The 55,910-nt window shown below is 65.5% G+C and carries 50 protein-coding genes and 10 pseudogenes (1 of these 60 running past the window's edge); 36 read left to right on the top strand and 24 right to left on the bottom strand.

What is annotated here, in order from left to right:
• A protein-coding gene (locus QQA02_RS04545; RefSeq protein ID WP_284863426.1) for a heavy metal-responsive transcriptional regulator crosses the window boundary here: on the bottom strand, positions 1-186 show its 5' end (the start). The gene continues 204 nt to the left of window position 1, outside the view; 186 of the gene's 390 nt are visible here — the first part of the coding sequence; the start codon lies at positions 184-186; its stop codon lies off the left edge, out of view.
• Positions 187-292: 106 nt separating this feature from the next.
• Between QQA02_RS04545 and merA (QQA02_RS04540) the strand changes: the two genes are divergently transcribed.
• Positions 293-1,717 (top strand): mercury(II) reductase, encoded by a 1,425-nt coding sequence (gene merA, locus QQA02_RS04540; RefSeq protein WP_284863424.1) that lies wholly within the window; start codon positions 293-295, stop codon positions 1,715-1,717.
• 10 nt (positions 1,718-1,727) lie between these two features.
• Entirely contained in the window at positions 1,728-2,069 is a 342-nt protein-coding gene (gene merT, locus QQA02_RS11705; RefSeq protein ID WP_131797935.1) for a mercuric ion transporter MerT, read from the top strand.
• Here merT and QQA02_RS04535 read toward each other — a convergent pair.
• Genes QQA02_RS04535 through QQA02_RS04520 form a run of 4 tightly spaced genes read right to left on the bottom strand, consistent with a single transcriptional unit; the run spans position 1,993 to position 4,023 of the window.
• Positions 1,993-2,799: an ABC-2 transporter permease gene (locus QQA02_RS04535; RefSeq protein ID WP_284863422.1), complete on the bottom strand. Its 807-nt coding sequence runs from the start codon at positions 2,797-2,799 to the stop codon at positions 1,993-1,995. The genes merT and QQA02_RS04535 overlap by 77 nt on opposite strands.
• Positions 2,748-2,975, bottom strand: coding sequence for a hypothetical protein (locus QQA02_RS04530; protein WP_284863420.1), 228 nt, complete (start codon positions 2,973-2,975; stop codon positions 2,748-2,750). The genes QQA02_RS04535 and QQA02_RS04530 overlap by 52 nt, the downstream gene beginning before the upstream one ends.
• A complete protein-coding gene (locus QQA02_RS04525; RefSeq protein ID WP_284863419.1) occupies positions 2,972-3,850 on the bottom strand; it encodes a relaxase/mobilization nuclease domain-containing protein in 879 nt (292 codons plus the stop codon). The genes QQA02_RS04530 and QQA02_RS04525 overlap by 4 nt, the downstream gene beginning before the upstream one ends.
• Positions 3,847-4,023 carry a hypothetical protein gene (locus QQA02_RS04520; RefSeq protein WP_284863418.1) on the bottom strand — a complete coding sequence of 59 codons (177 nt, stop codon included), beginning with the start codon at positions 4,021-4,023 and terminating at the stop codon, positions 3,847-3,849. The genes QQA02_RS04525 and QQA02_RS04520 overlap by 4 nt, the downstream gene beginning before the upstream one ends.
• A 174-nt stretch (positions 4,024-4,197) precedes the next feature.
• Between QQA02_RS04520 and QQA02_RS04515 the strand changes: the two are divergent.
• Together QQA02_RS04515 and QQA02_RS04510 are read left to right on the top strand one after the other, a co-directional pair.
• A pseudogene (locus QQA02_RS04515) lies at positions 4,198-4,428 on the top strand (DUF933 domain-containing protein); the annotation flags it as partial.
• 20 nt (positions 4,429-4,448) lie between these two features.
• Positions 4,449-5,960: a recombinase family protein gene (locus tag QQA02_RS04510; protein WP_284863416.1), complete on the top strand. Its 1,512-nt coding sequence runs from the start codon at positions 4,449-4,451 to the stop codon at positions 5,958-5,960.
• A 538-nt stretch (positions 5,961-6,498) separates the two neighbouring features.
• Here QQA02_RS04510 and QQA02_RS04505 read toward each other — a convergent pair.
• Positions 6,499-6,903, bottom strand: a complete 405-nt coding sequence (locus QQA02_RS04505) for a MerR family transcriptional regulator (RefSeq protein WP_005293770.1) — start codon at positions 6,901-6,903, stop codon at positions 6,499-6,501.
• A gap of 169 nt (positions 6,904-7,072) precedes the next feature.
• Between QQA02_RS04505 and QQA02_RS04500 the strand changes: the two genes are divergently transcribed.
• Entirely contained in the window at positions 7,073-8,632 is a 1,560-nt protein-coding gene (locus QQA02_RS04500; protein WP_034664651.1) for a SulP family inorganic anion transporter, read from the top strand.
• A 169-nt stretch (positions 8,633-8,801) separates the two neighbouring features.
• On the opposite strand, the gene QQA02_RS04495 is transcribed toward QQA02_RS04500, so the two are convergent.
• Positions 8,802-9,338: a hypothetical protein gene (locus QQA02_RS04495; RefSeq protein WP_224786635.1), complete on the bottom strand. Its 537-nt coding sequence runs from the start codon at positions 9,336-9,338 to the stop codon at positions 8,802-8,804.
• A gap of 35 nt (positions 9,339-9,373) precedes the next feature.
• Between QQA02_RS04495 and QQA02_RS04490 the strand changes: the two genes are divergently transcribed.
• The 4 genes from QQA02_RS04490 (at position 9,374) to QQA02_RS04475 (ending at position 11,870) form a co-directional block, all read left to right on the top strand.
• Entirely contained in the window at positions 9,374-9,847 is a 474-nt protein-coding gene (locus QQA02_RS04490) for a recombinase family protein (RefSeq protein WP_284863481.1), read from the top strand.
• 171 nt (positions 9,848-10,018) lie between these two features.
• Entirely contained in the window at positions 10,019-11,041 is a 1,023-nt protein-coding gene (locus tag QQA02_RS04485; RefSeq protein WP_284863415.1) for a DUF4192 domain-containing protein, read from the top strand.
• Positions 11,042-11,203: 162 nt separating this feature from the next.
• Complete coding sequence (locus QQA02_RS04480; RefSeq protein ID WP_005291046.1) at positions 11,204-11,347, top strand: hypothetical protein; 144 nt, start codon at positions 11,204-11,206, stop codon at positions 11,345-11,347.
• Positions 11,348-11,438: 91 nt separating this feature from the next.
• Positions 11,439-11,870 (top strand): single-stranded DNA-binding protein, encoded by a 432-nt coding sequence (locus QQA02_RS04475; protein WP_034997554.1) that lies wholly within the window; start codon positions 11,439-11,441, stop codon positions 11,868-11,870.
• Positions 11,871-11,970: 100 nt separating this feature from the next.
• Here QQA02_RS04475 and QQA02_RS04470 read toward each other — a convergent pair.
• Positions 11,971-12,294, bottom strand: a pseudogene (locus QQA02_RS04470) (recombinase family protein); the annotation flags it as partial.
• 196 nt (positions 12,295-12,490) lie between these two features.
• On the opposite strand from QQA02_RS04470, the gene QQA02_RS04465 reads away from it, so the two are divergent.
• The 4 genes from QQA02_RS04465 (at position 12,491) to QQA02_RS04450 (ending at position 14,132) form a co-directional block, all read left to right on the top strand.
• Positions 12,491-13,036, top strand: a complete 546-nt coding sequence (locus QQA02_RS04465; RefSeq protein WP_034997557.1) for a TetR/AcrR family transcriptional regulator — start codon at positions 12,491-12,493, stop codon at positions 13,034-13,036.
• Complete coding sequence (locus QQA02_RS04460) at positions 13,033-13,392, top strand: DMT family transporter (RefSeq protein ID WP_048733039.1); 360 nt, start codon at positions 13,033-13,035, stop codon at positions 13,390-13,392. Before QQA02_RS04465 ends, QQA02_RS04460 begins: the two co-directional genes overlap by 4 nt.
• A complete protein-coding gene (locus tag QQA02_RS04455; RefSeq protein WP_003849969.1) occupies positions 13,389-13,718 on the top strand; it encodes a DMT family transporter in 330 nt (109 codons plus the stop codon). The genes QQA02_RS04460 and QQA02_RS04455 overlap by 4 nt, the downstream gene beginning before the upstream one ends.
• 99 nt (positions 13,719-13,817) lie before the next feature.
• Positions 13,818-14,132, top strand: a complete 315-nt coding sequence (locus QQA02_RS04450; RefSeq protein ID WP_174232238.1) for an NIPSNAP family protein — start codon at positions 13,818-13,820, stop codon at positions 14,130-14,132.
• A gap of 263 nt (positions 14,133-14,395) precedes the next feature.
• Here QQA02_RS04450 and QQA02_RS11700 read toward each other — a convergent pair.
• The 4 genes and pseudogenes from QQA02_RS11700 to merA (QQA02_RS04435) form a co-directional block, all read right to left on the bottom strand.
• Positions 14,396-14,546 (bottom strand): annotated as a pseudogene (locus QQA02_RS11700) (IS481 family transposase); the annotation flags it as partial.
• Between the two features lie 377 nt (positions 14,547-14,923).
• Positions 14,924-15,880 (bottom strand): cytochrome c biogenesis CcdA family protein, encoded by a 957-nt coding sequence (locus QQA02_RS04445; protein ID WP_284863412.1) that lies wholly within the window; start codon positions 15,878-15,880, stop codon positions 14,924-14,926.
• A complete protein-coding gene (locus tag QQA02_RS04440; protein WP_078056919.1) occupies positions 15,877-16,359 on the bottom strand; it encodes a TlpA family protein disulfide reductase in 483 nt (160 codons plus the stop codon). The genes QQA02_RS04445 and QQA02_RS04440 overlap by 4 nt, the downstream gene beginning before the upstream one ends.
• Before the next feature lie 228 nt (positions 16,360-16,587).
• Positions 16,588-18,012: a mercury(II) reductase gene (gene merA / locus QQA02_RS04435; protein WP_284863411.1), complete on the bottom strand. Its 1,425-nt coding sequence runs from the start codon at positions 18,010-18,012 to the stop codon at positions 16,588-16,590.
• Positions 18,013-18,120: 108 nt separating this feature from the next.
• Here merA (QQA02_RS04435) and QQA02_RS04430 point away from each other — a divergent pair, with 108 nt between their 5' ends.
• The 4 genes and pseudogenes from QQA02_RS04430 to QQA02_RS04420 all read left to right on the top strand — a co-directional run bounded on the left by QQA02_RS04430 (position 18,121) and on the right by QQA02_RS04420 (position 20,941).
• Complete coding sequence (locus QQA02_RS04430; protein ID WP_004601215.1) at positions 18,121-18,510, top strand: heavy metal-responsive transcriptional regulator; 390 nt, start codon at positions 18,121-18,123, stop codon at positions 18,508-18,510.
• A gap of 289 nt (positions 18,511-18,799) precedes the next feature.
• A pseudogene (locus QQA02_RS04425) lies at positions 18,800-19,511 on the top strand (IS6 family transposase).
• A gap of 156 nt (positions 19,512-19,667) precedes the next feature.
• Positions 19,668-20,012 carry a pentapeptide repeat-containing protein gene (locus QQA02_RS11660; protein WP_049358518.1) on the top strand — a complete coding sequence of 115 codons (345 nt, stop codon included), beginning with the start codon at positions 19,668-19,670 and terminating at the stop codon, positions 20,010-20,012.
• A gap of 217 nt (positions 20,013-20,229) precedes the next feature.
• Positions 20,230-20,941 (top strand): annotated as a pseudogene (locus QQA02_RS04420) (IS6 family transposase).
• Positions 20,942-21,615: 674 nt separating this feature from the next.
• On the opposite strand, the gene QQA02_RS04415 reads toward QQA02_RS04420, so the two are convergent.
• The 4 genes from QQA02_RS04415 to QQA02_RS04400 all read right to left on the bottom strand — a co-directional run bounded on the left by QQA02_RS04415 (position 21,616) and on the right by QQA02_RS04400 (position 25,209).
• A complete protein-coding gene (locus QQA02_RS04415) occupies positions 21,616-22,479 on the bottom strand; it encodes a coiled-coil domain-containing protein (protein WP_284863409.1) in 864 nt (287 codons plus the stop codon).
• Entirely contained in the window at positions 22,455-22,913 is a 459-nt protein-coding gene (locus QQA02_RS04410) for a plasmid recombination protein (protein ID WP_284863408.1), read from the bottom strand. Before QQA02_RS04410 ends, QQA02_RS04415 begins: the two co-directional genes overlap by 25 nt.
• A 1,546-nt stretch (positions 22,914-24,459) precedes the next feature.
• On the bottom strand, positions 24,460-24,729 hold the full coding sequence (locus QQA02_RS04405) for a hypothetical protein (RefSeq protein WP_049181627.1): 270 nt from the start codon (positions 24,727-24,729) through the stop codon (positions 24,460-24,462).
• A gap of 171 nt (positions 24,730-24,900) precedes the next feature.
• A complete protein-coding gene (locus QQA02_RS04400) occupies positions 24,901-25,209 on the bottom strand; it encodes a helix-turn-helix domain-containing protein (protein WP_024058948.1) in 309 nt (102 codons plus the stop codon).
• 2,206 nt (positions 25,210-27,415) lie between these two features.
• Between QQA02_RS04400 and erm the strand changes: the two genes are divergently transcribed.
• Both erm and QQA02_RS04390 read left to right on the top strand, forming a co-directional pair.
• Complete coding sequence (erm, locus tag QQA02_RS04395) at positions 27,416-28,270, top strand: 23S ribosomal RNA methyltransferase Erm (protein WP_016456425.1); 855 nt, start codon at positions 27,416-27,418, stop codon at positions 28,268-28,270.
• Between the two features lie 47 nt (positions 28,271-28,317).
• Entirely contained in the window at positions 28,318-28,494 is a 177-nt protein-coding gene (locus tag QQA02_RS04390) for a hypothetical protein (protein ID WP_016456424.1), read from the top strand.
• A 62-nt stretch (positions 28,495-28,556) separates the two neighbouring features.
• Here the strand turns inward: QQA02_RS04390 and QQA02_RS11655 are convergent.
• The 3 genes and pseudogenes from QQA02_RS11655 to QQA02_RS04380 all read right to left on the bottom strand — a co-directional run.
• Positions 28,557-28,694 (bottom strand): annotated as a pseudogene (locus QQA02_RS11655) (type IIL restriction-modification enzyme MmeI); the annotation flags it as partial.
• Positions 28,695-29,411: 717 nt separating this feature from the next.
• Positions 29,412-31,748, bottom strand: a complete 2,337-nt coding sequence (locus QQA02_RS04385; protein WP_284863407.1) for an ABC transporter permease — start codon at positions 31,746-31,748, stop codon at positions 29,412-29,414.
• 34 nt (positions 31,749-31,782) lie between these two features.
• Positions 31,783-32,472: an ABC transporter ATP-binding protein gene (locus QQA02_RS04380; protein ID WP_284863406.1), complete on the bottom strand. Its 690-nt coding sequence runs from the start codon at positions 32,470-32,472 to the stop codon at positions 31,783-31,785.
• 412 nt (positions 32,473-32,884) lie between these two features.
• On the opposite strand from QQA02_RS04380, the gene QQA02_RS04375 reads away from it, so the two are divergent.
• The 4 genes from QQA02_RS04375 to QQA02_RS04360 all read left to right on the top strand — a co-directional run bounded on the left by QQA02_RS04375 (position 32,885) and on the right by QQA02_RS04360 (position 35,335).
• The gene (locus QQA02_RS04375) at positions 32,885-33,790 is read left to right on the top strand and encodes a sensor histidine kinase (protein WP_284863405.1); all 906 of its coding nucleotides are present in this window, start codon (positions 32,885-32,887) and stop codon (positions 33,788-33,790) included.
• Positions 33,783-34,460, top strand: coding sequence for a response regulator (locus QQA02_RS04370; RefSeq protein ID WP_284863403.1), 678 nt, complete (start codon positions 33,783-33,785; stop codon positions 34,458-34,460). The genes QQA02_RS04375 and QQA02_RS04370 overlap by 8 nt, the downstream gene beginning before the upstream one ends.
• Before the next feature lie 279 nt (positions 34,461-34,739).
• Complete coding sequence (locus QQA02_RS04365) at positions 34,740-35,081, top strand: type II toxin-antitoxin system RelE/ParE family toxin (RefSeq protein ID WP_502870970.1); 342 nt, start codon at positions 34,740-34,742, stop codon at positions 35,079-35,081.
• A complete protein-coding gene (locus QQA02_RS04360; RefSeq protein WP_284863402.1) occupies positions 35,018-35,335 on the top strand; it encodes a HigA family addiction module antitoxin in 318 nt (105 codons plus the stop codon). Before QQA02_RS04365 ends, QQA02_RS04360 begins: the two co-directional genes overlap by 64 nt.
• A 22-nt stretch (positions 35,336-35,357) precedes the next feature.
• Here the strand turns inward: QQA02_RS04360 and QQA02_RS04355 are convergent, their stop codons facing one another.
• Positions 35,358-36,209, bottom strand: coding sequence for a DUF1963 domain-containing protein (locus tag QQA02_RS04355; protein ID WP_284863401.1), 852 nt, complete (start codon positions 36,207-36,209; stop codon positions 35,358-35,360).
• A 4-nt stretch (positions 36,210-36,213) separates the two neighbouring features.
• A complete protein-coding gene (locus QQA02_RS04350; RefSeq protein WP_284863400.1) occupies positions 36,214-36,609 on the bottom strand; it encodes a VirB8 family type IV secretion system protein in 396 nt (131 codons plus the stop codon).
• A gap of 112 nt (positions 36,610-36,721) precedes the next feature.
• Here QQA02_RS04350 and QQA02_RS04345 point away from each other — a divergent pair, with 112 nt between their 5' ends.
• On the top strand, positions 36,722-37,657 hold the full coding sequence (locus tag QQA02_RS04345) for an SDR family oxidoreductase (protein WP_284863399.1): 936 nt from the start codon (positions 36,722-36,724) through the stop codon (positions 37,655-37,657).
• Here QQA02_RS04345 and QQA02_RS04340 read toward each other — a convergent pair.
• Positions 37,579-38,157 carry a carboxymuconolactone decarboxylase family protein gene (locus QQA02_RS04340; RefSeq protein WP_284863398.1) on the bottom strand — a complete coding sequence of 193 codons (579 nt, stop codon included), beginning with the start codon at positions 38,155-38,157 and terminating at the stop codon, positions 37,579-37,581. The two genes, QQA02_RS04345 and QQA02_RS04340, sit on opposite strands and share 79 nt — an antisense overlap.
• 144 nt (positions 38,158-38,301) lie before the next feature.
• On the opposite strand from QQA02_RS04340, the gene QQA02_RS04335 reads away from it, so the two are divergent.
• From QQA02_RS04335 to QQA02_RS04315, 6 genes and pseudogenes are all read left to right on the top strand, one after another.
• Positions 38,302-38,979 carry an LppP/LprE family lipoprotein gene (locus tag QQA02_RS04335; RefSeq protein ID WP_284863397.1) on the top strand — a complete coding sequence of 226 codons (678 nt, stop codon included), beginning with the start codon at positions 38,302-38,304 and terminating at the stop codon, positions 38,977-38,979.
• Complete coding sequence (locus QQA02_RS04330) at positions 38,976-39,662, top strand: LppP/LprE family lipoprotein (RefSeq protein ID WP_284863396.1); 687 nt, start codon at positions 38,976-38,978, stop codon at positions 39,660-39,662. The genes QQA02_RS04335 and QQA02_RS04330 overlap by 4 nt, the downstream gene beginning before the upstream one ends.
• A 125-nt stretch (positions 39,663-39,787) precedes the next feature.
• A complete protein-coding gene (locus QQA02_RS04325) occupies positions 39,788-40,444 on the top strand; it encodes a hypothetical protein (protein ID WP_284863394.1) in 657 nt (218 codons plus the stop codon).
• A gap of 148 nt (positions 40,445-40,592) precedes the next feature.
• Positions 40,593-40,799: pseudogene (locus QQA02_RS11650) on the top strand (NAD(P)-binding protein); the annotation flags it as partial.
• Positions 40,798-41,928 (top strand): annotated as a pseudogene (locus tag QQA02_RS11645) (flavin-containing monooxygenase); the annotation flags it as partial. The pseudogenes QQA02_RS11650 and QQA02_RS11645, both read left to right, overlap by 2 nt.
• Positions 41,929-42,127: 199 nt before the next feature.
• Positions 42,128-43,033 carry an SDR family NAD(P)-dependent oxidoreductase gene (locus QQA02_RS04315; protein ID WP_284863392.1) on the top strand — a complete coding sequence of 302 codons (906 nt, stop codon included), beginning with the start codon at positions 42,128-42,130 and terminating at the stop codon, positions 43,031-43,033.
• A 107-nt stretch (positions 43,034-43,140) separates the two neighbouring features.
• Here the strand turns inward: QQA02_RS04315 and QQA02_RS04310 are convergent, their stop codons facing one another.
• Both QQA02_RS04310 and betT read right to left on the bottom strand, forming a co-directional pair.
• Complete coding sequence (locus tag QQA02_RS04310; protein WP_284863390.1) at positions 43,141-44,640, bottom strand: aldehyde dehydrogenase family protein; 1,500 nt, start codon at positions 44,638-44,640, stop codon at positions 43,141-43,143.
• A gap of 238 nt (positions 44,641-44,878) precedes the next feature.
• Complete coding sequence (gene betT, locus QQA02_RS04305; RefSeq protein WP_284863389.1) at positions 44,879-47,032, bottom strand: choline BCCT transporter BetT; 2,154 nt, start codon at positions 47,030-47,032, stop codon at positions 44,879-44,881.
• 377 nt (positions 47,033-47,409) lie between these two features.
• Between betT and QQA02_RS04300 the strand changes: the two genes are divergently transcribed.
• The 6 genes and pseudogenes from QQA02_RS04300 to QQA02_RS04275 form a co-directional block, all read left to right on the top strand.
• Entirely contained in the window at positions 47,410-48,612 is a 1,203-nt protein-coding gene (locus tag QQA02_RS04300; RefSeq protein ID WP_284863387.1) for a calcium:cation antiporter family protein, read from the top strand.
• Positions 48,613-48,652: 40 nt separating this feature from the next.
• Complete coding sequence (locus tag QQA02_RS04295; protein ID WP_284863386.1) at positions 48,653-49,165, top strand: O-acetyl-ADP-ribose deacetylase; 513 nt, start codon at positions 48,653-48,655, stop codon at positions 49,163-49,165.
• 9 nt (positions 49,166-49,174) lie between these two features.
• Positions 49,175-49,921 (top strand): PIG-L deacetylase family protein, encoded by a 747-nt coding sequence (locus QQA02_RS04290; RefSeq protein ID WP_284863384.1) that lies wholly within the window; start codon positions 49,175-49,177, stop codon positions 49,919-49,921.
• A gap of 155 nt (positions 49,922-50,076) precedes the next feature.
• Complete coding sequence (locus QQA02_RS04285; protein ID WP_284772925.1) at positions 50,077-52,032, top strand: potassium transporter Kup; 1,956 nt, start codon at positions 50,077-50,079, stop codon at positions 52,030-52,032.
• Positions 52,033-52,121: 89 nt separating this feature from the next.
• Positions 52,122-55,316: pseudogene (fdh, locus tag QQA02_RS04280) on the top strand (formate dehydrogenase); the annotation flags it as partial.
• Between the two features lie 154 nt (positions 55,317-55,470).
• Positions 55,471-55,910 (top strand): annotated as a pseudogene (locus QQA02_RS04275) (hypothetical protein); the annotation flags it as partial.

Here is a 55,910-nt window from a genome sequence, read left to right as displayed (position 1 = left end):
CTGGGCGAGGGTGAGGCCTGCGGCCTGGCCACGGTGAACGAAGTCGATCCGGGCGACGGCGTCGGGCGCGTAGTCGCGGTACCCGGATGGCGTCCGGTCGGCCGGGGGCAGCAGTCCCTGCTCTTCGTAGAACCGGAGCGTCTTCGAGGTGGTGCCCGCGCGTTCGGCGAGTTCTCCGATGCGCATTGCGGCCTCCGATCATTCGGCAGGGGCCACGCTTGACCTTCCCCTGCACTGGAAGGTCCAGTATGGCTGAAACGGAACAGAAGTCCCAGCCTTGACGGGAGCAGCGATGCCTACGAAGTACGATCTCGCCATCATCGGATCGGGCGGCGGAGCGTTCGCCGCCGCGATTCGCGCGACCATGCTCGGGAAGTCGGTGGTGATGATCGAGCGTGGCACGCTCGGCGGCACCTGCGTGAACACGGGCTGCGTGCCGTCGAAGGCCCTCATCACCGCCGCCGATGCACGGCACGTCGCCGCCGACGCCGCCGGCCGGTTCCCGGGGATCGCGACGACGGCAGGCCCAGTGGACATGCCCGCGCTGATCGCCGGGAAGCAGGCGTTGGTCGAGACGATGCGGGGCGAGAAGTACGCCGACGTCGCCGATTCATACGGGTGGCACGTCCGGCGGGGAGACGCCGGGTTCGCGGGCACCCCGGACGCGCCGGTGTTGGAGGTCACCGCCGCAGACGGAGCGGTCGAGACGATCGAGGCCGAGCACTACCTGGTCGCCACCGGTGCGCGGCCGTGGGCTCCGCCGATCGACGGCCTGGACGAGGCCGGGTACCTGACCTCGACCACGGCGATGGACCTGACCGAGGTCCCCGAGTCGATGCTGGTGCTCGGCGGCGGCTACGTCGCCCTGGAGCAGGCGCAGCTGTTCGCCCGCCTCGGCTCCCAGGTCACCGTGCTGGTGCGGTCCCGGCTCGCGTCGAAGGAGGAGCCGGAGGTGTCCCGGACACTGCAGGAGGTGTTCGCCGACGAGGGCATCCGGGTGGTCCGCCGCGCGGTGCCGACCCGGGTGTCCCGGGACGCGGCGACCGGGCAGGTCGTGGTTACCGCGGACGTGTCCGGCGGCTCGCAGGAGTTCCGCGCCGACCAGGTGCTCGTCGCCCTCGGACGCCGTCCCGTCACCGACGGCTTGAACCTCGATGCGGTCGGGGTGAAGACCGGGGACTCCGGCGAGGTGGTCGTCTCCGACCATCTGCAGTCGTCGAACCCGCGGATCTGGGCCGCGGGCGACGTGACCGGGCACCCGGAGTTCGTCTACGTCGCGGCCCACCACGGCACCCTCGTCGCCGAGAACGCGTTCGCCGACGCCGACCGGTCCGTCGACTACTCCCATCTGCCGCGGGTGACGTTCACCGGACCGGCGATCGGCGCGGTCGGGATGACCGAGAAGGAGGTCGTCGCCGCGGGGATCCGCTGCGACTGCCGCGTGCTGCCCCTGGAGTATGTGCCCCGGGCGGTGATCAACCGCGACACCCGCGGGTTCATCAAGATCGTCGTGAACGCCGATACGAGCGAGATCCTCGGCCTCACCGCCGTCGCCAAGGACGCCGGGGAACTCGCCGCCGCAGGCGTCCACGTGCTCGGCAAGACCATCGCCGAAGTCGCCGACGCCTGGGCCCCCTACCTGACCATGACCGAAGGCATCCGGATCGCCGCGAAGTCCTTCACCACCGACCCGTCACTGCTCTCGTGCTGCGCATGAACGGCAACGCATGCAATCGGGGAGATCTCATCCGGAAGAGGTCCAGACGATGAGCGCCGATCACGACCGCGACGAACGGCGCGCCGGTCCCATCGTCGCCGCAGGGACCGGGCTGCTCCTACTGGCATGCTGTGCGCTTCCGTTGCTGCTCTGCTGCGGCCTGCCGCTCATCGCGGCGGGCGGAGCACTCGCAGGCGTCGGAGGGCTCCTCGGCAATCCCTGGATCATCGGTGCCGGGATCGCCGTCGCGATGGCCGTCACGGCCGGGATGCTCGTCAGGCTACGGCGGCGGCACCGAGGCCGCAGGACTGGCTGCTGCGAAAATCCTTCGACTGCTGATCGGAACCGGTAGCTCGATCGGATCCAGCCATCACCGCCAACGGGGCCACCTCGGCATCCCGCAGCCCTTCCAGGTCTCCACGAGACCGGCGACCCCAGCGGACGGACGCGAAGAGTCCGTAGCCGGCCCCGGCGAGGCCCATGGAGACCACGAGCCAGCGACCGATCCCGAGCCACACGCTCCCGTCCACGTCGAGGGCCCACTGAGCGCCCGTGATAAGTCCGGCGACGGCCATCCAAACACCCGCGACGATCACTGCGACCGGCAGCAGCGCGAGGCACATCGACACGGCGACAGACCAAAGCTGACGGGCCTCCAGCTTCGCCGTTGTGGCGATGATCTTTTCGGCCCGCTCGTTCGCGGCGTCAATCTTGACTGTTGCCACGGCCCCGGCGTCGGTAGCGGCCCTCTCGATCGACTGCACAGCCTGATCCCGGGCCGTGCTGATCGCGCTCGTCGCCTCGGCGCTGGCTTGGGTGATCGACTCCCGCCAGGCCTTCTGCGCACCGTTCGCGGCCCGCTCGAACGTAGCCCGGCTCTCATCGAGATGCTTGGCGGCAGCCTCGGACTTAGAGGCTGAGCCCTTCAGACTCTCCCCGTTGAGGTTCATGCTCATACCCGCGAGAGTGGACGCGATTCCGGCGAGCAGTTCGCTGTTCTCGTTCGACTCCGGCGGCGGCGACGTTGAGGTCAGCTGATGCGAGATCGCGGAGAGCTGCTTCTCCTGCTCCTCGCTGTCCACTTCACGAACCCCGCGAGCTTCTTCTGCTGCTCGGTCAGCGTGGCGATCCTCGTATTCTGCGCCTCGACGGCGGCGAGGATCGAGGTCAACAGCTCCATCGTCTCCGGACTGCCGAGCGGTCGCGGCGACTGCACGGGCCCGTTCTGCTGCTTCAGCCTGTCGAGTGCTCCGCTCATGTTCCTGCTCCTTCTGCTGCTGGTGGTAATCGAAGAACGCCTGCGCACCCTCCGGGGTGAAGTCCGCCGAGAGTGCGCTCGTGCGCTTGCGGCGCTCGGCACGCCCGGAACTCGCCGCGGCGGTCCTCGATGTAGAGCGTCCAGGTCTCCTGCCCGGCGCGTTTGCCCTTCTTGCTGACGGGGCTGTGCAGCCGCATCCGTGGCACCCGATCCCCGTCATCACCGAGCTGCTGGTTCTGCTCCTCGATCACCGAGACCAGACCGGCCTTGTCCACCGCGCGGGGATCGGCCAGCGCCGCACTCATCCGGTCGCCCATCTCGCGGTCGAGCGACCCCTCGGCGAAGTCTTCGCGGCGCAGCTCCCAGTCTTTCGGCGCGTGCTCCAGCCGCTTCACGACCGAGAGCCCGTGCTCGCGCATCAGCTCGTCGTTCGCCGACTGCACGCCCTTCTGATTCCCGGCCTTGCGGTCGTGGAACGTGCGATAGTCCGAGAGCGCCTTTCCCGTGCGGTTGTTGTGATTGAGAACCAAAATATGGTTGTGCGGCTTCTTTCCCCGCCCATCCACATGACTAACGACGAGGCAGTCGGAATCCGGGTGCATCTTCTTGGCGAGCTGGTAGCCCAGGTCGTTCACCCGCTGCACGTGTTCGGGGTTCTTCGGGTCGAACTCCTCGTCGCCGAACGACTGGCGGTAGTGCAGCGCCTCGACCTCGCGCGTCGTGTTCTGCGTGAGCGCCCGAGCGCGCGCCGAGAACGCGCCGGGGCCTCCCGGCACATCGCACGTGATCGCGACGCCCCGCTCGTCCTCCTTGCCCCGGATATAGCGCTCCGTGTCGGCGGCGCTGGCGCTCGGGCTGTAGTGCGTCGTGCTCACGAGGCCGTCCGATCACCGAGCAGGGCGCGGACCTCGCGCAGCAGCTCGATCAGCTCGGGCACCTCCGACGACAGCGCCACCGCCTCACCGGCACGTGCTCGGTGGTTCAGGTCGTTGACGTTGATCGCCAGCGGGCGGATCTGCGCGGCCAGCTCGCGCGCGTCCGCCGACACCTGCGCGCGCCTCGACGCCGAGCAGGTGCGCGGCCACGGCGGCGTCCAGCCCCTCGCCCCGAGAGGCGTGGAGGGCATCTCGGACGACGGCCCGCACCCACGTGCTCGGAGCCAGCCCGAGCCGCTTCGCACGAGTGCGAAGCGCCGCGAGCGTGGCCTCTCCGAAGTCGGTAGGAGGCCCGCGCCTGGATGATCCACCAGGGCGACACCGCCCCGCAGGCCGCCGGCGTGATCCACTCCGACTTCGAGAAGGGCTTCATCAAGGCCGAGATCGTCAGCTTCGACGACCTCGATGAGCTCGGCTCCATGGCCGAGGCCCGCTCCCACGGCAAGGTCCGCCAGGAGGGCAAGGACTACGTCATGCAGGACGGCGACGTGGTGGAGTTTCGTTTCAATGTAACCTGAGGCGCGCTAGTGTTAGCGGCATGACAACACGTGCTGCTATTTACCTCCGTATCTCGCTCGATGCTGCCATGGACGGCCTCGCCATCGACCGGCAGCGTCAGGACTGCGAAGCCCTTGCCGAGCAACGTGGCTGGGACGTCGTGCATACCTACGTCGATCAGTTGATCTCCGCGTCGAAGAAGGACGTGGACCGCCCCGACTACGACGCCATGGTGGCGTCCTTTGAGCGCGGCGAGATCGACGCAATCATTTGCTGGGACCTCGACCGCCTCACGCGGCAGCCCTGGCAGCTCGAAGAGTGGATCGACAGGGCAGAGGAGCAGGGGCTGAAACTCGTCACCGCGAACGGTGATGCTGACCTTGCCACCGACGGCGGCAGAATGTACGCGCGTATTAAAGCAGCCGTGGCGCGCGGCGAGATCGAGCGAAAGAGCATGCGCCAATCCCGTGCGCAACAGCAGCGCGCCGAGCAGGGCCGCTGGTACTCCGGCGGTGTCCGCCCAATCGGCTACACCTCCACCGGCGAGATCATCCCCTCCGAAGCCGAGGCCGTGCTCGGGATGTTCCGCGCTGTCGAGCGGGGCAACTCCATGCGCGACATCGCACGCGCCCTATCTGGGGTCGATCAGCCGGGATTGCCGGATATCCCGACCACGCCGCGCCATATGCACACCGTGGTCACAGAGCGCAACGCACGTCGCCGCGCTGCTGGCCAGGAAGAAAAGCCTGTTCCCGACGCGCAGCCGTGGGCCTACACGTCGTTGCACTCGATTCTGCGCAACCCCGTGTATGCGGGCTACTCCACCTATAAGAAGGCCAAGCGCAAAGGCGTGAAGAACAAATACCGCCGTGTCACGCATATCGTCCGCGACCCCGATACCGGCGAGCCGGTGAAAGGGCAGTGGGAGCCGATCGTCACACCAGATCTGTGGTGGCGCGTGCAGAACGTGCTCGATGATCCCGACCGGCTGACGAACAAGGAGCGCCGGAACACTCGCCGCCATCTTGGCTCGGGCCTGTATGTCTGCGACGAGTGTGGCAACCCCGTGCGCACGCATGCCGACCGCTACCGCTGCGCCGCCTGTGGCTTAGTGCGCACGCATAGCGTCGATGATTTTGTGCTCGCCGTGATCCGCGCCCGCCTTGGCCGTGACGACCTGGCGGACCTGTTGCCAACTGCCGATGACGACGAGGTCAACGCCATCGACGACGAACTCGCTGAGCTTCGCGCAAAGCTCGCCCGCGTCCAGGCTGACTACGACGAGGAGCTTATCGAAGCCCGTGACCTCAAGCGCGCGCGAAACCGTTATGAGCCACAGATCGAGAAACTCGAAACGCGCCGTGCCCGCCTTGCTGGCGCATCGGCGCTGCTCGACACAACCGGCTACGCCTCGCCCGTGGACGCCTTCGACAACGCAGAGCTTGCCGTGCAGCGCCGTGTCATCAACACCCTGTGCCAGGTGCGCCTGCGCCGTGGCGTGCGCGGAAGCAAGACCTTCAACCCTGAATCAGTGCAGATCGTGTGGAACTAGGTTGCAGTGTGTGACACGTCAACAATCGCGCGCATGCGCTGTAGTGCGCAACGCTTCTACGAAGGAACGCCACGGGAGCCGGCAGTTCGGGGGATCTGCCTTCGTGTATCGGGGGTGACACTGCTCAACCGTGGCGTTCGCAGGAATTATGACACGGCTCTTGTTACCCCAGAGGTCGTAGGTTCGAATCCTGCCCCCGCTACCAACTTCCAAGCCCCTACCAGGAGAAACACTGGTAGGGGCTTTAGTTATTTCTCTTAAGGCGCACGTCCTGGGACTCAAATCGGGACTTTAGCGATGGCATTTTGTCACTTAAGCCGGTTTGGAAGTGATGGGGTTAAGTGACAATTTTCGATTTTGTGACCTTGGATGACTGTGTCGTTTTGAGGAGTCGTCTGCACGGATTTCAGAAGTCCTCTGTACTATCGCCATCCACTCCGGAGAGGCCGCGGGCGTTCGTCCACTTCATTTGGAACGCGATTCGACAGAGCGCATTCAATACGATGGTCTTTTTCTCCCTGCGAAGGATGGGGGCAGTTTAGGGTGCCAGGGTGTTGACCAGATCGAGGAATTCCTCAGCGTAGGCAATTTGCTTGCGTAGCTTTTCGTAGCGGGTGCGCGTCTCCTCACGAATGTCGGCAAGGGTGGCCTTGGCATTACTCCGTGCCTGCTGTGCGGTATCACTGTCCTGCCCGCCATCTGAACTATGAAGAATCTCCGCAGCTTCCAGGAATTCCCGCATCTGATCCAGAGTAAACCCCAGCGGTTTCATCCGTCGCACCAGCAAAACACGACGTACATCAGCCTCACTATAAAGCCTGAACCCACCAGGGCTACGCCCCGATGGGGTAATCAGGCCGACGTTGTCATAATAACGCAAGGTGGGAATCGACAACCCCGTCTGGTCAACGACCTCGCCGATCTTGAAATTACTGTTTTGCATTGCCTGTTCTCCTTCACGGTGATGTTGCCCACGGGTTCCTGTGCCTGGGTTGGCGGTTGAGTAAAACTCCCGCTACCATGACCACCATCACCAAACCTAAAGTTACTAGAGGGTTGGATTCCTTTCGGGCGTTCGCCCAGTTACCTATCCCCTCAAAGATTGGACATCTATGACTGAAACTAGCACGGCGGCCCCCCGCCCCCTCCTGAGTCCAGACGGCGCTGATGCCCCTACCGGGATCATCGCATCCTTCCGTTACGCATTTTCTTCCCCCGCCCGTATCCGTATAGAGATTCTGGCCGGACTGGCGGTATCCCTGGCGCTGATCCCTGAGGCCATTGCCTTTTCCATCCTTGCCGGTGTTGACCCAGCCATGGGTCTGTTTTCCTCGGTAGTCATGGCCATTGCGATCGCCTTTACCGGTGGCCGCCCGGCAATGATCACCGGCGCCACCGGGGCTATTGCCCTAGTCATTGCTCCTGTGGCGCGTGGTTACGGGATGGATTATTTCATCGCCACCGTCCTGTTGGGCGGTGTCCTACAAATCGTGCTCGGCGCCCTCGGTGTGGCGAAACTTCAGCGTTTTATCCCCCGATCGGTGATGCTGGGTTTCGTCAATGCACTGGGCATTATGATTTTCACCGCCCAACTCGAACACCTCATTGATGTGCCTTGGATAGTCTACCCACTCGTCGGCTTGGGTGTGGTGATCATGATTTTCTTCCCCAAGCTCACCAGTGTGATCCCCGCCCCGCTGGTCACGATTATCGTGCTCACCGGTTTGGTCATTGCCGCCGGTTTGACTGTCCCGACGGTCTCGGACATGGGCAAGATGCCGGAAACCTTACCGTCCCTGTTTATTCCGAACGTGCCGTGGACGTTGGAGACCCTGCAGATCATCGCGCCTTATGCCCTGGCCATGGCCGTGGTCGGTCTCATGGAATCGTTGATGACCGCCAAGCTCGTCGATGACATCACCGACACTCATTCCGATAAAACTCGTGAATCCTGGGGACAGGGGGTGGCTAATATTGCCTCCGGTTTCTTCGGCGGCATGGGTGGCTGCGCGATGATCGGTCAAACCATGATCAACGTCCGCGAATCCGGGGCACGTACCCGCCTATCCACCCTGTTAGCCGGTGTGTTCCTGCTGGTCCTGGTCCTGGCACTGGGCGACATCGTTGGCATGATCCCGATGGCTGCGCTGGTGGCAATCATGATCATGGTCTCGGTCGGCACCATCGACTGGCACTCGGTGCATCCACGCACCCTTAAACTCATGCCGGTCTCTGAGACCATTGTTATGGCCGTGACGATTATTGCCACCCTAGCCACCAGCAACCTGGCCATTGGTGTGGTGTTGGGTGTGGTCACCGCGATGATCATGTTCGCCCGTCGGATGGCACATATCGCTTCCATTGAAAAGGTCTCCGAGATCGACGGCGACGGCGATGGCGAGATTGATACTCGTACCTACCGGGTGCATGGCCAGTTGTTTTGGGCATCAAGCAATGACCTGGTTTATCGCTTTGATTACACCGATTCTGCCCGTCATATCACTATTGATCTCACTGAGGCGGAGATCTGGGATGCCTCCACGGTCGCGACCTTTGACGCGATTACGCAGAAGTTCCAGGACAGAGGCAAAACCGTGTCCATTATCGGGCTCGACGGTCCCAGTCAGGACCGGCTGAACCGCCTGTCTGGCCGGCTTGGCACCGGCCACTAACATCCCCCGACTCGAGCACATCGACTTGGCGCCCCAACTTATAACCGGGGCGCCAGTTTATTGGTGCTGTTGCAAAGTTGGGGCATAGGAAGAGCATAAAAGAAGCGTAGCGGTTAACCGCTACGCTGTGTTGTGGGGATTTTTACTTTTTACGGTGCACGTGTTCTAGTTAGTGGTTCGTTTCTTTCCTCGGGTGATTGCGACGGTATTCCTCGACTAAGTGAGCAATACCCGGCGCAGCCTGGGACAACATCCAGGTCATAAGCGCTATAAGAACCCCTATGACGATAAGTGTTAACGCCAACCAGCCCAGTGTTGGGCCGATGCCGTTGGCCTCCTGGACGTGACCCCACAAGGCAGACACGCCGTCGGGTATGCCGAGCATACTTAGCAGCCCCTTCCCCAAGGCTCCGACAGCAACGAGTGCAATAGCAACGAAGAGAACACTGGCTGCAATCCACGAGGCAGACATGCAGGCCTTAATAAAGTTCGTGTTCGACTTTTCCATATCGTCGTTATACTGCTTGCGTTCTGCGCGTATCTCCTCCAGCAGCTTTTCGTTGGACTCCTTCTCCTGGAGCAGAGCGCTGCGAGCCTTCTTAGAGGCTTCTGCTGCCTCGTGCAGGCTCTTAGGCTCTTTCGACATTGCCTCAGATACAGCTACTTCTACCAGCGGTTCCAGGCTAGAAGTCAGGCTCGAAGTCATCTGAGCGTTCAGGCTCTGGCTGCGACCCGAACCACATCTACTCAGACACCATCTCCGGCACCAACTGGCAGCGGCCCGGCCTCGATGACGCGCTGGCGTACATGCGCCCCGACGACACGCTCGTTGTGACACGCCTCGACAGGCTCGGCCGCAGCCTCGCAGACACCGTGAACACCATCGCTGACCTGGCGGAGCGCGACATCAACGTCAAGGTGCTAGAGCCAGCGCTGGACACGTCGAAGCCCACCGACAAGGTGGTTATCAACGTCATGGCAAGTCTTGCTGAATGGGAGCGTGACCTGCTTGTCCAGCGCACTCGTGAAGGCGTGGCGCACGCCCGCGCGCAGGGCAGGGTCGCCGGCCCCAAGCCGAAGCTCGACAAGGAGCAAGCCCAGATCGCTAAGGAACTCGTCGACGGCGGCAAGTCCGTCAGCGCAGTGGCCAGGACATTCAACGTCTCCCGGCCGACGATCTATCGCGCTCTCAAGCGCATCGAAGCCGACGCTTAGGCACAGGCTGCGTCGCTAGCGCCCGCACCCGGCAAGCCAAGTATCGGGCTGCGCTAGCGACGCCCAGCGCACATAGGCACTGCACTGCTGGGGTACGCCTGCGACCGGCAGAGCCGGGCCGAATACGGGATTGACCGCATACACCCCGTATTCGTGCAAAGGAGCACTGCCATGTCCACTCATTCCCACACGCTTGCATCCCACGGCGAGATCCTCGCGAACCTCCCCGGCATCCTCGGGTTTTACCCGAACAACTCGCTGATCCTCGCGTTCTTCGTCGACGACGAGGGCGTCGACACCATCCGCCTCGGCCCGGTCGCGCGGTTCGACCTGGACGAGGCCGTGGAAAAGCTCACCGAGAGCCGCGAGCGGTTCGCAGCGTGGGTCGACCACCTGGAACTCGACGCTGTTATCGCGTACATGATCAGCGATGACATTGCGCAGCCGGTCTTCGATGATACGGCCACGTACCTCACCAGCGGGGCAGTGCACCTACCGCCGCTGCTCGGGGTAGTGCAGGTGCCCGAGATCGTCACTGGGGCTGCTTGGTGGTCTGTGTACCAGCATCCGCTCATCGACGAGCCGCGCCACGGCGTTGTCGGCGAGGTCGCCGCATCGGCGGCGCTGCGGCAGATGCTAGAGCACACCGGCGAGCTGCCGGAGCCGAGCAAAGACGACATCGAGGCACGGTTGAACAGCACCGATCACGGCATCGACGCTGCCGAGTACACCGACATCATCGAAGACGCGCTGGCGTATGTCCCGCCAGTGTTTCCCGACATGCTGCAGCGTGAATACGAACAGGCGGCGGCAGGGATCACCCAGCCGAGCACCAGGGCCGTCCGTGCTGCGCTGAAATGTTTCACCACGCCGCGCTTGCGGGACACGCTGCTTGCCGCGCTGCTCGATGAGCCGCAGGCTGGCCTTGCGTTCATAGAGAAGGTTATGCGCGCTGTCCCGACCAGCTGGCCGGGGATGCGGGCGCAGCTCACCGCCACTGTTGCCGTGCTTGCGCACGCCACAGGCCAGCCGGGGCTAGCTGGCGTGGCTGCGCAGCGAGCCACCGAGATCGGGCCGGACGAGAACTTCCCGTCGTTGGTCGCGAAGCTGACCGACATTGGCCAGGGCGAGCGGATGGTCGAACTCGTCCGCGAAGGCGCTGAGAAGACCCGTACGATCTTGTTCGCCGAGTAGCACCACACACCCCGTTGCAGCAATGCAACGGGGTTTTCTTTTTCGCTGTATCGCCGTGGCTGGCGACAACAGATACCTCAACGAGGCAGGGGAGCGACCCCTAGACAGCAGAGCTGTCTCCAACACACGGATTGACCATCAATCCGAACAAGGAGGCACGTGATGCGCGACTTCATCCACACCGACCTGGAACTGCTCTACCAGCTCGCCGACGGCATCGACGGCGAGGACGCCGATCCGGGCGCAGCGCAAGAACTGCGCGACCTAGAGGCGGCAGGCACACCGCTGCCTTGGGCAGTGCTGTAACGACAGCGCAACCACCCCGCAGCAGCAAAGCAGCTGCTTAAGTACCCAAATTGCACGGCAAATCACACCCACTCAGGTAAGGAGAACCAACATGTCCAACCCCTTCAACAACGGCACCATCGTCGGCAACGCAGCTCGCGCACCGAAGCTGTTCGAGCACGCAAACGGCGGCGCGACGGTGAAACTCAGCGTCTACGCGCGCAACACCTTCAAGAACAAGGCCACCGGCAAGGTCGAGTCCGAGATCGTGGAGCTGACCGGCTACGTCCAGGACGCGAAGAACCCCGGCGTGTTCGGCTGCATCGGCTCCGGCGACCGCGTCGCGGTGAGCTACTCGCTGAAAACCGACGTTTACACCGACAAGGACGGTGTGAAGCACTACCCGCTGGTGGCGCGCATCGACACCGTGCAGCTGATCGACTCCAAGAAGGAGTCCGCTGCGCGCGCAGCCCGTCGCGGAGGCGAGGCGGCGAACGCCGCCCTGGCTGGGGCTGACGCCGACAACGACGAAGCACCGTTCTAACAACGACACCCCGCAGGGAAACCTGCGGGGTTATTTTTTCAACTATTTCACGGTGTTGATCCAGCTCTTTCACGGCCTTACCCAACTGAACAAAACCCAACAGCCCTAGCATCAGCTTGGCGATCGGGGTGGAGTCTTTTGAGTAGGGCTGTCCCTCCTTGAGGAACTTCACCGACACTCCTTTGCTGACTAGCTCGTCAACAATGGCGTACAGATCCGTCAGTGAACGCGCGCACCGATCCATCGACGTGACGACAAGCTGATCTCCTGCACGGACATATCGCATTGCTTCATCAAGTCCAGGGCGCTCACGCGATCCACCACTGGCCTTATCCGTGTAATAGGTGAAGACCTTCTCTGCTTTGAGTTGTTCAATCTGACGATCAAGGTTCTGATCTTTCGAACTCACCCGGGCATAGCCCACCTTTTGTCCTGAGATCGCCCCCAACTGTTCAGTGATCTCCAGAGGCAGTGACGGTTCTGTTCCGTTAGTCTTGGAACTAACCCTAGCGAACAGGAAGTTTTGTCATTCACAAATTGTTCGCTTGGGGTGTACCCCAGGTGCCCCTACCAGCGCCCGCAGTTGAAGGCTTCACCTACCAAATGGTAAAGTTAGCTATATGCGAACCAGTCAGCGCTCCGAGATCCTGGAAGCTGCCCTCCGCGTCATGAACGCAGCGGAGGGTGGCGACATTACCCTTGACGCAGTGACCCACGAGGCCGGGCTCACCAAACCGGGATTGCTATATCACTTCCGCAACCGCGACGTACTGCTCGCCGCGATCGTCGACCACGCTGCGGCCAACGTCGAGAACGACATGACTGCCACCCTTGGCAAGCCCCTCGAGAACGCCAACGCCACCGAGCGGCTCCTGAGCTACGTTCACGTCGCCGCCCACGGGGCCGCCAAGCGCGCCGAGTTCATCATCTGGGGCCAAGCGACGTATCGGCCCGAACTCACCGAACCGTGGACTACGCGGATGGGCCGCTGGCTCGAACTCCCGGACGATCTCGACGCCGCCACCCGAGCCAGGCTGACCACCGCCCGACTCGCCGCCGACGGACTCTGGGGCGCCCAGGCCACAGGTGTGTCCACCCTCCACGGCGCGGATCTCGAAGCCGTCGTCTCCAGCATTCGCTCCCTGATCGAAGGAACAACCCCATGAAGCAGTGGTTCCTGCTCGCTGGCGCCATCACTACCGAAGTGGCGGCGACGCTGTCTCTCAAGGCGGCGCTCAATCACCCATCCTGGTACATCGTGGTTGCTGCCGGATACATCGGCACTTTCGTCTTCCTCACCTTCTGCCTGCGCGAAGGAATGCAGATCGGCGTCGCCTATGGCATCTGGGGAGCCAGCGGGGTCGTGCTCGCCGCCGTGCTATCCGCCGCGATTTTCGGTGAACCTCTGACCGCTGTGATGGGTCTTGGAATGGTTGCGATCATCAGCGGTGTCCTCACCGTCGAACTCGGCTCCCAGAAAGCTCAGCAAACCGCAGCCCAGGAAGCAGGAGTCAACTCATGAGATGGATCTTCCTCGCAGGCGCCATCTTGTCCGAAGTCGTCGCGACCATGTCGCTACGAGCCTCCGACGGTGGCCGGGTGAAGAAATGGTTCATCGGCGTCATCGCGGGGTATCTCGTGGCGTTCGTCGCCTTAAGTCTCGCCTTGGCCGACGGCATGGCCCTTGGCGTCGCCTACGGCATCTGGGCAGCATCCGGCGTAGCTCTCACCGCGATCCTCGCCCGGGTCATCTTCCACGAACCCCTCACCCGAACCATGGCCCTCGGCATCCTCCTCATCGCCGTCGGAGTTCTCACCGTTGAACTCGGCGCCAACTTGGCGAACTGACGCATTTCCGCAGGTAAACCAGGCAGATTGGTGTGCTGCACCACGAGGCGCACAGACAAAGGCTCCCCAATGAGCGCCTGTGGGCCTAGCGTTGTGGATGTGATCACCTGTGTCGTCCACTACACCATCGACCCCGACCAGATCGCAGCCTTTGAACAGTTCGCCCGCGCTTGGATGCGGCATGTCGACGAACACGGCGGCACCCACCACGGGTACTACCTACCCGCGGAAGGTGTGAGTGACCGTGCGGAATCCCTGTTCAGCTTCCCCAGCCTGGCTGCCTACGAGCAGTACCGCACCTTGTTCGGCACCCACTCGGACTTCATCGCCGCTGACCGGATTCGAGACGAGTCCGAGTGCGTCCTGCGGTACGAGCGCACCTTCATGCGGCCGCTCCTACCCCAGGGACACTGAAAGGGACTCCGGCAGCACGCTCGGCACAACCCACAACGCCGCAGGTCAGCGCGTACAGATGGGTGTACCCCAAAAGCCTCATGTCTCGATTATGCCTCACAAACCCCTACCGAGCACCACCCTGCGACAACTTAGGGCGAGACGCTTTAGTGAGACGGGGAGGAGGCCAATTGCCCCATGAAAAGGTCTCACATTCCAGTTCCTGCCGGGTGTCTCATAAAACTTTAGGTTTTCAGGACGCTCCGCGACCGCTAGTGGGCCATATAAGTGAGTCGGGTGTGGTCATCGACAGCGGCATGGACGTGGTCGAACCCGATCGGGTCTTCCGGTCGCGGATCGGTCGTGGACTCGCCAACCGCCGCTGTCGGGGATGCGGCTGAGTTTCTTCACATCGATATGGATGAGCTTGCCTGGCCACCAGCAACGCTCTCGCATGCGTGGTCAAGCGGGCGTTACCGTTGGGCATAGAGGCCTCCTGGCAGTGAAGAACTAGACAGCTCCACTAAGCCAGGAGGCCTAGCTATTTCTCAAGACCGAAAGTGCCACCAACGTCACGGTCGAGTACAACTAGTGGGTGTCACTGTGGCTTTCCGAAGTCCACCACACTGACGTTCCCGTCATTGCGGGGGGCGGTACAGAGGGCTCCTGACGGATTGCCCGAAGTCCTCTGCACGAATTGACTTCCGGCCTGATGCCGCTGTACCAACCTGTCCTGATAGGCGGGCGCCTCGTTTGCCAGAAGATGGGCAAGGTTCCCTCTCCCCCCTTGCTTTTTGGGAGTCCTCGGCCAGCTACGGGATCGTGCCTGGCCGGTCCTCGGTCGAGTTGTTGTCCGGAGTTGGTGTGCAGCAGTCGGGTTCCCCGCTTTGCCCGGGGCCCTCGCCTGTGGGCGGCGTTCCCTGTCTGATGCGCAGTCTCCTGCGCCGGTTGAGGGCGGCCAATGCCGATGCGAGCACCACGGCTGCGGCGAGGGCTGCGATCAGGGTGCTGTTGTCGCTGATCCAGGCGCTGGCGGCGGCTGACCATACGGCGAGGCTGTTGGCCTGTGCGGTTCCGCCGGTGGCGGCGGGATACCAATACCAGCTGAGGTAGGCGCCGGTTATGGTGAGGATGAAGGCGGCGATGCGGTTGCTGTGCTTGGCCAGGCCGGTGATTCTTCGCCCGAGGGCGGCCCCGGCGATGGCCGTGCCTGCCGAAACGAGCATCAGGACAGCGGCCGAGCCTGCGGCGTAGGCGGCGAAGACCGCGAGCAGCCCGGCGTAGCTGGCGACGGCCTGGGCTTGGGCGATCACGGCCAGGAGCACCCCGAGGGTGCAGCCGAGGGATGCTGCGGCGTATCCGACCCCGAAAGCCACCATGCGCCCGGTTTTGTGACCTGCCCCTGCGGCTTCTTGTGTGCGGGGTTTCGTGGCCCAGGCCGGCAGACGGAGCCGTGGTGTGAGTCCGGTGAGCATGGCCAGGCCCAGCAGGAGAAGGATCACCCCGGTGGCCATTCCCAGCCAGGGCGCTGCGCTGATCAGGGTCCTGGCGCCCGCGCTGACGATCAGCCCGAAGGCTGCCAGGGTCCCGGCGAAGCCGAGGCTGAGCGCGAGCCCGGCCCGGAGCCCGTGGGCCAGACGCAGCGCGAGCGGGCGCGTCCAGGCGTCCCCGATGGTCTGGGCTATCCAGGCGGGCAGGAGGGCGAAACCGCAGGGATTGACCGGGGCAATCATTCCAGCGGCGAAGGCCAGGGCAAGCAGGGCTGTCATTGGGCGCCGGCCTTGGTGAGTTCTTCTTGGATCTTTTCCGCAGACGGGTCGGTGGCCCGGAAGGTAACGTCGCCCTTCGCGTCGACCACCACCAGGGTGCTTATGGAGGTGACCTTGTACCGGGTGGTCAGTGTGGCCCCGGTGTCGATGACGGCAGGGAGCTCAGGGGCCTTGATGTAATCGCGGAATCCGTTGATGGTCTCCTTCGGTTCTCGGGGGTCCACGTCCACCAGGAGGTAGTCGGCCGAGCTTCCCAGGGCCGTGGAGGCCTTGTTCAGGGAATCGGCCCCTTCCACACACTCACCGCATCCGACAGAGAAGAAGAACAGTGCTGCGGGCTTACCGTCCGGGATGGTCCGGGTAGTGCCGTCAATGTCGGAGACCGTAACAGCAACGGCACCGGCCGCGTCGGGCGACGAACCGCCTGGCGCGGCCGACGGGCCGCTCGGTGAGCTGGCGCAGGCGGTTGTCAGTGCCATGACCGCTGCCAGAAACAGGGCGGAGGCGAGGTGCCTGGGCCGGGGAACGGACAGAGAACGGCGGGATCTCGGGTATGTCATGGTGTCTGGTGGTTCCTTCCAGGAATGGGGATGGGGACTCAGGCGGTGCCGTGGTCGGTGCGGTGGTGCTCGGGGGACAACAGATAGGTGAGGGCCTGGTCGGTGGCGGTCATGGCATTCCTTTGCTTCGGTAGTGGGGGCTGCAGCTCAGGCGCAGCAGGAGAGCTTGGAGACGTCGGTGGTGAAGGCCTTGGCGGCGCTCCTGATGCCCTCGGCCATCGTCAGGTAGGGGCTCCAGGCGGCGGCGACCTGCGCGGTGGTCATGCCCGCTTCGAGGATGTAGACGCCGGCGGCGGCGATTTCCCCGGCGTCCTTGGCCACCGCGGAGAGGCCCAGGATCCGTCCGGTGTCGCGGTCCGCGACAACCTTGATGAAGCCGCGGGTGTCGCGGTTGACCACGGCTCGCGGCACGTACTCCAGGGGGAGGACCCGGCACTCGCAGCTGATCCCGGCGGCGACAGCTTCCTTTTCCGTCATCCCGACCGCCCCGATGGCGGGACTGGTGAAGGTGACCCGGGGCAGGTGCCGGTAGTCGACCTCGGCCAGGGCATCGGTGAACGCATTGTCCACGGCCAGGGCGCCGTGGGCCGCTGCGACGTAAACGAACTCCCGATGACCGGTCGCGTCCCCGGCGGCCCAAACCCGCGGGTTGGACGTGGCCAGGCGGGAATCGACCACGATCTCGCCGGATGCGCCGGTCTTCACCCCGACGGCGTCAAGATCCAGTCCCTCGGTCACCGGGCGGCGGCCCAGTGCCACGAGGATGTGGGAAGCGCGGAACACCTCCTCGCCCCCGGCCACGTTTGCCGTCACCGAGACCCCGTCCGGGCCGGAGGCCACGGAGTCGGCCATGGCCCGCCGGACCACCCGGATCCCCTCGTCGGCGAACACCCCCGCCAACGCCTTGGATGCCTCCGGTTCCTCCTGCGAGGCCAACCGGGAACGGACCAGCATGGTCACCCGGGAGCCAAGCCGGGAGAAAAGCTGTGCCATCTCCAGGGCAACATAGCCTCCGCCCAGGATCAGCATTGATTCGGGCACCTCGTCCAGTTCCATCGCCGTCGTCGAGGTCAGGTACCCGGCCTCGGCCAGTCCGGGAACGGGGGGCACGTAGGGTGCGGAGCCAGTGGCCACGAGGTAGTGCCCGGCCTCGATCGTTCTCACTGCACCATCCGGGGAGATCACCCGGAGCAGCGGTGCGTCCTGGGTTCCGGTGAACGACGCGTCCCCCGAGATCATCGTCCACCCGTAGTCCGCGGCCAGATCGACATACTTCTCCGTGCGCATGCTTTCAACCAGCGCGGCCTTGCCCTGAATCAGGGCCGGCATGTCCACCGGGCCCGCCGAGGCCGCCACCCCAGGGAAGCGGGCCGAATCCAACGCCACGTGGCGGGCCTCCGCGGCAGCCAGGAGCGCCTTCGACGGGACGCAGCCCGTGTTCACGCATGTCCCGCCCACGGTGCCGCGCTCCACCATCACGACGCGCTTGCCCAGCCCGGTGGCCCGGATCGCGGCCGCAAACGCTCCGCCGCCGGAACCAATAATCGCCAGATCGAACTTTTCGTTTGTCATTCCAGATGTCTCTTCCCTGTGGTTCAAAAGTTCCTATGGAACCATTGTGAACCTTCCAGTACAATGGAAGGTCAAGTGTGGTGGCCATTGGAAGGGGAATTGGCGAACATGAGGATCGGACAGCTTGCGGAAGCAACCGGAACCACGACCAAGACCCTGCGGTTCTACGAGGAGTCGGGGCTGCTCCCTCCGGCCGAGCGATTGGCCTCCGGCTATCGGGACTACGCCGAGGATGCCGTGGGTCGGGTCGGGTTCATCCACCGGGGCCAGGCCGCCGGGCTGACCCTCGCCCAGATCCGCCAGATCCTCGACATCCGCGACGGCGGCCAGGCGCCCTGCGAGCACGTGCGCGACCTGCTTGACGTGCGCCTCGCTGAGATCGAGCAGCAGATCGCGCAGCTCTCCGTGCTGCGCGACACTATCGCGGACCTCAGACAGGACGCCGCACACCCGGACCCTGAAACGTGCAGCACCGATCAAGTGTGTAGGTACTTGTAATCCAATTGGGCACACCTCCTTAGCAACCACGCTATGCGAGAGTTGCAGCTCGACGAGAGCCAGGATGACAGGATTAACCGCCAGGAGCTATCTATAAATAGGGACTATTTCTTACCTGGAAGTAACATTTTGGCGGTTGAGGATAATACCTTTGGTGCATTTTGAGCCAAAAGCTTCTTGGCCTCTGGACTGACAGTTGCCACCACAGCACTCGCAACCAAAACTGAGCCTATAAGGTGCTGTTGCAAAGTTGGGGCAGTAGAAAGACCGGCGTGAAATAATCAGAGCCATGGGCATCTTCTCCGGTCGGCATTTCCCCCCGTGAAATCATCCTGTGGGCAATGCGGTGGTACTGCCGCTACGGCGTGAGCTACCGCGATCTCGAAGAGATGATGACCGAGCGGGGTGTGCCAGTCGATCACACCACGATCTACCGCTGGGTGCAGAAATACGCCCCTGAGCTGGATAAGCAAACTCGCTGGTACCGGCAGGTACACGACTGGCAGGCCCGGTCCTGGCGGGTGGATGAGACCTATATCCGGGTCGGCGGCAGGTGGTGCTATCTCTACCGGGCTATTACCGCCGGTGGGCAGACCTTAGACTTCTACCTCTCACCAAAACGGAATGTGGCTGCGGCCAAGCGTTTCCTGGCCAAGACGCTGCGATCGAATACGACAGCCGGGTTCCCGCGGGTGATCAACACCGATAAAGCACCCTCCCTGGCCAGGGCAATCGCCGAGTTGAAGTCAGAGGGAATCTGCCCGCAGACCGTGGAACACCGGCAGGTGAAATACCTCAATAACGTCATTGAAGGAGATCATGGGCGGCTGAAACGGATCCTGGGACCGAAGGGGGCGTTCAAAAACCGGACGTCTGCCTACCGGACGTTGAAAGGGATGGAAGCGATGCATTCATTGCGGAAAGGTCAGGGCACGATGTTTGCTTATGGGCACCCCAATCCGGACGCGGTGATCGTCAACCGGGCCTTCGAGACGGCCTGAGAACGCCGGCACGCAGCGGCCATCAGGAAATGAGAAACTGGGTCGTCTCGGCTCTCCGCCCAACTTTGCAACAGCACCGTTGTAACCACCCACTGTCTTGGCTACCAAGGCCGTTGCCCGCAATGGATTATCAATTCACCGCAGATTAAATAGCAAATGTACAAAACGATGCCTCAATCGTGGGCCACGGAGCTCGCTGGGAAAGACATTTCCGGGAAAGATATGTCCAACTATGACCTGACGGATATCAATCTCGAAGGAAGCATATGCAAAGGATGCTCGTTTCGCGGCTCCATGGTGGCATGGGCTAACTTGAAATCGGCAGATTTCACCGACGCAGATTTTACGAACGCAATTCTTAGCGAGTCAGACCTTCGTGGAGCGACATTAACGCGCGCGAATTTTACGAACGCATATCTGGTACCTGTTACCGCCAGTCCAAGGCAATTCTCTGAATGTACAGGTTTGGATGCAAGTAATGCGATACTTTATAGCCCCTGATTGCGCCTACATGAATTCCGTTCAAGCCCTACGGTGTATCGGGCGTTGAAAAACGCATAGCTACCGCGATGGGGCGGGTGAATATACGCCCCACAGTACATGCCGTATGTTTAGGCATATGGCACGGCATACGCTTTAGCATATGTCCGCCCATATGTAGTCCGGTGCTGTTGCAAAGTTGGGGCAGTAGAAAGACCGGCGTGAAATAATCAGAGCCATGGGCATCTTCTCCGGTCGGCATTTCCCCCCGTGAAATCATCCTGTGGGCAATGCGGTGGTACTGCCGCTACGGCGTGAGCTACCGCGATCTCGAAGAGATGATGACCGAGCGGGGCGTGCCGGTCGATCACACCACGATCTACCGCTGGATCCAGAAATACGCCCCTGAGCTGGATAAGCAAACTCGCTGGTACCGGCAGGTACACGACTGGCAGGCCCGGTCCTGGCGGGTGGATGAGACCTATATCCGGGTCGGGGGAAAGTGGTGCTACCTCTATCGGGCCATCACCGCGGGCGGGCATACCCTGGATTTTTACCTGTCCCCAAAGCGTAATGTCGCCGCAGCGAAGCGTTTCCTGGCCAAGACCCTGAGGTCGAACACGATAACCGGGTTCCCGCGGGTGATCAACACCGATAAAGCACCCTCCCTGGCCAGGGCAATCGCCGAGTTGAAGTCAGAGGGAATCTGCCCGCAGACCGTGGAACACCGGCAGGTGAAATACCTCAATAACGTCATTGAAGGAGATCATGGGCGGCTGAAACGGATCCTCGGACCGAAGGGGGCGTTCAAAAACCGGACCTCGGCGTACCGGACGTTGAAAGGGATGGAAGCGATGCACTCATTACGGAAAGGCCAGGGCGCGATGTTTGCCTACGAGCAACCGAACCCGGATGCGGTGATCGTCAGCCGGGTGTTCGAGGCTGCCTGAGAACGCCGACCCGCAGCGAGCATCAGAGGATGAAGACTGGGTCGTCACGGCTCTCCGCCTGAAGTTTGCAACAGCACCAAGGCGCCGTTCGGACGTCGTAGGGGAATAGCGGTGGTGCAGCTCTAGGTGCACTGACATTTCACGGTGTATTTCACACGCCGCTTTGTTGCACATCACCCGTGCTGTTTCGTTGTGCGGTGCAGTGGCACATTGACTGGCTCTTCTGCTGCGCAATTCGCTGCGCTGCGTAGTGTCTGCGACATTTCATTAACACGTTGATTGCACTGTGTATTGGGCAGCCATTTCATCGACACGTTTACTGCGCAATCAAATGCCCTGTCACTTTAATGACACGCGAATTGGGCAATAAAGTGGCTCGCCAGTCTATTGACACCCTTACTGCGCAACAGAATGACAACGACATTCTGCCGGCCCTTCTGCGGGCGTCTCTTCTGCACAGCACATGCACCGTCGTGCACGCCGACGTGCTGCGCACTATCTCCGCCACTTAATAGGTCAATTCGCTGCGCAGCGTAGTGACACTTGGCCCCGCTTAGCCGAGATTTCTTCGATTTTCGCCGAATCTCAGCGGTTTAACCGCAGCCGATGGCCTACGACGCCGACGGCACCCTATTAGGCCCGCAGAAGGCCGTACAGGGCAGGGGAGAGCAGTGCTACAACTCCATACCGCCATCACGATCACGCTGCTGTTGCTGCTGGCGGCGCTTCTCGATGCGCTCGCGTGCACGCTGCTGCGCCCCGCCCTTCTTGCCTGAGGTCTGCGACTGCCTGAACAGCGTGTAACGCTCAAGCAACTCTGGGCTGCGATGCAGTTCTTGCACCAGGAACTTCTTATCCAAGTGCTCCAACTGTTGTCCTGACTTCACCGCTTCTTCGATGATGATGGCGGCTTCATCTTCGGTGTCCGTGTGCGCGTTGCGGCGGATCTGATCAGCCTCAACGCGGGCATCCTTGCGCGTTACTGCAGCGTCGCGTGTGGCCTCGTCGCGGATGCTCGTGGCCTCATCTCGTGCTTCACTGCGGATCGTCTCGGCGTCGCGCTCAGCCTGCTTACGGGCCTCGTCGGTCTTGCGAGTGATCGTCTCTGCTTCGCTGCGAGCTGCGGCTGTAATCTCGCCCGCCTTGGCCCGCGCAGTCTCTTCGGCTCGTTCGAGCAGCTCGTCTGCTTGCGCTTCGGCAAGGCCCATGGTCTGCTCAGCTTCTTGCTCGGCCTTCTCGCGTGCTTCTTTGAGCACGCGTTCGGCCACTGCGCGGGCCTGTTCTTCAGCGTTCTCCAGCACACCTTGCGCTGCTTCACGGTCCGCCTTGGCCTGTTCCAGTTCTTTTGCTGCTTGCTCACGGTCACGCTCGATCGCGTCCATGTCGCGCTGCACGGATCGCTTCTTGACTTCCACATCATCCTCACGTTTCGCAAGGTCGCGCTCCCGGTCTTGTTGCTCGGTGTAGCGGTCGAGGTTCAGTGACTCGTCGTGTCGTTCGGAGACTTCTAGCTCTACCGGGTAACCGAGCGCGTGCATGTGCTCCCGGAGTCCGCGTTGCGCGTCGATGAACTTTTGATTACCCGATATCTGCTTGCCCTTCTTCGGGTCGTCTTTGTACCGCACCGTGGGTCTGTGTTGTACGCGATGCCAGGGCGGCAACACAGCGTACCGGGCTTGTCCGGATGAGGGGAGAGGGTGTCCGCCTGAAACTGGATGTGTGGCGTCGATTCGTCGAAGTTCATGTCCCCGCCGGCGACTGCGTCGATACCGCCGGGAATGAAGTTCTCGGCGAGCCAACGCATTGACTCTTCGGGGTACTTCTTTGCTTCTTCGTAGTCGCGGGCGACATAGCGCGGACGTTTCACTTCGCGCCCGTCCACCTCACTGGTGTAGTAGTCGGGGATCTCCTTGCACATCGACTTCGGCAGATACACGACGAACAGCGACGTCTCGAAACTGTTCTTCTGCACGCGCACTCCGTCCATCCGAGGCATCTCAGGCCGCCAAAGGGCCGTACAGCCGTGGCCTCAGGGCAGTCTTATCGAGTCGCGGCGCTGCACATTTGCATCAGCAGCTGCCGCTGGATCTGCTGCGAGCCTGCCGCTCGCGAAACACACGTCGCTGGCGGTGTCCGTTACATGCGCTTGCGCGCATATGACCGCCGCGAGCGTGATACGTCTGCACCGATACTGTGTCTGTAGCACGGGCCGATATGGAGTGTGTTACTCGGACCCGTGTCGTTGACCCCCGCAGCAGCATCAACACCGCCTAGCGGCGGATAGCTCGCTGCGGGATTTGGAACACCCTGCAATGACCGCCTGACGGCGGTGCCAGAGTGCAGGGTGGAGCTGTGCGCACCACGTAAACGATGTCGGTCTTGCCGTTCGGTTCGACGCCGTGGCACGTTCGCAAGCTCACGTTGCACACGGCGTGCGCGATGACGCGGGAAGACGCCGCAAGCGGCGTTTCCACCCGTCATCGGCCCTTACTTTAAGACCGACATACAACGACTGACGCCGTATGTGGTGCGCACAGCGTGGCGACCTGCAGGTTTTGCGTAGGCACCATGTGCGCTTCGCGCATCAACGGGCCGTTTCGGGTAAGGGTCGAAGACCGCATAAAGACCCGAAACACGCAGGTCGCAGCCCCCTTCTGTGTCAAAACCCCTATGAGTTTGTCGTTATAGGGGTAGAAGGGGGAAAAGGGCATAAGGGGGTGCGACGCCTCCGCTGCGCTCCGGCGCTCGGCATAGCCGAGGCACTGCACCGGGTATTACTACTCGCTGGCGCTCGCATAACCCGGTGCCCGGCGCTGGCGCGCCGCCCCTTACAGCCCCAGACTCAGACCTCGCTCGCTCGGTCTGGCTGGTGCTGTCTTGCCCTCCGCTGCGCTCCGGTCAAGATGCCCAATAGTGCAGCTGGCGCTGCACCTTGTGTGATGACCCATGCTTTACATCACGACACTGCTGGCAATCCGATATACCCCGTCGATATATATTCGGATATGCCAGCATCGATGTGTCGTGTTTGGGTCATCACGAAACGCTCCATCACGGCAAGCCTGCCGAGATGGATATTGGCGTTTCTACCGACGCGGCATCATGCGGCGTCCGCCGCATATCACTTGCCGTCGCGGTCACAACTTCAGCAACATGACTGTTGCTGAAATCTGCTCTGTCCGCGCTGCTGTCTTTGCTGCACCCACGGCCACAGCTACCGGCATATCTCGTCGCGCACGACACCATGCCTGCTGCGGCCGCGCATCACAGCAGCACGACATACCGCCAGCCATGTGGCGGATGATCCAGGCGACGGGGCAGACGTGTATATGCCCCGTCGCCGATACCGGCGCAAGCATCGTGACAGTGTCACGTGTAGCGGCGCCGCAGCCACCCGCACACACGCGAAAACCCCGCCCTTGCGAGCGGGGTGTGTGGCGACATCAAACGTGACGGCTGTACGTCGTCACGCCGCGTGGCCGTACACACATGAGGTGATTGCGTGTACGGCTAAAGGGTTAATCGGGTACAACTTCTAGATGCCGCTTCGGCTTACTGCCCTCGGTGCTCTCAGGCGTGTCGCCGTCACCGTTCTCAGGTGTATCGCTGTCCCCTTCGGTGCTGGCGGACTTGTCACCGTCGAGATTCACCTCGAACTCTTCGGCATACTTGCGCAACTGCGCAAGGCGCTCCTTTGTCGCTTTGTGTGCACGGCGCGCCTCGTTCACGGTATCTTTTGCTTGCTGCTCATCGCGCAGCGCTGCTGCGTAATCGTCTCTGAAAGACATGGTTTGTTCTCCTTGGTTGAATGAACTGTTTATTTGGACTCGGGGCACGACGGTGGAGCGCGCGTGTGTAGTAGCACGGCCATCACCCATCAGCCCTCGCACTCAGTTCAAGACCCAGCCTGACTAGCTGAGCTAAGCGGCGGGATCTCGTCGTAGGCGGGTTTGTCCGCATTAGTGCTTCACACCGCCCAGCACCGTGACGAGCTGCTGGCGCTGCTCATCTGTCAGTTGGGGCGCTGCATTCACGACGGCATCGACGAAGCCGTCGAATAGCTGCGGGGCAGGGCGGCGTGCGGCCGCGAGGTAGGCGTCGAGATCGTCTTGGCGAATCCGATAGGCGGTGCCGAAACGGTGGAATGAAAGACGGCCCTCTTTAATAGCTTTTCGCAACGTGGACTCGGAGCCGACGCCGAGATCGGCGAGTTCCTGCAGCGTGTAAAAGCGTGGCGCGACGGCGGTAGTCGTGTCCTTTTCGGACATAGAAAAACGCTCCTGGGCAGATTGATCTGTCCCGGAGCGGGGTGCTTTACCGGCTTGCTATTCAGGCGGCTTGGAGTGCCGTGCTCAACTCGCTAGAACGGTGGTCTGCCGTCCCATCGCTTTACGGGAGCGCTTACTCCCTACCTGACCGCTTTTGTGGTTGGCAATGCCGTTGCCGACCGGTCTATCTCGTCGGAGGAACCGCGCCTATCACGGTCGAGAGGCTGTCTCTTTATGAATTATCCTCGGGGTTATCCCCCGTATGCGGCTGGCTAAACCAAAAACGAATTAAAACGCCACATACGGTCTGGGGGCCATCGTACGGAACTTATGCGTCGCGCACAATAGCCTGCGACCTAATCTTTACGAATCGAACCGAGCACGTTTCTACACGCCACGTGGCACGGCTGGGGTGTTGTGGTGGGGCAGCTGTTGTGTGGCGGCATGGTGACACGCAAGGGGCGCGCCTTTTTGTGACCTGTGACACGTCTATAGTGTGCTCGTTTCGTAGTTTTGACCTCGTTTCGTAATTTGCCGATCAAAATACGAAAAAATTACGAAACGCTCTACCTGCGGTTTCGTAGAACTACGAAAATCGGAAAACCAAATTACGAAACACGCGATAACGCTGTGACCTGCACAGACACGTCACATTTCGGGGATGTTTCGTAATTTTGCGGCATTTCGACCCAAACCTTTTAAGGGAGAGACACAGACACACATTACGGGCACATGTCTACGACATAGACCGTCCTCATTGAGGGCACGCTGCAGGGGTTGTAGCTATGTGACACGGCCGGGATGCTGCGTCACGGTGACACGCAAGGGGCGCGCCTTTTTATGACCTGTGACACGTCTGTAGCGCGCTCGTTTCGTAGTTTTGACCTCGTTTCGTAATTTGCCGATCAAGATACGAAAAAATTACGAAACGCTCTACCTGCGGTTTCGTGATTTCCGCAAACGAAAAGAACAAAACTACGAAACACGCGATAGCGCTGTGACCTGCATAGACACGTCACATTTCGGGGATGTTTCGTAATTTTGCGGTATTTCGACCCAAACCTTTTAAGAGAGAGGCACAGACACGCATTGCAGGCACATGTCTACGACACAGAGCGTCCTCGTTGAGGGCACGCTGCAGGGGTTGCAGCTATGTGACACGGCCGGGATACTGCCACGCTGCAACACGTCCGTGGCGCGCCGTTGTGTGACACGCAACACAGGTGTTGTGTGTTCGTTTCGTAGTTTTGACCTCGTTTCGTAATTCGCCGATCAAAATACGAAAAAATTACGAAACGCTCTACCTGCGGTTTCGTGATTTCCGCAAACGAAAAGAACAAAACTACGAAACACGCGATAACGCTGTGACCTGCATAGACACGTCACATTTCGGCGGTGTTTCGTAATTTTGCGGTATTTCGACCCAAACCTTTTAAGAGAGAGACACAGACACGCATTGCAGGCACATGTCTACGACACAGAGCGTCCTCGTTGAGGGCACGCTGCAGGGGTTGCAGCTATGTGACACGGGACACAATCGCAATCAAGGTGTCTCTTCTTATTTAGATTTTCTTCAAAAAGTGGAAAAATTACGAAACGAAAACCATTTACGCTGCTCAACGTATGTTTTTGTGTTTCGTAGTTTTGTTCTTTTCGTTTACGAGATTACGAAATGACCCGCAAATACCTACCGTGACCTGCGGTGATGTGTTTCGTATTTTTCTGCGTAATTTCACGTCGCCCGAAGCAGACACCCTGCCGTGTGCTTGCTGCAGGGCTGCGGCCGTCCCTCCATGTGGAGCGTCAGTGTCGATGCTGTAACTTAAACGTACATACATTTGTGGCGCTCTCGTTACGTGTCTGTGCATTGCCGAGCTCTTTACTGTTGTGTGTGGGCGCGCAGCCGTAGTGTCCGTGCCACTCCGAGTAGGGCGCGTCGTACCCCAAACCCATGTTCAATTAAATTCCAATCCAGAGAGGTCTTGCACTGTTGCGGTGCGGTTGTCTTCTTTCTCACCGTATTGGACCCTGCGAAATTAATTGGATACGATAGGCCCATGTTGATTTCAGGTTCCGTTTTCATGCGGCCGCTCACCAGCCGCTAAGGCGGTTTTCTCCCTCCCGCAGGTTAGAAACCGCTCCGGTCCTTTAGCCGGGCGGCCATTTGCCATGCCCGGCTCCGTTTCAACTCCACGGAGCACACATGATGTCTACATACGGATACGGCCGTCACGAACATGGCCAAAATTTTCTCACAGACCACAAGATCATCAACTCCATCGTCGATCTTGTAAAACAAACCTCCGGCCCCATCATTGAGATCGGGCCAGGAAGCGGTGCCCTCACTCACCCGATATCCCACTTGGGGAGGGCAATAACGGCAGTTGAGGTAGACGCAAAACTAGCTGCCAAACTCACAAAAAAGACCGCCTCGGCGTCGGTCGAAGTGGTCCATGATGATTTCCTCAACTTCCCGTTACCCGCCACTCCCTGCGTCATTGTGGGAAACATTCCCTTTCACCTCACCACTGCCATTCTTCGAAAGTTGTTGCATGCGCCGGCATGGACTGCCGCTGTACTCCTCATGCAGTGGGAAGTCGCTCGCCGCCGGGCCGGGGTAGGTGCAAGCACGATGATGACAGCTCAGTGGTCCCCATGGTTCACGTTTCACCTTGGTTCCCGAGTACCAAGGTCTGCTTTCCGGCCACAGCCAAACGTTGACGGGGGGATCTTAGTGATCCGCCGGGTGGGTGACCCGAAGATCCCGATAGAGCAACGCAAAGCCTTTCAGGCGATGGTGCACACCGTTTTCACCGCCCGGGGACGCGGGATAGGGGAAATTCTCCGAAGGGCAGGGTTGTTTTCATCACGTTCAGAGACACAATCATGGTTGCGCTCGCGAGGAATCGACCCCGCAACCCTACCTCCCAGATTGCACACCAGCGACTGGATCGATCTCTTCCAGGTGACTGGTTCCTCTTCACCGCGCCATCGGCCCATTTCACAATCGGGAAGTAGTCAACGCCCTCCTCAACGGAAAAATCGAGGCCGGCGGCGGTAATCCCCCCACCACCAAAACCGAAATCCACCAGTAGTAGTGAACGACCCATGTTCGTCTACCGTGAGCCGCGTTATGGCAGTGACGTGTTCTCGTCGGGCACAGTCATAGTTCCCGGCGTTGCCAGCGACAGGGTTCTACACCCAGCAGCGGGACCGATCAAAATCACCCGCACGGGGAACGACCCTGCTGGTGGTTTCGATTTTGATGAAAGCGAGGAGACATAGCCCCTCGCCAACTCCCCGTAGCTGGCGAACAGTAGCTCCTGGCGCTGGCGCTCGTTGGTGAGTTTGCGTGCCACATCGAAAGCCTTATCGACTTCCCGGTCCAAGTTGTTGTGGGCCTTGAGCAGAATTGGGTCCATCGATAACGGGTTGTAGTGCTCCGCGAGTGACCGCTGGGGGTGCCGCTCGCGTGCCCGCAGCACCAACTGTCCAGCGTCGATGATTCGCTGCTGCGCCTTCTCATCTAGTTCACACAGAGCTGGTCCGCAGTTGTAGCTCCCGATGTACTCCGAAAAACGGAAAAAATGAATAGTGGGGATACATCAACCTTCCACTTTCCATTCTTCCGGCTCAGAGTATTGAGGGGTCTGGGACCGGGTCCGTAAACCCTTTATGTTTTTCGCGCACAGCGGTTCTTAGCGACGCACCCTATAGGTTTTCCGCAGAACCTATATGTGTTTCTGTGCACCCCCATATGTTGTCTGTTTCTAGCGGTATTTCGTTGTACTTTGCGCATCGAATAGTTATTTATCGACGACACTCCGTCGAGTTCAAGTTCAACGTCTAAGTAGTGGTCCGCTTGAGCGCATGCACCAGATCGATGGGGCGGCAGACCCGACGAGTGCGGGGCCAGAACGGCCGACTAAACCGGAGGATCCTTTACCGCGGAGTCCTCTGACCCAGGCCGTTTCCCTGACGCCGGGGTCATGCCGGTTTCGCGAGGGGGGTTACTCAGCGGCAATTTTGAGCTATCCCTCTCCGAAACGCAACTCCGCCTCACTACCCGAGGGTGCTCGGGCCTCCCGACACTCTTCTAGCGTCGATGCCCCGTGCCGAGGATGACGGCGGCGAGAATCGCGGGCGACGGTGAAGATCGAGGCGATGGTGATCTGGGGCTTCGTGGCCCCGGTGCGGCGTCCTTATTCGGCGTTGGCTAGTGCGGCGATCGGGGGGATGGAGGCTGCGCGCCGGGCGGGTACAGCTGAGGCAAGGAGTCCGGCCGGGATGCTGGCGACGAGGACGCCCAGCACAGCCAGCCAGGGTAAGGCGGGAACGACTTCTATCTGTTCCCCGGACACGAAAGAACTCACCCCGCCGATGCCGAACGCGATGCCGAACGCGACGCCGAGGACCGTCGCGGTGCACGTGGTGAGTAAGGCCTCGGCGCGGATCATGCGTTGCACCTGAGCCCGTCGCGAACCGAGCGCCCGAAGCAGCCCAATCTCGCGGGTTCGCTCCAAAACCGAGAGCGACAGGGTGTTGGCCATGCTGACGAGGACGATGAGGATGACGGCCCCCAGTAGCGCGGTGGTGCCCACGCTCACCTGGCGCAGCTTCTCGTCGATCTCGGCTCGCATGACCAGCGGGCTGTCTATCCGGACGTCCGGGCCGGCGAGGCGAGTGATCGCGTCGACGGCCTCCTGCGGGTCGGCATCGGAAACGAGGCGGACCCACAGGCCGGGGGAGCTTTCGTTCTGGATGCGGGCGAGGTCATCGGGCGTAACGATGCCCATGCCGGGCGCGTTTGGGACGATGACCGCGGTTAGATCGAGGCTTTTTTTCTGCCGCATCAGGTGGACGACGTCGCCGTTCTCGGCGCCCGCCGCGCTGGGCAGTTGGATGGTCCCTGGACGCGGTTTGGGCACACCGTTCGGATTTCGCATCACAGCGGGTAGCTGCGAGGTCCAGCCGACGATGCTGAGTTGCTGGGTTCGCCCACCCATGGTTGCGTCCAGCGTGGCCCCGTCGACGGTAGCGATGGCCGCCACTTGAGGCATGGCGTCGATCTGGGGTGTCAGGGTCGGACCGGATAACTCGACGATTATGTCGGTAGGCGTGTTCTGGTCAAGGGAGCGTCCCAGCGATGCCGACGCGGTGGCTGAGCCGACCAGGACGCTGGTGATGAGCATCATTCCTAACCAGACAGCCAGCGACACGGCACCCGTGCGTCGGGGATTGCTGCACAGGGTGGCAGCGGCGTCCCTGGCACTGGAGCCACCGAGGCGAGCCAACGTGGCGGCGCCGGCGGGGAAGATCACCGGTGCGGCGATGATCACCCCGACGGCGCTGATGACCCCGCCCAAGAAGGCCAAGGGTGCCAGTGACGCGAAGGCACTAACCGCCACGACAGTGAGTCCACCCAGTGCCATGGACACGCCAGCGATTCCACGGGTTCGGCCCGTGCGCGGTGCGGGGGACGGAGCAGGATCGCGTAGCGCCTCGATGGGTGCGACGCGGGTGGCCCTTCTGGCCGGAGGAACAGCCGCCAGAACGCAGGCCAGCACTCCCGTGACCAGTCCGAGCCCGATGGCAGCAGATGAGAATACGAAATGCATCGCCACGCCCACCGGAAGGGCCCCGATGATGAGGGCAGCCAGTAGGTGGCCGAGGATGAGCCCGGCCAGTGCACCCGCCACTCCCGTCACCAGGGCTTCGCGCATCAGTGATCGGAAGACCTGCTTGCGTGTTGCACCGAGACAGCGCAGTAGGGCCAGCTGGCGGGTTCGCTGGGTGGCCTTGATCGAGTACGTGTTCATGATGGCCACGAGCGCGGCCAGCAAGACGACGGCGGCCAGGACCCGGGCGGCAGTCCTTACGGTACGGGCGCCCACGGCGTAGTCGGACATGTGCCCCTCGACGTAGGCGGCACCCGGCTCTACCTGGACCTGACCCAAACTGTCGAGCTTCGCCTGTGCGGCGTCGGGATCTGACGTCGAGACGTGTAGTCGCGTGTACCCTTCCCTTGCACTCCACGACTGAACGCCGGCGGCGGTGCCGAACAACGTCGGCAGGGACTGTTCCTCGACGGCACCCGGTTCGGTGGTGGCGATGCCGACCACGTGCACGGTGTGCGATTCACCCGCCACGTCCTGCAGCTGTAGTTCCCCGCCGACCGGTGCGTTGAGCGGCTTCGAAGGCAGGGCGACGAAGAGGACCTCGTCCGCTGTCTGCGGTGCGCGCCCCTCCGTGATGGTGACACGGGCGGCGGGACCGAGGGTCTGGACGCCGACGGCATTTCCGCCCGCAGAGGAGACGAAAAGAATCTCGGCCAGCTGCCGGTCCACGGCATCGACACCGGGGGTGGCAGCCACTTGATCAGCGTCGGCGGGAGAAATGAGCGGGGAGCCATGGGCGGGTGTCACCACGAGGGACGCGCCGCCGGTAGCGGTGCGAACAGCCTCCTGCATACCGTTCGCGATTGCGGCGTTGGACAGGCCGATGAGGCAGACCAGCGCTGTGCTGATGAGAGTGGCCAACAAGACGGAGATCGAGGGCTTGGGACGAGGCATGTCAGGCGGCCATCCTGTCGTCGCTGATACGGCCGTCGGTTAGCTCTACGATGCGGTGGGCCCAGGCGCTGGCGGCCGGATCGTGGGTGACCATGACGACGGTCTGGCTCAGTTCCTCAGTACTGCGACGCAGGAATGACATGATCGTGTGGCTGGTGGCTTGATCCAGAGCGCCGGTGGGCTCGTCAGCGAAGATGACGCGGGGGCGCGTGATGAGGGCACGGGCGATGGCGACTCGCTGCTGCTGGCCACCGGACATCTCCGACGGCAGGTGGCCTAAACGCTCCTCGATGTCGAGCATTCGCACGACGCTTGCGAACCAGTCCTCGTCGACCGTTTTCTTCGCCAGACGCAGCGGCAGGCGGATGTTGTCGGCCGCGGTCATGTTCGGCAGAAGGTTGAACGATTGGAACACGAAGCTGATCTGATCGCGACGCACAAGGGTGAGGGCATCGTCGTCCAGGGCCGTGATCTCGGAGTCCCCGATGATTACCTGGCCACCGTCTGGACGATCCAGGCCGGCCGCACAGTGCATGAGTGTCGACTTGCCGGACCCCGACGGACCCATGATGGCGGTGAGCTGATTGGCGGCGATATCGAGGCTGACGTGGTCGACGGCGCGGACGGAGGAATCGCCGGAGCCGTAAGTGCGGACGAGGTCGACGACGCGCAGGGCAGGGTTCAACGTCATGTTTTCGACGCTAGGTCGCCGTCGCGCTGCGCCCATCGTGCCGTGGTATCCGATCCCGCTCCTACCCCGGTAGGATGCGGCGGCTGGAGCCCATTGGCGAGAATGGTGGAATGGAGCGAGTGCATCCGGTTATTTCGCGTCACCCGTTAGTGGCGGGTTGCGTCCTGTCGTTGCTTCTACTTCCTCTGGCCGTGGCCAGTCTGGAGACGAAGAACGAGACCACCGTGGACTGGCCCTACGTGCTGTGGGGGCTGGTGTTCGCCGCACCCTTCGTGTTCGTCGTCCGTCGCCCAGAGTGGACCTTAGGGCTGTTGGCAGTGCCGTTGGTTGCCCAGATAGTGGTCCTGGAAGAGGCAGTGACCGTGGATCTAGTGGTGCTGGTGGCCGTTGCCTTCCTCACTGCACTACGGCCGTGGCGGCAGGCGCGTTGGTGGGTGCTGGGGGCCTCGTCGTCCTCCTCGCCCTGGTCGTCGACTGGACGATCGAACTTGTCCGCTTCGACCTCAGCCAGCTTCTCTCCATCCTCGTCCTCTTCCTCGTCGTCGGTGGGCTCGTCCTCATGGCCGTGCTCTCCGGCAGGTTCGTGCAGGCGCAGCGGGATCGAGTCGCGGCCCTGCAGGAGACGACGGCCGCGCTGGTACGGGGACAGCAGCTCGCCGTCGAATTGGCGACCGAGCACGAGCGGGCCAGAATCGCCACGGACATGCACGATATCGTCGCCCACTCTCTGGCCGTGATCGTCGTGCAGACCGATGCGGCGGAACTGTTGCTTCGGCAACCTGATCCGGGAGCGACGCAGCTGAAGACGGCTCGTGAAGCAGTGGTCACCGCACACCAGGTCTCCGTGGAGGCATTGCGCGACACCCGGCAATTGGTGGGTGTACTGGGCGCCGAAGGGTCTGATCGTTCGCCCCAGCCCACCCTGGCCGGTTTGCCCGAATTCGTGGCCCGGCTCGATCCCCTCCATGATCGGTTCGACGTCGAGTCCACCGTCGACCTGAGCAAGGTTCCCGTGTCGCCACTGGCGCAGATGGCGTGCTGCCTGATTGTTCAGGAGGCGCTCACCAACGTTGTACGTCATGCAGATCCCAATGCCCATGCCACCGTGTCGCTGTGTACTCGGGGAGAGGAGCTGCAGGTGACGGTGACCGACTACGGCCCAACGCGTGAGCACCCGTCGGGCGAGGGTCATGGCCTGGCCAACATGGCGCAACGTGCGGCTAGTGTCGGCGGAACGTTCTCCGCGGGCCCATTTTCGGGCGGTGGGTTTCGCGTCCTGGCCACCGTGCCCCTGATGAAGCAGGCACGTCGTGACTGAGCGGCCCGGGATCCGTGTGCTCCTCGTCGACGACCAGGAACTCGTGCGCACAGGCCTGCGGCTGGTGCTTAACACGACTCCGGATATCCGAGTGGTAGGCGAGGCCGGGAATGGGCGCGAGGCCCTCGAGAAGTTGAAGGACGGACTGGCAGTCGACGTCGTCTGCATGGACGTGCGCATGCCCGAGATGGATGGCATCGCCTCCACGGAAGCGATTGTTGCTGCGGGACTGCCTGCCAAAGTGCTCGTCCTCACCACGTTCGACCTCGACGAGTACGTCTACGATGCCTTGGCCGTCGGTGCGTCCGGATTCCTGCTGAAGGATTGCGGTTCGGCGGAGCTGATGGCGGGGATCAGGACGATCGCCGCGGGAGAATCCGTCCTCGCCCCGACGGCGACGACGCGGCTCATCCGCCGGTTCCGTCCGCAGCTGCAGGAGCAGGAGCTCTCGCCGCGGCGGGAGGACGTGCTGGAGTTGTTGTCGCCCCGGGAGCTCGAGGTCCTGAAGGCTGTCGGCAGGGGCATGAAAAACCAGGAGATTGCCAGCACCCTCTACATGGCCGAGACCACCGTCAAGACTCATGTCGGGCACCTGCTGATGAAGCTGGACGCGCGGGACCGTGTGCAACTGGTGATTCTGGCACACGAGATCGGGGTGGTAGGCGAGTGAGAGTGATCTGTACTCTCACCGGTAAGCGGTTGCGCCGCCGAACGGCGTCGGGTCGCCGGCGCACCGGGGTCAGCCAGACGGAAAGCGACCATGGCACGCGGGTCGAGTTCAAGTTCAACGTCTAGGACCCACGCGTCCGGGGACTCACACGTCCCAGCTGAAGCCGGTGGCCGAGAGGTCACCGGCTTCAGTCGTCTTTGGGGTGGTGGTCGGGGCTTGTCCGTCGGCATGACGAAGCGCGTTATTGACGCGGAGCGTTATGTGTCGTAGGTTTGCGACATGATCAGGTCGTTTCGGGACAAAGCCTCCGAGGCGATCTGGCGTGGGTGCTACGTGAAAGGGCTTGACCGGCAGCTGCAACGCACGGTGCTGAGAAAGCTCGAGATGATGGATGGCGCCGCAGTCCTGGTTGATCTCCGCGTTCCTCCAGGAAACCGTCTGGAACAGCTGTCCGGAGACAGGTCCGGTCAGTACAGCATCCGGGTCCGGTCAGTACAGCATCCGGGTCAACAGGCAGTGGCGTATCTGCTTCAACTGGACCACTGGAGGCGTGGAAGATGTCGAACTCACCGACTATCACTAAGGAGCGGATCGAGCCCGTCCACCCGGGTGAGATTCTGATGGAAGATTTCATCGACGGCTTCGGGATCACCCAGCACCGGCTGGCCGTCGACATCGGGGTGCCGCCGCGCCGGATCAACGAGATCGTCCACGGCAAGAGGGGTATCACGGCGGACACCGCGGTCCGCCTGGCCCGTTACTTCGGGACGACGGCCGACTTCTGGATGAATCTGCAGTCGAGCTACGAGCTGCGGATGTGTCTGCGCGAACTGGGCGACGACGTGGAGAACATCACGCCCCTCGGTGCCGCGTAGGCACCTGGCGTCACCGAGTCGCTCACACGTCCCAGCTGAAGCCGGTGGCCGAGAGGTCACCGGCTTGCGTCGTCTCTGAGGCGGCGAAGAAGCAGCCCACACCCAGGTCACCGCCCCAGTTCACGATCCTGCCGCGGCCGGCCGAGCGCACCGTGAGCAGCGCGGCCTGGTGCGTGCTCTCGCGCGGGTCGGCCTGCACGAAGTCGGGGAAGCCGCCCAGCGTCAGCTGACCGGTCGGCGCCAGCGCTACGGCGGCCAGGTCATAGGCCTCCCACTCGTCGGCGGCGCCTGCGGCCTGGTCCAGGCCGCGCTCGCGGGCGAGATCGGTCAGCGCGGCGACGAGCTCGTCGGGCAGCAGTTCGTTTCCCTCGCCGCCGAACTCCACCGAACCCAGCCTCGGCAGTGTGAGCACCGGCACGCCCCGCAGGCCGTAGGGGAGTGCGGGCTCGAACAGCGGGCTGAACTCCGGCGGCGGGAACGCCGCGTCGGGGGCGGGGATCCGGGAACCGGCGAAGATCTCCTTGGGATCTCCACGCCCCGCCCCGCCAACCGGCACGTCCGGCAGGAACCGCACGAGGTGACCGTCCTCGGCGAAGAGGTCGTAGTTGGCGTCGTCGACGAGGAAGAACTGCGCGAGCCCGCGCGCGGGAAAGCCGGGCAGCGTCGGCAGTTCGCCGAAGTTGATCTGTGCGAGGAAGGTCAGCGCGCGGCCGCGCGCGTCGACCGGCCAGGGGTGCGCGGCGTCGATGTACGGGTGCCCGCCCAGCTGGCTGAGTCCGGGCGCGGCGGGCGCGGCGGCGGGAAGCAGCGCCAGTGCCGGGCGCGCCAGGTCGGGGAAGCGGCGGGCAAAAGTTTCGGGCAGCGGGCGGGCCATGGCGCTACTCCGCCACCGGCCGGGGCAGCTGCTTCCAGCTGAGCCCCAGGTCGGTGCCCTCGCCGAGGTGCGCGTAGGCCTGCTCGGTGGCGTCCTGGATGCCGTCGGCGACGTCCTCGCCGCCCGAGGTCAGGTCCACCACCACGCGGCCGGGCACGCCCTCGCCCGCCTTCCGCTCGTCGACGACGCGGGCGACCCAGCCGCCGCAGACGAAGGCGTCCCCGGAGGGGGTGAGCGTGGCCAGCCAGGCCTTCACCGCGGGCGCGGCGGCGTCGCGGCGGCCGTCGGTGACGGTCATGCGCACCGTCGCGGGCGTGCCGTCGTTGTGCGGCGGGTTGGTCCACAGCCAGTCGTAGTCGACCTCGTAGCGGCGGGATTCGGGGGTGCGTGTCTGATCCATGGCACAGATCCTAGGCCGCGATCGGCCCCGCGAAAGCCCCGCGCGCGCAACGGCCGGACACATAAAGTGAGGGAGACAAACCTACCGGGTCCGAACCGACAGGAGCACCCCCATGACCCAGGCCACGGCCGTGCGACCCACGGCGACCCACTCCGCACTCGTCACCGGCGCGGCCTCCGGCATCGGCCGCGAACTCGCGCTCAGCCTCGCCCGCGACGGCGTGGCGCTGATGCTTTCCGACGTCGCGCCCGACGGCCTGGAGCGCACCGTCGCCGACGCGCGCCTGGCCGGCGCCGAGATCCTCGACGCCACCGCCCTCGACGTCACCGACCGGGTCGCCGTCGAAAAGTGGGCGCAGCGTGTCACCGCCGAACACGGCGTGCCCGACGAGGTCCACCACGTCGCCGGCATCGCGATCTGGGGAGATACGCGCACCATGCCGCCGGAGAAGTGGCGGAAGGTCATCGAGGTCAACCTCATGGGCACCGTCCACGTCGTGCAGGCCCTCGTACTGCGCATCACCGCCGCGCCGCAGCGCGCGCACGCACGTCGCGGCAGGCGCGGGCGTCGGAAATTGGTGCTCATGTCCAGTGCCGCCGGCTTCATCGGCCTGCCCTGGCACGCGGCCTACTCCGCCTCCAAGGGCGGGGTGCTCGCCATGGCCGAGGTGCTGCGCTTCGACCTGCGGCCGTTCGGAGTGGACGTGCACGTCGTCGCGCCGGGCGCGGTGGACACCCCGCTGGTGCGCACCATCGACATCCACGGCGTGGACCGGGACAACCCGCGCGTGGCGCGTGCCACCGCGCTCTTCCAGGGCCACGCGGTCAGCCCCGCGAAGGCCGCGGCGAAGATCCGCCGCGGGGTCGCGCGCGGGAGGTTCCTCGTGACCACCAGCGGCGACATCGCCTTCGGGCACTGGGCGCAGGTGAACCTGCCGTGGGGCTATAAGGCGGTGATGCGCGCGCTCAACTACGGCTTCCGCTGGGCCTCGCGCGGCGGGTCGACGGGTACCCCCAGCACGTCGAGCGCGGTGGCCAGCCCGTCGTAGTTGGTCACCAGCATAACGAAGGCGACCTGGTCGCGCTCGGAGAGCTCGCCGCGCAGCCGCGCCCAGGTCCCGGGGGAGAGGCTGCGGGTGTCGACGAGCTCGTCGGCGGCGTCGAGGAGCACCAGGCGGCGGCCGGTGAAGCCGTGTTCCGGGGAGGTGACCGCCTCGATCTCGGCGTCGGTCAGCCCCGCGCGCCGGGCGAGCCCGCGGTGCTGGTCCTCCTCGTAGGCGCTGTCGCGCTTGTGGGCCACGCGCAGGATGATCAGCTCGGTCTCGCGGCGGGAGAGGTAGCCGAAGGGCATCATCATCATCGCGCCGTAGACGAGCCAGGCGCGGAAGAGGCGGCGGGCGCGGCCGAGGGTGGCGAAGACGCCGAGGCGGGTGCGGCCGGTCACGCGGGCGCCGATCGCGGCGATGGCGGCGTTGACTACGCCGAGCTCGCGGTTCGTCGCCGGGCCGGGGCCGCCGGCGGGCGGGGAGTGGGGCGTGTGTTCATCCATGAAACAACCCTAAAGGGGCGCGGACCTCGCGCGCCGGGTTTCGGGCGTTGAGCCGGGGCGGTCCGCGCAGGCCGAGGGGGCCGGGCCGGGGAGCGTTCCCCGAGATCGTCCCGGGGGTCGGGCAGGGGCAGTAATCTTTTTGGCATGAGAAGAGCACCGCACCTCAACCACCGAGCCCGAACAATCCTGTGCACCGTGGCCTGTGCCGCGGTGCTGCCCCTGACCGCCTGCTCGGGAGGCGACGACGCGGCCGACGCCGCGGCGCCCTCGCTCTCCGCCGTCGAGGAGACCTCCTCGGTCGCGACGACGACCTCGACGAAGAAGGAGGCGAAGCCGACCCGCGGCGACAAGGAGTCCGAGACCCCGCAGACCGAGGCGACCTCGGAGCCCGACCCGAACGACGGGGACGATGCGGACGCCGCCTGCGGCGAGATGAGCGCCGAGGAGGCCATGTACGCCGGCCTCGAGGAGGTCGGTCCGCCGCCGTTCGACGGTCGCGACCACTGGTCCACGGAGTACGCGGACCCCACCGAGGGCTACGACCCGTGCGCGGACCTGTCCTGGATCTCGCTGCTGCCCGACATGCCCACCGGGTCAACGCCGGCGGTGGTCATGCTCTACCACAAGGGTGAGTACGTCGGCACGACGACGGCGGAGCCCCGGTGGACCGGCCGAATCGAGCGCGACTCGGACTCGCAGATCACCGTCGAGTACATCTACGCCAAGGACGGCGAGCCATTGGGTCTGGCCTCCGGGCGCACCTACGCGACCTTCACCTGGAACGGTGACAAGGTCGTCATGGAAGGGGAGCTGCCGTCATGACCTCCACGAACATCGTGTCCGAGAACATCGTGTCGCACCGCCGCACCCGCCAGGCCCGCGCCGCCCTGTGCGCCGCCGCGCTGGCCGTGGTGCTGCCCCTGACCGCCTGCGCCGACGACTCCGAGGGCGGCGACGGCGACGCGCCCGTGCTCACCATCGCCGAGGAGACCTCCGCGGCCCCGCTGTCGGAGACCTCCGGGACGCAACAGACACAGCAGCCGCAGCCGACCACCGGCGCCGAGCGCGCCGAGGCGGACCGGCCCTCCGCCGACCGGGACTCCGGTTGCGGGGACGTCTCGGCCGAGGAGGCCATGCACGCCGGCGTCGCACAGGCCCCCGCGCCGCCGTTCGACGGCGTCGGGTGGGACACCGGCTACGCGGACCCGACCCTGGGCTTCGACCCGTGCGCGGACCTGTCCTGGATCTCCGTGCCGATCGAGGGCGGCACCGGCTCCTCGCCGACGCTGGTCATGCTCTACCACCGCGGCGAGTATCTCGGTACGACGACCTCGAAGGCCTACTGGATCGGCCAGATCCAGCGCGACTCGGACTCACAGATCACCGTCGAGTACATCTACCCCAAGGACGGTGAGGGCACCGCCAACGCCTCCGGACGCACCTACGCCTCCTTCACCTGGAACGGCGAGAAGGTCGTCATGACGGGCGAGGTTCCCGAGTACTAGACGCACCGGCCGGGCGGGGGCGAATGCCCCCGGGCGCACCTACGCGACGTTCACCTGGAACGGCTCCGTGACGGTCATGACCGGCGAGGTGCCGCCGGCGTGGCGCGGAGGATAACCTGGGACAGGTGAGTTTCGCCGAGTACTTCGCATCCGCCGCCCCGCGCGGCTTCGCCCTGCCCGAGGAGCTGCACCGGGCCCTCGACTTCCTGGAGTCCGCCGGTCACGGCGAGGCCTTCGACGGCGAGGACGGGCCCGAGGGCTTCCTCTCGGTGAGCGCCGACCCCGTCTCGGGCTCCGTCTTCTACATCGACTTCGACCTGACCGGCTACCTTGACACCGACAGGCCGGGCGCCGAGCGCCTGGTGCCCGTCGTCGACCCGGACGGCGGCGGCTCGCGCATCATGGCCTGGGCCGGCACGGACGGCACCGCCCCCTACCGCTACCTCTTCCTCGGCGCGGAGGGCGAGGGCCCCTTCCTCGTCGCCGAGAACACCGTCGACCTGCTGCGCCTGCTCGCCGTGGGCTACGCCTGGATCGGCGAGGACACCCTGGGGCGCACCCCGGCCGAGGCGGGCGCGGATGACGTCGCCGGCCACGCCGAGTTCCGCGACTGGGTGACCAAGGCCTTCGGCGTGGACGTCCCCGCCTCCTGGCCGGCCGCCGAGATCGACCGCGAGGCCGCCGATTGGCTGGTGGACATGCGCGGCGACTCCGACGAGGGCCTCTACCTCGACGGCATCGTGCCCGAGCCGCACGAGGACGACGACTCCGGGGAGGAGTGAGCGCGGCACCGCGCAGATTGACGACGCCGCGTGCGTGGTGCGCGGGGTGCGCGGGGTGCGCGGGCGCGCCCTGGCGGGAACCTGGGAATAGTGACCCGCGACACGAAAAAGTGCTCGGATAGGGAAACAAAACACTAATCTGCGGCGCATGAAATCAACTCTGCTGCCGTACTACGTGACCCAGCGAGACAAGGCCGCCCCGGTCACCGCACCCGTCCCGGCCGACCCGGACCTGCCGCGCACCTGCGTCATCGGCGCAGGCTCGGCGGGCCTGGCCTGCGCGAAGAACCTCTACCTGGCCGGGGTCCCCTTCGACTGCTTCGAGAAGGGCAGCCGGATCGGGGGGCAACTGGCTGATCGACAACCCCAACGGGGTCTCGGTCTGCTACGACCACCTCGAGATCAACACCTCGGTGCGCCGCATGGCCTTCTCCGACTTCCCCATGCCGGCCGACTACCCGCCGTACGCCCGCCACGACCAGGTCGCGGCCTACTTCGACGATTACGCCGAGCACTTCGGCCTGCTGCCGCTGATCACCTTCGACACCGAGGTCACCGCCGTCGAACCGGTCGCCCCCGTCGACCAGGGCGGTGACGCGGCGGGGCAGATGCGCGGCGCCGGCCGGTGGCGGGTGACCACCCGCGGGCCCGGGGGCGAGGTCACCCGCGACTACGACGCGGTGATCGTCTGCAACGGCCACCACTGGGACCCGAGGCTGCCGGACCCCGCCTACCCCGGCCAGGACGAGTTCGCCGGCGAGCAGATCCACGCCCACTCCTACCGCGACGCCTCACAGCTGGCCGGCCGCGACGTGGTCGTCGTCGGTGCCGGCAACGCCGCGCTCGACATCTCCTCGGCGGCCGCGCGCACCGCGAACAGCGCGACGATCTCGCAGCGCCGCGGCCAGTGGGTGATCCCGAAGTACACCGCCGGCATCGCCTCCGACCTCATCGCGGTGCCCGGCTGGGCGCCCTGGCTGCTCAACCGCATCCGCCTTCGGGTCTCCTCGTGGACCGTGCGCGGCCTGGACAAGTGGGGGCTGCCGCGCCCGGCGCACGCGCCCTCGCAGTCGCACCCGGTGCAGTCCGAGGAGATCTGCGCCGCCCTGGACTCCGGGAAGCTGACGCCCACGGGCGCGATCGAGCGCTTCGACGCCGAGCACGTCCACTTCAAGGACGGCACCAGCGTGCACGCGGACCTTGTCGTCTGGGCGACGGGTTACAAGACCACCTTCCCGTTTTTGGACGAGTCGCTGGTCAGCGCCCGCGACAACGACCTGCCGCTGTGGAAGCGCGCCGTGCGCCCCGACCTGCCGGGCCTCTACTTCGTCGGGCTGCTCCAGCCCATCGGCGCGGTGATGCCGCTGGCCGAGGCCCTGGCCGGGTGGATCACCGAGATCCTCGCCGGCGACTACGCCTTCCCGGCCCGCGCGGAGATCGGGGCCTCCATGCGCCGCGACCACGAGCGCAACAAGTCGCGCTTCTACGACTCGGCGCGCCACACCATGGAGGTCGACTTCGACTCCTTCCTCTTCGACCTGGCCCGCGAGCGCCGCCGCGGACGCCGCCGGCGCCGACGCGCCGAGGCCGGCGTGGTGACCGGCGGCGCGGGATCCGGCACGCGGGGAAGCGGCAGCCGAGGCGGTGCCGCCGCCGGCGCCTCGTCGCCGCTGGGCGGGCCCGATGACCGCGGCCGAGGGCACGGCCGTGGTCACCGGCGCCGGCGGGGGACTGGGAAGGCTGATCGCCAAGAGGCTGGCCGACCAGGGCTACGCCGTGTGCGTCACCGACCTCGACGCCGGGGCCGCCGCGGGCGTGGCCGCCGAGATCAACGCCTCGAATCCCGGGAAAGAGGCCACCTCCGCCGGACTCGACGTGCGCGACGCGGCCGCCTGCAGAGAGATCGCCCGCGCCCAGGAGAACCTGAGCCTGTGGGTCAACAACGCCGGGGTGCTGACCACCGCGCCGGTCTGGGCCCAGGACGACAAGACCCGGGCGCTGCAGCTCGAGGTCAACGCCGCCGGAACGATCAACGGCACGCTGGCCGCCCTGGAGGTCTTCGGCGTCGGCGGCCCCGAGGACAGCCCCGACGGCGACGCCGGCGGGCAGCGCACCCACGGCACCGGTCCCACCCGCGGCGGCGGGGCCGCGCGCGGCCACGTGCTCAACGTCGCCTCGCTGGCCGCCCTCGCCCCGGTCTCCGGCGAGGGGATCTACGCCGCGAGCAAGCACGCCGTCCTCGGCTTCAGCCTCTCGACGGCCATCGACCTGCGCCGCGCCGGGCACAGGAAGGTGCGCGTGTCCACCGTCTGCCCGGACGGGATGTGGACGCCGATGCTCTACGAGAAGCTCGACGACCCTGAGGCGGCCATGTCCTTTTCCGGGGTGCTGCTCCAGCCCGGCGAGGTCGCCGACGTCGTCGCCGAGGTCGCCCGGCGCCCGAAGCTGGTGCGCGTCGTGCCGCGCTGGCGCGGGCTGCAGTGCCGCCTCTACGCCGCCGCGCCGTCGGTGGCGGTGCGCGGGGCGAGGATCGTCGAGTGGGTCGCCCGGGCCGGGCAGCGCCGCGCGGCGAAGCGCCTGCGCGCCTGAGACGGCCCAGGCGCCGGGGAAACCACAAAAACGGCGACACCCGCCGACCCGCGGGATGCGGGGCGACGGGTGCGGGCGCGGCGTCGGAAATCGACGCGGGGAAAGGGCTACTTCTCCGGGAACCAGCCGGTGACGGCCGGCTCAGTGTTCTCGTAGATGTGCTTGGCCTCGCGGTACTCCTCCAGGCCGGTCGGGCCCAGCTCGCGGCCGTTGCCGGAGCGGCCGAAGCCGCCCCACTCGGCCTGCGGCAGGTACGGGTGGTAGTCGTTGATCCACACCGTGCCGTGACGCAGCGCGCGCGAGACGCGGTTGGCCGTGCCGGAGTTGGAGGTCCACACGCCGCTGGCCAGGCCGTAACGGGTGTCGTTGGCGATCTTGATGGCCTCGGCCTCGTCGTGGAAGGTCTCCACGGTGATCACCGGGCCGAAGCCCTCCTCCTGGACGGCCGGGTTGTCGTGGGTGCACTGGTCGAGCACGGTCGGCGCGTAGAAGCAGCCCTTCTCGTGTTCGGGGCCGCCCCAGTTGCCGCCCACGCGCAGGCGGGCGCCGGCCTCGACGCCGCGCTTGACGTAGTCGGTGACCTTGTCGCGGTGCGCCTCGGAGATCAGCGGGCCGGTCTCGGCCTTCTTATCGAAGGGCCCGCCCATGACGATCTTGCCGGCGCGCTCGACGAGCTTGTCCACGAACTCCTCGGCGATGGTGTCCTGGACGACCAGGCGGGTGCCCGCCGAGCAGACCAGGCCGGAGTCCATGAAGCCCGCGTTCAGGGCGTTGTCCAGGGCGGCGTCCAGGTCGGCGTCGGCGAAGACGACGTTCGGGTTCTTGCCGCCGAGCTCCAGGGCGACCTTCTTGACGGTCGGGGCGGCGGCGGCCGCGATGGCCTTGCCGGTCTCCAGGCCGCCGGTGAAGGAGACCATGTCGATGTCGTCGTGCTCCGAGAGCGGGGCGCCGACGGTGCCGCCGTCGCCGAGGACCAGGTTGGCCACGCCGGCCGGCAGCCCCAGCTTGTCCAGGATGTCCATCAGCAGGATGGCGGTGTGCGGGGTCAGCTCCGCGGGCTTGAGCACGAAGGAGCAGCCTGCGGCGATCGCCGGGGCGACCTTCCAGGCGACCTGCAGCAGCGGGAAGTTCCAGGGGGTGATCATGCCGACCACGCCGACCGGCTCGTAGACGATGCGCGAGATGACCGTGTCGTCACCCGCGTCGACCAGGCGACCGGGGTGCTGGTCGGCGATCTTGCCGAAGAAGGCGAAGCAGGAGGCGATGTCGTCCATGTCGCCCTCGGCCTCGACCAGGCGCTTTCCGGTGTCGAGGGCCTCGGCGCGGGCGAACTCGTCCTTGCGCTCCTTGAGCTGCTCGGAGACGGCGAGCAGGAGGTCACCACGCTCGGCGGCGGTCTTCGAGGACCACACGCCCTCGTCGAAGGCGCGGCGGGCGGCGGCGATGGCGTCCTCGACGTCCGTCGCGGTCGCCTCGGAGACGACCCCCACCTCGGACCCGTCGGCCGGGCACGTGACGGTGCGCGTGCCGCCGTCGGAGGCGGCGCGCCAGGCGCCGTCGATATAGAGCGTGGCGGGGGAGTTGTCCGATTCGGTCAAGAAGATCATTCCCTTTCTCTTGGTTCGTTGAGATCCGGTCGCCGCGTGCGTCGGGTGCTTGCCGACGCGCGCGGCGTGGGTGCGTGGGCGGCGTCGTGCGCCCCGCGCCTCGTTCCCAGTGTCCGCCTTCCGCGGCCCGCGCGCCACCCCCGGGGCGCGGGGCCCCGACGTTAGCACCCGGAAAAGGGGACGTGCGCCGCGGGCGAGGGACGCTGTGACGTCGGGCACCGGGGCGTCGTCAATCGTCCTATTTGCCGGCGTCCTCGTTGTCGCCGGCGACGACCTCCTCGGGGTCGGTGTCGTCGGGCAGGTTGTCGGCGTCGTCCCACTCGCTCGGCGGGGCGGAGTAGACCGCCTTGGTCGGCGTGCCGCGGTCGCCGGTCATGGTCATGAACGTCAGGTGGGCGTCGTAGAGGTCGAGCACGTCCGAGATGACCTGCTCGTGGGTGTAGCCGAGGATGTCGTGGCCCTGCGAGCCGGTGCCCGTGAAGACCTCGACCTGGAAGTAGACGTCCGAGGCCGTGCGCAGGTTGTGCGCGAAGTCCGGCACCGGGTAGGCGACCGGGTAGGCCTCGTACTTGAACTCGTCCTGGTCCTCGAACTTGACCACCAGGTCGACGTAGGGCAGCGGGTAGTCCGGGTGCTCGCCGCAAGTGCAGGTGACGTCGGCACCCAGGCGCTTCATCTCGGCGGCGATCTCGCGGATGGCCGGCTCGGCGGTCTTGTCCAGGAACTCGCGGGTGTCCTTCAGCCCCGGGTAGGACATGCGGCGGGCGAGGCGGCGGCGCCAGGAGGTCTTCTCGCCCGGGCCGGTGGCACGGATGCGGCCGCTGAGCAGGCTCGGCAGCGCCGCACGGCGGGAGTCCAGGGAGTTGCGCTCGGAGCGCAGCACACGGAAGAGGCTGTACATGACCAGGTACATCACCACCGAGAACGGCAGGCCCATCAGGACCGTGGCCGCCTGCAGGGTGTAGACGCCGTTGATGAACAGCATCACCAGGGTCAGAAGCCCCGTGATCACGGCCCAGACGATGCGCAGCCACGGCGCGCCGTCCGAGTCGCGTTTGGCCGAGGACTTCGAGGTCATCGTCGCCAGGATCAACGAGCCGGAGTCGGCCGAGGTGACGTAGAAGAACAGGCCGGTGAACACCGACAGCCCGATGGTGAACAGCGCGCCGGGGAAGTGGTCCAGCAGCGTGAAGTAGGCGGACTCGGGCACCTCGACGGCCTCGTTGAGGAAGTCGATCTCACCGGTGCGAAAGATGTCGAGTGCGGCGTTGCCGAAGATGGACACCCACAGCAGGATGAACAGGAACGGGATGACCAGCACGCCGATGACGAACTGGCGCAGGGTGCGCCCGCGCGAGATGCGCGCCAGGAACAGGCCGACGAAGGGCGCCCAGGCGATCCACCAGGCCCAGAAGAACAGGGTCCAGTCCTTCAGCCAGTCCTGCGAGGGGTAGGACGCGTCGCCGTCGGTGAAGGCGAAGTTGTCCAGCATCATGCCCGGGAAGCGGGAGACGAAGTCACCGGTGTTCTGCACCAGGGCGGACAGCAGGTGCGCGGTGTTGCCGGAGAAGAGCACCCACAGCATCAGGAAGATGGCCAGGAAGACGTTGAGCTCGGAGAGCCGGCGGATGCCCTTGTCCACGCCGGAGACCGTCGAGATGATCGTGATGCCGACGGCCAGGACGACGAGGGCGACCTGGACGGTGGTGCCGGTCTCCCAGCCGAAGAGGTAGTGCAGGCCGTAGTTGAGGAAGACCACGCCGATGCCCAGCGAGGTCGCGATGCCGAAGATGGTGCCCAGCGTCGCGGCGATCTCCACGCCGTCGCCGACGGGGCCGCGCACGCGCTTGCCGACGATCGGGGCGAGCGCCGAGCGGATCGACAGCGGCAGGTGGTAGCGGTAGGCGAACAGGCCGAAGGCCATACCCATCAGCGCGTACATCGCCCAGCCGGGGATGCCGTAGTGGAAGATCATCCAGATCGGGGCCATGCGCGCGGCCTCGTCCGACATCGCGGCGACGTCCGGCGGGGTGAGGTAGTTCGTCGCCGGGCCGGACACACCGAAGAACATCAGGTCCACGCCGATGCCGGCGGCGAAGAGCATCGCCGACCAGGTGAACATGTTGAACACCGGGGTCGAGTGGTCCGGGCCGATCTTGGTCTGGCCGACGCGGGAGAAGGCCACCACGAGCACGAAGAGGACGATCACGCCGGCGGTCAGGATGTAGTACCAGCCGAGGTTGGTCGCGATCCAGTCCATCGAGCCGAAGATGAAGGTCTCCGCGGCGTCGGGCCACAGCCACGCCCACAGGACGAAGGCGAGGATGATCACCGCCGTCGTCCAGAAGACCGGCGGGTTGACCGGTGAGTAATGTGGTCGGGTTTTTGCCATCGAAGCACTCCTGATGCGCCGCACAGGGCGGAGATAGGGGATCGTAAGGTCATCTAAACCGTAACGCCGGGCTGTGAGCCTGCTGCATTCCCCTACAATCCGGGGGTACTTATCTGCCGAGTCTCGGGGGTGAGTGCGCGCTGTGTCGCAGGAACCCGGATCTTCGGTCGGGCATGGCGGGTCCCACCCGGGCGCCTGGCGGGGGCACCCGGGCGCGGTGGCGGGGCCGCCGCGGCGACTCGGGCGGGGATGTGCGGCGGGTAGCCTGGAACCGCACACCACGGCGCCCGGGACGACCCGGGCACCGCGCGCCGCCTCCGTGGGCGCCGCGCCGCCGCACCGAGGGGACGGCCCCGAAAGACCCGGGAGGTCCAGCAGTGGAGCAGTCCCCCGACACGGAAGCAGGGGCGGGCGCGGGTGCCGGCCCGCGCACCGGCGCAGGCGGTCTCCTGCGCCGGGTCCTGGTCCCGTCCACGCTCGCCCGGCTCGCCGTCGGGTGGGCGGCGGTGGCGCTCGCCGCGTGGACCGGAATTGTCGACGCCGTGCCCGCGCCCGTGGCGCTCGCCGGTGTGGTCGTCGTCATCGTCTACTGCGCCTTCGGGGCCGTCGGCCAGGCCGAGGCGCTGGCGGTGCGCCTCGGCGAGCCCTTCGGCACCCTGGTGCTGACGCTTTCGGTGGTCTGCATCGAGGTGCTGCTCATCGCCGCGATGACCCTGGGCGGTGCGCAGGGGGCGACCGCCGCGCGCGACTCGGTGACGGCGGTGACGATGATCATCCTCAACCTCGTCGTCGGCGCCTGCGTGCTCGTCGCCGTCCGGCACGGCGCGGCGGTGCCCAACCGCCGGGGGATGGGCCTCTACCTGGCCATGATCGTGCCGCTGGTGGCGCTGACCTTCGCCGTCCCGCACGCCTTTCCCGGCGGCGCCTACCCGCTCGCGCCCGGCGTGGTGCTGGCCGTGGCGGTCGCCGGGGCCTACGCGGTCTTCCTCCTCGTCCAGACCGGCCGGCTCGCCCGCCTCTTCGCCGAGTCCGGCCTGCGGCGTGCGGAGGAACGGGCGCCGGGGACGAGGGCACCGGGGATGAAAGATGAAGAGGAACAGGCGCGCCGGGCACGGCGACGCCCCCGCCACCCGGAGATCCCGCTGCGCGCCGCGGTTCTCGTGGCCACCGTCGCCCCGGTCAGCCTGCTCTCCCACGACATGGCGGGACTGACCGGCACGGTGCTCGCCGCCGCGGCCGCCCCGCCGGCGCTGGCCGGCCTGCTCGTCGCCGCGATCGTCTTCCTGCCCGAGTCGATCACCGTGCTGCGCGCCGCCGCGGGGCAGGTCCAGCGGGTGGGAAATCTCGCCCACGGCGCGCTCGTCTCCACCGTGGGGCTCACAGTGCCCTGCGTGCTCGTTCTCGGCGCGGTGACCGGTGAGGCGCCCGTGCTCGCGGAGTCGCCGGCGAACCTGGCGCTGCTGGCCGCCACCGCCGCCGTGAGCGGCACCGCCGTCGCCTCCGGCAGGCTGCGTGCCTGGCACGGCATCGCGCACCTGGCGCTCTTCGGTGGCTTCGCCGCCCTGCCCGCCGCCGGATGACGCCCGCCGCGCGACGGCAGCGCCCGTAGGATCGGGGGCCATGGAACTGCGCGTGGTCACCGGAGACATCACCGAACAGGACGTCGACGCCGTGGTCAACGCCGCGAACTCCTCGCTGCTCGGCGGCGGCGGGGTCGACGGCGCCATCCACCGCGCCGGCGGGCCCGAGATCCTCGCCGCATGCCGTACGTTGCGCGCCACCGAGCTGCCGCAGGGTCTGCCCGCCGGCCAGGCGGTGGCCACCACCGCCGGGAAAATGCCCGCGCGCTGGGTCATCCACACCGTCGGCCCGGTCCACTCGCGCACCGAGGACCGCTCGGCCACCCTCGCGTCCTGCTACCGCAGCTGTGTCAGCCTCGCCGACGAGCTCGGCGCGCGCACCGTGGCCTTCCCGCTCATCTCCGCCGGTGCCTACGGCTGGCCGATTGACGACGCCGCGCGCATCGCCGTCGAGACCCTGCGCGCCGCGGGCGCGCACAGTGACGTCATCGAGGCGCGCCTGGTCGCCTTCAGCGACGCCGTCCGCGAGCGGCTGGACGCCGCGTGCGGATAGCATGTGGACATGACCACGAATGATTCGCTGACGTTCCCCGAACTCGAACTGCTCGACTGGTCCGACTGGCGGCGCGTGCTCGTCGTCGTCGCTCACCCCGACGACCCCGAATACGGCATGTCGTGTGCCGTCAACCGCTTCGCCCGCGCCGGGGTGGAGGTCCGCTACCTGCTGCTCACCCACGGCGAGGCCGGCATCGAGGGCCGCGCGCCGGAGGAGACCGGCCCGCTGCGCGCCGCCGAGCAGCAGGCCGCCTGCGACGCCGTCGGCGCCGCCGGGCTGACCGTGCTGCGCCACCCCGATGGCATGCTCACCGAGAGCCTCGACCTGCGCCGCGACATCGCCCGCGAGATCCGCCGCTTCCGCCCCGACGCGGTGGCCACGATCCCCTTCGACCGGGAGGTGCCCTGGGGTGTCAACATGGCCGACCACCGGGTCGCGGGCCTTGCCGCCCTCGACGCCTGCCGGGACGCGGCCAACACCTGGGTCTTCCGCGAGCTCGCCGAGCGCGACGGCCTGGAGAGGTGGCAGGCCTCCGCCTTTCTGGTCTGCGGCGACCCGCACGCCGACGCCGCCGTGGCCGTCGAGAAGCAAGACCTCGAGGCCGGCGTGGCCTCCCTGGCCTGCCACCGCGTCTACCTCGAGGCGCTGCCCGACCATGCCACCCCCGAGGACCTCGTGACCGGGATGGCCGCCTCCGGCGGCGAGCGCGCCGGGGTCGAGCACGCGATCGCCTTCCGCTCGATCCCGCTCTAAGTTCTGCTCCAGGGCGACCGGCTGGGCCGCGGAACCCGCCCGCCGTGGGGGAGCGGCGGCGGGAAAGGCCAGGTCAGGATAGATACCGTATATGTGATGCAGACCATATGTCTTCGGCGTGGCGTAGGAGTGCGGATGGCGTAATCTACCGGGCCATGACAACCCGGTCCGGGGCCCACGCGGTCCCACGCCACGGTGCCCGGCTCGCCGCCGGCACCGCCGCGCTGGGGGTGGTGTTCGGTGACATCGGCACCTCCCCGCTCTATGTCCTCCGGGCGGTGTTCACCGTCCACCACGGCGCGGTCCCGCTGACCGACGCCACCGTCGTCGGGGCGGTCTCCGCCCTGATCTGGACCGTCTTCCTCATCGTCGCGGTCAAGTACGTCCTGCTCGTCCTGCGCGCCGACAACGACGGCGAGGGCGGCGTGATCGCCCTGGCCACCCTGGTGCGCTCCCGCGTCGCCGCCGCCGGCACCGACACCGCCGGCAGGCGGCGCCTGCTGGCGGCCCTCGGCGGCGTCGGCGTCTTCGGCGCCGCGCTCTTCTTCGGCGACGCCGTGATCACCCCGGCCATCTCGGTGCTCTCCGCCGTCGAGGGCGTGCGCGTGGCCGTGCCCTGGCTGCCGAACTCGCTGATCCTCCCGCTGGCCCTCGGGGTGCTCACCGCGCTCTTCGCCGCCCAGCGCCGCGGCACCGAGAAGGTCGGCCGCGTCTTCGGCCCGGTCATGCTCGTCTGGTTTTTCACCCTCGCCGCCGTCGGCGTGCCCCAGATCCTGGCCCGCCCGGCGATCCTCGCCGCGCTCTCGCCGCTGCCCGCCGTGGAGTTCATCCTCGGCCGCCCGCTGGCCGGTTTCTTCGCCGCCGGCGCACTCGTGCTGGCGACCACCGGCGCCGAGGCCCTCTACGCGGACATTGCGCACTTCGGCCGCCGCCCGATCCAGGAGACCTGGTTCGCCGTGGTGCTGCCGGCCCTGGTCCTCAACTACCTCGGTCAGGGCGCCGGCCTGCTGCGCGACCCGGCACGCGTGGCCGACCCCTTCTTCACCCTGGTCCCGCAGCACTTCGGTTTCCTCCTGGTGCTGCTGGCCACCGCGGCGACGGTCATCGCCTCCCAGGCGGTCATCTCCGGGGCCTTCTCCGTGGTACGCCAGGCCATCCGGCTCGGGCACCTGCCGCGCATGCGCGTGGTGCACACCTCGGAGCGCGCCTCCGGTCAGGTCTACATCCCGGCGGTGACTCTGCTGCTCTACTGCGCCGTCGTCGCCGTGATCCTCATCTTCCGCGACTCCGGGCGCCTCTCCTCGGCCTACGGGCTCGCGGTGTGCACCGACTTCCTGGTCACCTCGACGTTGCTGTGCCTGCTGACCCGCTTCGGCTGGCGCTGGCCCGCCTGGGCGAGCGCGCTGCTTGCCATCTGCCTGGCCGCCGTCGAGCTGCCGCTGGCCGCGGCCAACGCCGCCAAGATCGCCACCGGCGGCTGGCTGCCGCTGCTCATCGCGGCGGTGCTCGTGATCGTCATGGACACCTTCCGCCGCGGCGAGGCCCGCGTCCGCGCCGCGCGGCTGGCTCGGGAGGGCACCCTCGACCAGCTCGAGGAGAGGCTCGCCCTGCGCCAGCCCGCACGGATCCCCGGCACCGTGGTCTACCCGCACTCGCTGGTCGAGACTGCCCCGTTCTCACTGCTGGCCACCACCGCGATGAGCCGCTCGCTCCACCAGCGCGTCATTGTGCTCTCCGTGCGCACCCGTCCGGTGCCGCACGTGCCGCCGGGGGAGCGGCTGACCGTGCAGCGCACGGCCACCCCGGGCCTGGAGCACTGGACGGTCGACCTCGGCTTCGCCGACGACGCCGACGTGGTCGGCGTGCTCGACGCCGCCGGCTGCGCCGGGAGGGTCACCGCCGTCACCGGGACCGCCGCGAGCGAGAGCCGCGACGGGTCCGCGCTGTGGGTGCTCTCGCGCGCCGAGGTCACCGTCACCGACTCGCCGGGCATGGCCCGCTGGCGCAAGCGGCTCTACGTGCTGCTGACCCGGCTGGCCCCGCCGCCGCAGTGGACCCGGACGCTTCCGGGGAAAAGGTGCGTCACCGTCAGCAGGCGGGTGCCGGTGTGAGCCGCTGAGCCAACAAAGGGTGTCCTAACCTGGGCTTTCCTGTCCTGCGGAAATGGCGGTATGCCTCCCGTGACATTATCCTGGGGGCCATGGTGAAAAAGACTCTGCTGAACTGGCCGGTACTGCGCCAGTTGCGGGCGGGGGACATGTTCGGACGCGACCGCTCCACGCAGTCGAAGAAGTCCGCGACGCTGACCCCGCGTATCGCCGAGGCCGACCGCATGGTCAAGAGCGTGTGCCCGTACTGCGCCGTCGGCTGCAGTCAGCGTGTCTACGTCAAGGACGAGAAGGTCATCCAGATCGAGGGTGACCCGGACTCGCCGATCTCGCGCGGGCGTCTGTGCCCCAAGGGCTCCGCCTCCGAGCAGCTGGTCAACTCCTCGACGCGTGTCACCGACGTCCTCTACCGCGCCCCGCACTCCACCGAGTGGGTCAAGATCGACCGCGAGAAGGCGCTGGACATGATCGCCGACCGCTTCCTCGAGGCCCGCCGCAACGGCTGGCAGGACCTCGACGGGAAGGGCCGGAAGGTCAACCGCACCCTGGGCCTGGCCGGGCTGGGCGGCGCGACGCTGGACAACGAGGAGAACTACCTCATCAAGAAGTTGTTCACCGCCGCCGGCGCCATCCAGCTCGAGAACCAGGCCCGCATATGACACTCCGCCACGGTTCCCAGTCTGGGATCCTCCTTCGGACGCGGCGGCGCAACTCAGCCGCTGCAGGACATGGCCAATGCGGACTGCATCGTGCTCCAGGGCTCGAACATGGCCGAGGCGCACCCGGTCGGCTTCCAGTGGGTCATTGAGGCCAAGAAGCGCGGCGCGCGCATCATCCACGTCGACCCGCGGTTCACGCGTACCTCCGCGGTGGCGGACAAGCACATCGCCATCCGCGGCGGCACCGACGTCGTGCTGCTCGGTGCGCTGATCAAGTACGTCATCGACAACGATCTGTACTTCCGGGACTACGTCCTGGCGTACACGAACGCCTCGATGCTGATCAACGAGGACTACCGCGACACGGAGGATCTCGACGGCCTCTTCTCCGGCTACGACCCGGAGAAGGGCACCTACGACAACTCCTCGTGGTCCTACGCCCAGCGTGAGGACCTCGGCGAGGAGGCCTCGTCGTGGAACGTCAAGCGTGACCTGACACTGGAGGACCCGCACACGGTCTTCCAGATCCTCAAGCGCCACTACTCCCGCTACACCCCGTCGATGGTGGAGAAGGTCTGTGGCATCTCGCCGGCCGACTTCGAGTACCTGGCACGCTCGATCACGGACAACTCCAACCCGGAGCGCACGACCTGCTTCGCCTACGCGCTGGGCTGGACGCAGCACACCCTGGGCGCGCAGTTCATCCGCACCTGCGCGATCCTGCAGCTGCTGCTGGGCAACGTCGGCCGACCTGGCTCGGGCATCATGGCCCTGCGCGGCCACGCCTCGATCCAGGGCTCGACGGACATCCCGACGCTGTTCCACCTGCTGCCGGGCTACCTGCCCATGCCGAGCGTGGACGAGCCGACGCTGAAGGACTACCTGGCCGCGGTCAACGCGCCGGACCAGAAGGGCTTCTGGCAGATCGGCGACTCCTACGCCGTGAGCCTGTTCAAGTCCTACTTCGGCGACGCCGCGACCCCGGAGAACGACTTCGGCTACGACCACCTGCCCAAGCTCAACGGGCCGGCCTCGACCTACCACACGCTGCAGCGCATGCTGCGCGACGAGGTCGACGGCTACATCGTCTTCGGCCAGAACCCGGCCGTCGCCCAGTCGCACGGCCACCTGCAGCGCATGGGCCTGGCGCACCTGAAGTGGCTGGTGGTCCGCGACTTCCAGACCATCGAGACCGCCAACTTCTGGAAGGACTCCCCGGAGATCAAGTCCGGCCAGCTGCGCACCGAGGACATCGCCACCGAGGTCTTCTACCTGCCGGCGGCCAACCACGTGGAGAAGTCGGGTACCTTCACCCAGACCCAGCGCATGCTGCAGTGGCGCTTCCAGGCCATCGAGGCGCCGGGAGACGCCCAGAGCGAGCTGGACTTCTTCTACCAGCTGGGCAAGAAGATCCGCGAGCGTCTGGCCGACTCGACCGACCCGCGCGACTGGGCCCTGCTGAACATGACCTGGGACTACCCGGAGGATGAGAAGGGCGACATCTCCGCCGAGGACGTGCTCAAGGAGATCAACGGCTACTACCTCACCGGCGAGAAGGCCGGCGAGCTGCTGCCCGCGTTCACCGAGATGCGCGCCGACGGCTCCACCTCGGGCGGCTGCTGGATCTACACCGGCGTCTACGCCGGCGGGGTTAACCGCTCGCAGAACAAGAAGCCCGGCTCCGAGCAGGACGAGGTCGCCTCCGAGTGGGGCTGGGTCTGGCCGGCCAACCGGCGCCTGCTCTACAACCGCGCCTCGGCAGACCCGCACGGCAGGCCATGGTCGGAGCGCAAGCGCTACATCTGGTGGGACGCCGAGAAGAAGCGCTGGGTCGGTCCGGACGTGCCGGACTTCCCGGCCACCCTGGACCCGGAGTACCGGCCCGAGTCGGACGCCGTGGGCCCGAAGGCCCTGTCCGGCACGGACGCGTTCATCATGCAGGCCGACGGCAAGGGCTGGCTCTTCGCCCCGACCGGCATGGTCGACGGCCCGCTGCCGACGCACTACGAGCCGCACGAGTCGCCGGTGCCGAACTACCTCTACGAGCAGCAGCAGTCGCCGACCCGCCTGGTCTTCCCGGGCGAGCGCAACCTGTCCGCCCCGGAGCCGGGGCAGCCGGGCAGCGACGTCTACCCGTTCGTCTTCTCGACGTACCGGCTGACGGAGCACTACACGTCCGGCGCGATGAGCCGCCGCCTGCCGTTCCTCGCGGAGCTGCAGCCCGAGCTCTTCTGTGAGGTCTCCCCGGAGCTGGCGGAGGAGCGCGGCCTGGTCAACGGCGGCTGGGCGACGATCGTCTCGCCGCGTGCGGTCATCGAGGCCCGCGTGCTGGTCTCCGATCGCATCCAGCCGCTCAAGGTCGGCGGCCACGAATACCACCAGGTCGGCCTGCCGTTCCACTTCGGCCGCTCGGACGACGCCCCGGTCTCCGGCGACGCGCCCAACGACCTGCTGGGCATCACCCTGGACCCGAACGTGTCGATCCAGGCCTCCAAGGTCGGCGCCTGCGACATCCGCTCGGGCCGCCGGCCGCGGGGCCGCGCCGCGCGCATGCTGGTGCTGCAGTACCAGGAGCGCGCCGGCCTGACCCCGGCGACCGGCAACAAGCTGGTCTCGCGTGAGGCGGAGGCCGAGGCCGTCGCCGAGGACGCCCTGGCCGACGCCGGCGGCGAGACCGACGGTGTGGCCTCGCGCCCCAACGCCGGGGAGCGCGGCATGACCCAGGGAGACGACCGACCGGGCGAGGCCGAGCCCGACGAGCAGCACAAGGAAGGGGAGTGACGTGTTCGTCAACCGCCTGACCGAGTGGCCCCGCCACGTCGGCTACGAGAAGGGCGCCCGCAAGGGCTTCTTCACGGACACCTCGATCTGCATCGGCTGCAAGGCCTGCGAGGTCGCCTGCAAGGAGTGGAACCGCAACCCCGTCGAGGAGTACCGGCTGACCGGCAAGTCCTACGACAACACCGGGGCACTCGGCGCGGACACCTGGCGCCACGTCGCCTTCATCGAGCAGACCACGCCGCGCATCGACGCTGCGCGCGCCTCCGGACGCGCGCTCATCGACCTCGGCATGCCCGGCATGCCGCAAACGGCGACCACCGGAAACGCCGCGGGTGCCGCGACGTCGGCAAGCGAGGCGGCGGCCAACGCACGCGCCGCCGCCGGGGCCGCCGACGGCGCCGCTCCGACGCAGAACGCCGCCGGGGGAGCGCCCACCGACGC

Origin of the sequence: Corynebacterium sp. MSK006 (genome assembly GCF_030232385.1) — a bacterium.
Lineage (GTDB): Bacteria > Actinomycetota > Actinomycetes > Mycobacteriales > Mycobacteriaceae > Corynebacterium > Corynebacterium frankenforstense_A.
Note: the sequence above shows the minus strand (reverse complement) of the source record. Positions and strands in the feature narration are given on the sequence as shown.

What these genes read in the sequence shown, in the direction of transcription:
- QQA02_RS04350 (WP_284863400.1), bottom strand. Translation starts at nt 36,609, where the DNA reads ATGGATCAGACACGCACCCCCGAATCCCGCCGCTACGAGGTCGACTAC.
- QQA02_RS04315 (WP_284863392.1), top strand. Translation starts at nt 42,128, where the DNA reads ATGACCGCGGCCGAGGGCACGGCCGTGGTCACCGGCGCCGGCGGGGGA.
- QQA02_RS04310 (WP_284863390.1), bottom strand. Translation starts at nt 44,640, where the DNA reads ATGATCTTCTTGACCGAATCGGACAACTCCCCCGCCACGCTCTATATC.
- merA (WP_284863411.1), bottom strand. Translation starts at nt 18,012, where the DNA reads ATGACAAACGAAAAGTTCGATCTGGCGATTATTGGTTCCGGCGGCGGA.
- erm (WP_016456425.1), top strand. Translation starts at nt 27,416, where the DNA reads ATGTCTACATACGGATACGGCCGTCACGAACATGGCCAAAATTTTCTC.
- QQA02_RS04455 (WP_003849969.1), top strand. Translation starts at nt 13,389, where the DNA reads ATGAGATGGATCTTCCTCGCAGGCGCCATCTTGTCCGAAGTCGTCGCG.
- QQA02_RS04460 (WP_048733039.1), top strand. Translation starts at nt 13,033, where the DNA reads ATGAAGCAGTGGTTCCTGCTCGCTGGCGCCATCACTACCGAAGTGGCG.
- QQA02_RS04380 (WP_284863406.1), bottom strand. Translation starts at nt 32,472, where the DNA reads ATGACGTTGAACCCTGCCCTGCGCGTCGTCGACCTCGTCCGCACTTAC.
- QQA02_RS04340 (WP_284863398.1), bottom strand. Translation starts at nt 38,157, where the DNA reads ATGGATGAACACACGCCCCACTCCCCGCCCGCCGGCGGCCCCGGCCCG.
- QQA02_RS04285 (WP_284772925.1), top strand. Translation starts at nt 50,077, where the DNA reads ATGACAACCCGGTCCGGGGCCCACGCGGTCCCACGCCACGGTGCCCGG.
- QQA02_RS04475 (WP_034997554.1), top strand. Translation starts at nt 11,439, where the DNA reads ATGTCCAACCCCTTCAACAACGGCACCATCGTCGGCAACGCAGCTCGC.
- QQA02_RS04400 (WP_024058948.1), bottom strand. Translation starts at nt 25,209, where the DNA reads ATGTCCGAAAAGGACACGACTACCGCCGTCGCGCCACGCTTTTACACG.
- QQA02_RS04290 (WP_284863384.1), top strand. Translation starts at nt 49,175, where the DNA reads ATGACCACGAATGATTCGCTGACGTTCCCCGAACTCGAACTGCTCGAC.
- QQA02_RS04345 (WP_284863399.1), top strand. Translation starts at nt 36,722, where the DNA reads ATGACCCAGGCCACGGCCGTGCGACCCACGGCGACCCACTCCGCACTC.
- betT (WP_284863389.1), bottom strand. Translation starts at nt 47,032, where the DNA reads ATGGCAAAAACCCGACCACATTACTCACCGGTCAACCCGCCGGTCTTC.
- QQA02_RS04335 (WP_284863397.1), top strand. Translation starts at nt 38,302, where the DNA reads ATGAGAAGAGCACCGCACCTCAACCACCGAGCCCGAACAATCCTGTGC.
- QQA02_RS04480 (WP_005291046.1), top strand. Translation starts at nt 11,204, where the DNA reads ATGCGCGACTTCATCCACACCGACCTGGAACTGCTCTACCAGCTCGCC.
- QQA02_RS04485 (WP_284863415.1), top strand. Translation starts at nt 10,019, where the DNA reads ATGTCCACTCATTCCCACACGCTTGCATCCCACGGCGAGATCCTCGCG.
- QQA02_RS04415 (WP_284863409.1), bottom strand. Translation starts at nt 22,479, where the DNA reads ATGCACGCGCTCGGTTACCCGGTAGAGCTAGAAGTCTCCGAACGACAC.
- QQA02_RS04505 (WP_005293770.1), bottom strand. Translation starts at nt 6,903, where the DNA reads ATGCAAAACAGTAATTTCAAGATCGGCGAGGTCGTTGACCAGACGGGG.
- merA (WP_284863424.1), top strand. Translation starts at nt 293, where the DNA reads ATGCCTACGAAGTACGATCTCGCCATCATCGGATCGGGCGGCGGAGCG.
- QQA02_RS04440 (WP_078056919.1), bottom strand. Translation starts at nt 16,359, where the DNA reads ATGGCACTGACAACCGCCTGCGCCAGCTCACCGAGCGGCCCGTCGGCC.
- QQA02_RS04390 (WP_016456424.1), top strand. Translation starts at nt 28,318, where the DNA reads ATGTTCGTCTACCGTGAGCCGCGTTATGGCAGTGACGTGTTCTCGTCG.
- QQA02_RS04430 (WP_004601215.1), top strand. Translation starts at nt 18,121, where the DNA reads ATGAGGATCGGACAGCTTGCGGAAGCAACCGGAACCACGACCAAGACC.
- QQA02_RS04465 (WP_034997557.1), top strand. Translation starts at nt 12,491, where the DNA reads ATGCGAACCAGTCAGCGCTCCGAGATCCTGGAAGCTGCCCTCCGCGTC.
- QQA02_RS04330 (WP_284863396.1), top strand. Translation starts at nt 38,976, where the DNA reads ATGACCTCCACGAACATCGTGTCCGAGAACATCGTGTCGCACCGCCGC.
- QQA02_RS04405 (WP_049181627.1), bottom strand. Translation starts at nt 24,729, where the DNA reads ATGTCTTTCAGAGACGATTACGCAGCAGCGCTGCGCGATGAGCAGCAA.
- QQA02_RS04360 (WP_284863402.1), top strand. Translation starts at nt 35,018, where the DNA reads ATGTCGAACTCACCGACTATCACTAAGGAGCGGATCGAGCCCGTCCAC.
- QQA02_RS04445 (WP_284863412.1), bottom strand. Translation starts at nt 15,880, where the DNA reads ATGACAGCCCTGCTTGCCCTGGCCTTCGCCGCTGGAATGATTGCCCCG.
- QQA02_RS11660 (WP_049358518.1), top strand. Translation starts at nt 19,668, where the DNA reads ATGTACAAAACGATGCCTCAATCGTGGGCCACGGAGCTCGCTGGGAAA.
- QQA02_RS04530 (WP_284863420.1), bottom strand. Translation starts at nt 2,975, where the DNA reads ATGAGCGGAGCACTCGACAGGCTGAAGCAGCAGAACGGGCCCGTGCAG.
- QQA02_RS04295 (WP_284863386.1), top strand. Translation starts at nt 48,653, where the DNA reads ATGGAACTGCGCGTGGTCACCGGAGACATCACCGAACAGGACGTCGAC.
- QQA02_RS04365 (WP_502870970.1), top strand. Translation starts at nt 34,740, where the DNA reads ATGATCAGGTCGTTTCGGGACAAAGCCTCCGAGGCGATCTGGCGTGGG.
- QQA02_RS04355 (WP_284863401.1), bottom strand. Translation starts at nt 36,209, where the DNA reads ATGGCCCGCCCGCTGCCCGAAACTTTTGCCCGCCGCTTCCCCGACCTG.
- QQA02_RS04495 (WP_224786635.1), bottom strand. Translation starts at nt 9,338, where the DNA reads ATGACTTCGAGCCTGACTTCTAGCCTGGAACCGCTGGTAGAAGTAGCT.
- QQA02_RS04500 (WP_034664651.1), top strand. Translation starts at nt 7,073, where the DNA reads ATGACTGAAACTAGCACGGCGGCCCCCCGCCCCCTCCTGAGTCCAGAC.
- QQA02_RS04510 (WP_284863416.1), top strand. Translation starts at nt 4,449, where the DNA reads ATGACAACACGTGCTGCTATTTACCTCCGTATCTCGCTCGATGCTGCC.
- merT (WP_131797935.1), top strand. Translation starts at nt 1,728, where the DNA reads ATGCAATCGGGGAGATCTCATCCGGAAGAGGTCCAGACGATGAGCGCC.